This window comes from Ruegeria atlantica, from assembly GCF_013032455.1.
Classification (GTDB): domain Bacteria; phylum Pseudomonadota; class Alphaproteobacteria; order Rhodobacterales; family Rhodobacteraceae; genus Ruegeria; species Ruegeria atlantica_B.
In genome coordinates this window covers 115,343-173,013 of the sequence record NZ_WQCF01000006.1, presented here as the reverse complement: position 1 = coordinate 173,013, position 57,671 = coordinate 115,343, and the positions used below count along the sequence as shown (strand labels likewise).

The following is a 57,671-nucleotide window of genomic DNA, read 5'->3' as shown; positions in this document are numbered from 1 at the left end:
CTTCGGTCCTGCGTTCAACACGGGCTGGACGTACAGGAAAGTTGGTGACGACTTCGTTTTCTGAAATCGACTCGGAAACGGGATTAACCAATTTCAACGGTGTCGGTTCATCGTCCTGTACCACATTCCGTTTCGGACGAACGGGATAAGCGCGGGGGGTCTCTGACAGGCTCTTGTCAATCTGATAGCGTGCCAGCAACTCAGCTCGGTTGTCCATGATCTGTTCAGTGATCTCGAGGAAGCTGTCGACCATCTTGCCGCCACCACTGCGGCCCCAAAGTTCGGCATCGCCGCTTTTATCGCGCGCAGTGATTGCATCACGAGCCGAGAACAGGATCGAGCGGTTGAACAGATGGCCTGCCTCGCGATTAACCCGCCGCAGCACCTTTTGACGGTCTTTCAGACCCAACACGTCTGCGCGCGTAACCAAAAGCAGAGAGTTATGTTGCAGGCGTTCGGGCAATGACACCCAAGTTGCCCGCTCGGTTTCGCGCCAAGCCTGAGTGGCATGGGTGCACCACAGAACACCATTTGCGTGGCCGACCGCACGGCGCCAGACATCGCTGGAAATCTTCGGGTCGGAAATGCCGGGCGTGTCAATCAGGTCCACGGCTTCTAGAATATCGGATTCCAGGAAAATGCGAACGAACTGGGCATCGTTCACACCAACAGTATCCAATTGGTCAACCGTAATGTTTTCACGGTTGCCATCCGAGCGCTGAACATAGGCAGATTCCTTGCCCCAGCTGAACCAAACTGGCGGGAGCTGCGTTGCTGTCACCTGTGTCGGCAGCGCGTGTGAACGCAGCAAGAAGTTCATCAGCGTTGATTTTCCGGCACTGAATTCTCCCATCAGCGCAAAGATTGGTTTGCGCCGGGACCACTGCTCGATGCGGTTCCATGCCTTAGGAGAAACGAAGCGGGTTTGTGAATCTTTTGCCATATCGCTACTTATGCTGCCTCGTTACTTAGATCTTTCAGGATATCGCCCAAGATATCGTCGCGCGATTTTTTGGGCGTAGCGTCTGCTGTCAGAGCCGCGTGGTTCGGACCCTTTTCGGCTGAGGCCGAAATATTGAGCAGAGTCTCTTTTTGCTCGCGCAGAAAGTCGGACAAGCCTGCCCGGACATTCTCCAGAACCGCAGCAATCTGATTTTCCTCGATATCTTTGGTGATCGAGTTTGCCTCAGATGCGATTAGGCGAGTGTAGTCGGCGGCGTAAGCCTCGAACCCTTTGCGACGCTGCCACCAACGGCGCCACCACGTGCTTTGCAAGTCCAAAGCAATCGTGCGTCCGATACCAAGTGGAGGTGGAACGCGAGGGACGATCGGCGCCTCGATGCTGAACTCTCCAAGATGGTTGCCCAACAGTTTTTGATACAGAGCTTCAACGTCAGAAGCTGCCGTATTGTAAAGCGCACCGGCTTCTTTCCGCATCGATCGGGCAAAGCTGAAATAAGCCGCTTTTTGCAAGGTTCGCAAACCGGCCGGGGCATATTGCCAGGTGCCTTGCTCGCCATTCTTTTCCAGATGCGCGATCAGAGAATCCGTGGCCCGCTTGACGAAGTTGTCTTCGGCCGATTTCAACCGTTCCAACACTTTGTCACGCAAGGACGTGGTCAAGGCGGCGGCCTTTTTTTCATACTCTTCGGTTACTTTGGCGATGGCCTCCTCTGGGGACACGCCATCAAGATCGCGCACAACGCCCTGACCATCAGACAGCTTCTTTGCGACCGCTGTCGCGCGGATCTGGCTGGCGATGTTGCGCGCCCGATGACGCACGCGGTCCAGCAGGCGATTGCCTGCGCCTTCGGCAATTCGTTCGTTCATAGTCAACAGCAAATCAGGCAGGCCGGACAACGCCCAAATCTTGTCAAGTGAAGGTGCCTGATCGCCAAATCCGGCGGCCAGATAGAAGGTATTCAGAGCCTCACGAGAGTCCTCGTTCAGAATGTCGGGATTGCCGGTCAGAGCAGCCTCGGCCCAAAGCGCGCTGCCGAAAACAACGCTGGTGTTGGTATCGATATTGTTCTGTTTTAGCGTGTCTTGAATGCGATCGCGGATTTCCGGCACCTGGTTGACCGGGTCCGCCAATTCGTCAATCCGGTTCACGAACAGGATGATCTGCCGGTTTTCGAACTGCGCGATGATCCGCATCAGCGCCATATCCATCGTGGTCAGCGCCTGGCTTGCAGCCAAAACAACCACGCAGACCTCGGACCCGCGCAGGCTGCGCAGCGTGATCTGTTCGCGCACCATGAAAGTATCGTTCACGCCCGGCGTGTCGCAGAGTTTCAGCGAGATCGGGTACTGCGGAATGTCCATGAACAGTTCCGCCGATTTGGTGACATCAGCAAAGCGGCCGGTTTTAGGATTGATATCCGGGTCATCCTCATCGCCCAGGCATACATAACGCTGGATCAGCTCTTCGTCGAAATAGTCATACTGGTGGCTTTGCCCCAGGATCAGGTCGAAATGCTGGCCAAGACGAGACTCGGATTTCGCTTTCATCTCACCGATTTGGCGGCGGATATCTTCCATCTCGTCGTCGGCACCGGCACGATTGGCCAGTTCGCCCAGACGACCGCCGCCAACCATAAGGTTGTCCCATTCTTCTTGCTCGAAGAAAGTAAACTTGGCCTTCTTGTCGCCTTCGGTGCGCGTATTGATGTTCAGCGTCGTGACCACCGAGGTCCACGGGTTCACATCCGAAGGTAGCAGGGCAGGGCGCCCCGCCAGTATGTTCACGATCGAAGATTTGCCAGCCTTGACCTGCCCGACCAATGTTACACTGGCAGTGAAGTTTTCCATCCGGGTCTTCAATGTCGCCAGACGGGCCGAAGACCGTGCGTCGGCCACCTCTGTCAATTGGTCTATCTGTGTCGACAGCGAAGCCATGGCCGAAGTCATCGGCGTCAGCGCCTCGTTGCCTACGGACAGAAGATGGTCGTTACGCGCCATAGTTAGCCTCCGGTTCCGGTAGCGGCGATGTGATGTTGATCCTGACAGTCCGGGGTGCTGGTCAGGATATCGATGCGTGCGATCAGGTTCAGAGCATTGCCCAGGATTTCTGCCTCGGCACCCGGCGATATCTCATCGTAGGCCTGAGAGTCGGCCAGCACTTCGATCGAACTGAATTGTTCACTGTTCTCCAGCATGGCCAAGCGGCGACCGGTCGGGAAACCTTCGGATTTGGTCTTGGGCAGAGGCATGCGGGAATTGGCAAGAAGGTAATGACGCCCGGAATGGGTGCGCAACGAAACACCAAAACCTGTGTTAGGGTGATTTTGGTTCAGGCATTTCAATTCCCCAAGGAAACTTTCGCGTGCAAGACCAACGGCATCTTGCTCGGCAGCAGCGGCATTCATCGTATTGATCACGGCTAAGACCCTTGTGTTTGAGTTAAGCAAAAACTGGCACGTTACCCGCAGGCAAAAAGACTCAGTAACTCCTGGGCTTCATCAATTACTGGCAAGGCGGTGTTATTTTGACGCGAATAAGATTTTTTGGCGTTTGAAATGTGGCGCAAATAAGAAGCGCCCTGTCGAATGGTCTTAACTATCAGAAAACAAATAGTCTTCTACAGAATAGACGTATGAGCCGCTACGTCGGCCACCGGCTGATTAGCAGCAGTATGTTTATCAAATTTTTCGAATGGTGTTGTCTGAAAACAAAGCCAAACTACTGCGTCTGGGGATTGCGAAATGAACCTTGAAATCGAATTGGCATCAACCTGAGCGGTTTTTGTTGCGACATTCGCCTCCAATAAGATGGCGTCAGGCCGCGCACAAATTTTTTTAGAGGCACGCGAATTTCCCTCTCGCACTCCGCTACAGGCTTTGTTATTGACCACGGCATTCCGGCAAACAAGGCCGGTTCAGCGGGTGTGGCGAAATTGGTAGACGCACCAGATTTAGGTTCTGGCGCCGCAAGGCGTGGGGGTTCAAGTCCCTCCACCCGCACCAAACTAATACCTTGATTTTGAAGTATAATATACCTTTCTATCATTTTACCCCTCACTCTTTCACGCGCCGAAGGGTTGAAAAAAGGGTTTCGGTTTCTGCCACTGAAAAGTCTGGTAGAGCCTCTTCATATTCTCAGTGAAGTTTGATGAGATTCGCCTTCACCATCTTGTAGAACTTGTTTCCCCCGAGGGTCGCCCAACGTCAGCCCGTACTTATTCGCAAGGGGATAAATTGCCGTTTCTCACATCGAACGAGCCATATAGCACGTGCAAAGAAAAACCCCGCCAGGGCGGGGTTAATCCGTGAAGAAATTCCTCGGAGCCTAGTGCATGCAGCAGAAGGCACCGTGTTTTACATCCTTCATCATCATGTCGAAATCCTTACCGCGCATCTCAATCAGAGTTTTGTGGTCTCCTGCTTCGAACCAAATCCTGTCGAGCCCGGTGAGGCTGTTATCCACCACAGTCGGCAGATCATATGCGTCGCCCACAGGTGGTATCGCGCCAAGGGCGCAATCATCAAACAATTCACGCATTTCGGTTTCCGGGGCCAGCCCAAGGCGGCGGTCCATCATCGATTGTAGAGCGGAGAGGTCGACCTGATGATTGCTGGGTAGAACCGCAAGCAGCGGGCCTTCCTCCATGTGTATTACAACGGATTTTGCAAGGTGATCGCCGGGTACATGTGCCGCTTCTGCGCACTCGCTTGCTGTAGCGGCATATGGATGCGGAACAGTGTCAAAAGGAATCCCTTGGCTGTCCAGATGGTGCTTCAGACGAGATGCAATAGTCATCGTGCCCTCCATTTCACAGAAGGCGTCCCGGACGCGAAGCGTGTCACGGTGCGCACCCAGGGCGCAATTTGGTGTATGAGCCTATATTGTGCGCCCAATAATTGGATCGGGCAAGGGGGCAGGATTTGCAATGATATCTGTATGAAAGAAAAAGTGATTAGCGTTCCATGCGGGACACTCCCGAAGGATTCAATATGCTTTGGGTGTGGCAGCGATCCGGAATGGAATTCTTTACGGACGATTATCGCCAACATGCGCTTTAGGGGACCGCTTTCCGACTAGAATTCAGAACAGCCGTTGATCCACGGTTTACTCCGTTATAGCGTCCACTCATGTCAAAGTTCATGCATCTTGTCATCCTGGAGCGTCACAGCGCTCATCGCCGCAAGCGTTTCGCCGGATAGCGCCTCCATTTGTACGTTTCTTAGCGAATTGAAAATGGAGAAATCAGATGACAGAATTTACGGATATCCCCGTACTTGATCTTGCGCCGCTTGTTGATGGCCTTGACACATCCAACCTCGCTTTGGAATTCGCCAAAGCTTATGGTGAGACCGGCTTTGGATATGTTATCAACCACGGTGTCGACCCATTGTTGCGCGCCGCCGTGTTTGATGCCTCGAAAAAGTTTCACGCTTTGCCGGAACGTGACAAACAGAAGATTGCTTTAAACCAGCGCCACCGCGGCTATATTGCAATCAACACATCAACTGATGTGAACTCTGATTTGGCCGAGGTGACAAAGCCCAACCAATCTGCCTCTTTCATGATGATGCGCGAAGATGCCGAGGTGGACCCTGCGGTCTATCTATCCGGGCCAAACCAATGGCCGAACCTCGACGGGTTTCGGGAGGTGTGCGAGGCCTATTCACAGGCTATGACGGAACTCGGGCAAAAATTGATGGGCCTGGCATTGGATGCGATTGGCGCAACGGATCGCTCAATCCTCACTGCCTTCCAAACTCCTACGATCTGGTTGCGTCTTCTCCATTACCCGCCGCAATCACCGCAAGCGCCAGATGATTTGTTTGGATCGGCCCCTCATAAGGACTTTGGCTGTCTGACCTTATTGGCGCAGGACGACGCCGGAGGTTTGCAGGTCCAAACTCCGGCGGGTCATTGGGTGGACGCACCGCCAATGGAAGACGCATTTGTGGTTAATGTCGGGGACATGCTGCACCGGTTGTCCAATGGTAAGCTTCTATCAACTCCGCACCGTGTAATAAATGCGTCCGGACGAGAGCGGTTTTCTGTGCCGTTCTTCTTCGATCCGCATGTTTGGGCGAATATTGCCCCTCTACCTGGTACTGGTCCCGCGAAATTTGAGCCGATGAACTTCGGATCGTTTTTGAAGAGCGAACTTGAAGCAAGTTATGAAGCACATCAGGTGGATTAGAAGGTACCTATTAATTTTGTAGCCTTAGGCTCGAACCCTTTGACATTTGGTCACGAGATGTTTTCGCGCACGTCGTTTAAATCCGTTAGAAGCGGTGGAGCGATTAGACATCATTGCCGCGTTTCTGATGGGTTTACCTGCTGATCATCGCAAAGAGGAGTCCGTGATGACTGGCAGCCTTGGAAACCATCATCACGCTAGAAATCAAACCCGACCAGTCAAAAACTGCTCGGCATAACAAATCTGACTCGTGAAATTCGACCACCCAATTTAATTCAAATCTATAATGCATAATTTCATCTTGACATTTCAAAAAGGGAATCAAACAGCCCAGAAAGTCTTCACAAATGATCACGGAAAATTGAATTGATGATTTCCTGCTTTCGATCGAAAGCAAATATATAATTATTTGTTAATTTTCAATTATTTGAAGATGTGAACAAATCAGTTGCCTAGCGGTGCATCAATCTGAATATGATTCAGTTCAAATCGAGCTCAACTTTAAATGATCGGATCATCCGGTTGAATGGGAGGGGGCGAATACAGAATGCGGGGATTTAGACGCACCATCGCCTTTGAAGGCGGTCGAAAATCTCCGACCTATCGTGACTAATCAACCCAATTCGATTGCCGCGGCAATTCGGGCCAAAGTCGACGTGAAGCCGATGGAAGAAAAGACGATTAGCCATTTGTAATCGCCACCTGGATAAGGGTCACGAGAAAATAGAACGAACTGAATGCGCAAAAAAGGAACCGGCCTAAACAAAAATAAAAAAGGCTAAAAATAACCTACAACGGGGACCACTCACAAAATGACAACTGCCGACGCACTGCACGATATCGAAATCTCTGATGAGCTACTTCAGCACTTAGAGGATAACCCAGAGATTGATCTAGCCGCTGAGAGTATCGTCTCGTCATTTGTGGATGCGTTAGAGGCGGAAACGGCAATGTCGGCGAGCGATCTGCTGGGGCATGTTTTCGAAAAGCTGTCTGAGATTGAAGGCTTGGCAGAGTCATATGCATTCTACGATACGTTGATGCAAAATGCTGAATTCAGAGACCTGTTCGCTAACCTGCCTGATATCCAATCGGCCAACGGATTTACATCGGGATCAGTTACAGAAGGCGCAATTGATGATGCGCTTACGGCCACAGGTTTTCTGAGGCGTGGCACGTTCGACAGCCTGTGGCTGGCGGGCGCTTCTTATGACTATCATTTTAGAGGCATTGATGGCAAAACCGATCCGTTTGTCACCCCGATTAAGGTCAGCATCCACGGTCATGAAGTTAAGGTTCCTACTGGTGCAATAGCCGCGCATGCCTTTGGCGTAGCTGCAAGCGCAGTGTCATTGGGTTTCAGCAGCAAAGCGTTGCAGGAAGCCGTGGAGGCCGGGGACGATCTGGCCGTTGCCAACAGTTCGTTGAGCATCACTGGATCGGTGCTAACCGGTGTCCAACAAAGCGTGCGCTTGATATTGGGGACTGCATCGCTACTTACATCCGGCGCTACGAGTACTGCGCTTTCAGCGGCCAACAGCGCCGTAGGGGGTATCAGCCTTGCCGGAAAAGCTGCGGAGCTTGGGAGCAGTGGCGCTTCTGTCGTTGGTGGTGCATTTGCGGCGGCTGGCATTGCCATCAGCGTAGCCTCATTCGCGGTCTCCACTGCTCTGACGTTCAGGGAATATGACGATCTGGCACCGATTGATCAGGGCTTTGCAATTGCAAACACTATTGTCGACGGTGTTCAGCTTGTTCTTGGCGTCGTCGCGACAGTCGCTTTTGCCGTTGGTGGCCCGGTTGGTATTCTTGTCGGTTCAGTCTTGTCTGCGGTTAACCTACTCATTGATGCCAGTCAGGCTTTGGCGGAATGGATTGAGTCCTACATCCCCCGCGAGGTCCACGGAACCGATGGGGACGACGTGTTGTATGGGCGTGACGGGGTAGACATCATTTACGGATACGACGGAGATGACGTCATTTATGCCGGTGGCGGCAATGACGATATCTTCGCCGGAAATGGCGACGATCTGATTATTCCGGGAACCGGACGCGATGAAGTAAACGGTGACGGCGATACCGATACTGTGAATTATCTCATCGACGCAGAAACCGCCGATGGCGTGTCGCCTTCAGAACTGGTCGACAGAGCCATTGCACATGGAACAGGTGGACGTGGTCTTTACATCGATTTGCATAATGGCAAATCGTATGTCCGCGGGGGCGACACTCTAACAGGTCATGACTATAACCTGACAGTGTCTGTTGTATTCGAAGATACGATTGGCATCCTGTCTTCAACAACAAACTATTCGAAAGAAGCCTTTGGCGGCTTTGGCGTTGGTGTCAAGGATGAACTAAACAGCATCGAAAACGCGTTTGGGACCAACAAAGACGATGTCATTCGCGGTAGCCAAGGCGCCAACTATCTTGCTGGCGGAAGGGGCGACGATCACATTTACGGCTACGGTGGCGACGATGTCATTTCACCTGGGTATGGCTCGGATATGGTTTCGGGAGGAGAGGGATTTGATACTCTTAGCCTTCGAATTCATAGTAGCTTCGAAGAAATTGAATGGGGTTCGCATACCGTTTATCTGAATGGGGACGGTTCGGGTAGAGTTGAACGTTACATCGACAGTTCGACAACGGAAACAACAGTATTTTATGGCATCGAGCGCGTTTTCGGATCCAACGGCATTGACATAATCCACGGCAGCTCTGGCGATGATGAGATAAGTGGCAATGCGACCTTTAATGGAGGATCAGCTGGAGATCGTATTTATGGATACGCTGGGGACGATATTCTTGCAGGTAGCGGGGGCGCTCGTCTTTTCGGTGGCGAAGGCAGTGATACGGTCACATTCCAATGGCAAGTAGTAGATCCGATCACGGATAACCTTGGTTATTGGGTCAATCTCGATGAGGGAAGATCGTTTCAAATGTTCTGGCGCGATGGTCTCGAAGCTCAAGGCCCGAATGCCAACTCATATTATGATTCCATCGAGAATGTGATCGGGTCAAACTATGACGATCTGATTTGGGGCGATAAAGAAGATAATTTCCTGAATGGCGCAGATGGAAACGACGACATCTTTGGTGGCGAAGGCCGCGATTTTCTTGTCGGCGGCAAGGGATACAATAAGCTAGACGGCGGTGCTGGTGTGGATGCTGTCGGGTACAGCACCCTTACGGATGCCTATGGCGTGAATATCCGCCTGGATGCAGGATTTGCTTTTGAGCGGATCGCGCATGAGAATACTGGTGCGACCACCCAAAAAATACAGGTGAATTCCAACGGTTTGGCCCTTTCTGCAGGCGACGTGCTTACACTGACGATCGCGGGTTATTCTGTGTCGTACACTGTTGACGCTTACAACGCAGCCAGCCACCGTTGGCCGGGACAATTGCTCCAAAAGCTCAAAGACGCATCGGTTCTTGGTAATCTGTTTGATGTGACTGATCCAACAGGGTCAAACTGGAACAATTTCATCACTGCGAATTACGCGTTCGAAAATGTCGAGGTGTCCCTGTCTGTCAATGGCGTCGATATGAGCGGCACGCATGTCACTCAGGTCGACAGCTCTGACGGCATCGGTGCCGTGGACGAACTGACCGGGATCGAAAATGCATTTGGCAGCCACGGTACAGACAATATCTATGGGACCGATGAAGGTAACGTCCTCGTTGGTTTGGATGGCGCCGACGTAATCTATGGCAATGCCGGTGACGATGTTCTGTCCGGCGGCGCCGGGACAGATGATTTGTATGGTGGCGACGGCACTGACACTGTCGCCTACAACATAGGCGATACGCGTAACACCGGTTTCGAGATCGATCTTCAGGAGAACCAAACCTACAATATCAGTGTTGGTCACACCCGGTTAAGCGTTGAGGACAACATCTACGATTTCGAAAATGCGACAGGTGGGTCTTTTAACGATCTGATCAAAGGTGACGATAACGCAAACATTCTGGCCGGGGCTGGGGCTCATGATACGATCTATGGCCGTGGTGGCGATGATATTCTGATTGGCGGTGAAGGCAGCGATGTCTTGGATGGGGGCGATGGGACGGATATCGCCTCGTATTCCGATGTAATGGATGTTGGCATTGTCGCCAATTTGGCGGATGGGGTTGTTGTCGAGAGACTACAAGGCATCGAAGACTCCTTCAGTCGCGTCCAGATTAGTTCGAACGGATTGACGCTCGATGCAGGTGACAGGCTGACCTTCACATTCGCGGGTCGTTCGGTATCGATTACAGTAGACGAATATAGCGGGGAAAACTGGCGGTGGCCTGGGCTTTTGGTCGAAGCGGTAGCAGCCGACCCGGTGCTTGGCGCATTGTTCACCACTACACCAAACACTGGTTCAAGCTGGAACAATTATATCACGGCAAAGTATCCAATCCTGGGACATTCATTCGGAGGTGTGGAGCTTAGACCGACCTTGAAATTGAGGGATGGCGATACCTATTCGACCTACACTTTAAACTCAAATCTGGACTGGATCTACAGCCATACAGTCGAGGGACAGAACGACGTTCTGACGTCGATTGAAGGATTGATTGCTACCGAACAGAACGATGTGATTTTCGGCTCAACCGGCGACGATTTGCTGGTAGGCGGAGGCGGTGACGACATTATCCACGGCAACGGAGGCAATGACGCTTTGTCGGGTGGCGCGGGTAATGACTGGATCTATCTTGCGGCAAGCGGTGACTCAATTGTAACCTTTAATGCGAGAGCTGGTGAGCAGGACGAACTGTACCTGAGCGGCAATGACACGCCCGACATTATCATTGAAGAAACGGGCAGCCTGTCGTCTTATTCGGTGGAGACATACCTTAGTTCGGGTTTAACCGACGCAACGTGGATATATGCGAACAGGCACGACGCTGATCCAGATAATAATTACGCAGCGGTCATCGATTACGCTAATCCGACCAGCGATGGCATCCTCCTGCAGGACATTGTCTATCGGGCCACGGGCACCAGCGGCGACGACACGCTGACAAATAGTGGTTTTGGGTCTGTCATCATCAATGCTGAAGGCGGGAATGATACGATTGAGGGAACCGCAGGCGAAGATCGACTGGATGGCGGTTCCGGTAATGACCAACTTACCGGGCTAGGCGGGAATGACTTCCTTAATGGCGGCGAAGGCGACGATACGCTTTCCGGTGGGATTGGCGACGACACTCTTATCGGCGGACTTGGCGTTGACACGCTGGATGGTGGGGAAGGCACTGACACCGTAGATTACGGTCTGGACATCCAAGAACTGAGCGAACTTTCCGGCCTTGGGTTTGAGGTCAACTTGAGCACCGGCAGGGCTGGGCGTCGTACCCACGCAGACGGATTGGAAGATACGCTGATCAGTATCGAAAATGTCTATGGCACAGAGGGCGCGGATCTCATCACTGGTGATGACAAAGACAATGTGCTCGACGGACGCGGTGGTGATGATACGATCGAAAGCAAGGGTGGGCGCACCATAATTGTCGATGGCGAAGGAAGCGACACCGTAACGGGCTTTGGGACCGGTGATGACTCCTATATCTTTACGGCCAATGCGGGGGACGCCGATACACTGAACAATCATGGAGGTTCAGCCTCCATTACTATTCGCGCGGAGCTGTCGGAGTATTCACATTATGAATACAGCTTCACTGAAAATCAGGCTGGGCGCTATACCCTGACTTTGCCACAAAATTACAGCCTCGAGATCAACACTACCGGCGCGTTCAGTGCTTCGGACTTGTCGTTTGAAATTACGGGTAACGATCAAAATAACTACATCGCCAATGTTTTTGGCGAAAGTGTAATCTTGGGCCTTGATGGAGAAGATACATTAGTCGGAGGAGACGACGTCGACAAACTCTTTGGCGGCAACGGAGCGGACCGTCTATATGGCAATAATGGCAATGACATTCTGGTTGGCGAAGCAGGTGCAGATGAACTGCATGGCGGCGACGGAGACGATGTATTCTCTGGCGGCGACGGGCAAGACCAGATTTATGGCGGTCGAGGGTATGATTACATCGATTATACCTTGGATGAAGCGGATGCACAGGAGGGTATCCGTGTCGATGTGACACTCAATGGTGAAATCCACCGCTGGAATGAAGGATGGAACGGTAATGGTTGGGGGTATTGGGAGCTTGAGGATACCTTCAGTGACATTGAAGGTGTAATTGGCACATCCGACGATGATACGTACTCGACCGTTTTTCACGATGGAGCGCGCGCTGTTTCGTTCAATGGAGGTTTCGGAACTGATACCTTGGACATCGGCACAGTGGATGGAAATACAGCCTATGTTTCTGTCAACCTAGCCGGTGGAGCAGCCGCTGCAATCGACCAGGATGGCGTAACTCATGGCCTGACTGTCCTGCATAGCATTGAAAACGTTGTGGGATCGCAAAAAGCCGAATTTGTTTCCGACACCCTCGCCGACAACTACTACCGAGGAAATGGTGGCGACGATATATTCTATCTCATTGGAGGCGCCGACACTGTGAGCGGCGGCGAGGACAACGACACAGTCTCGTTTGCCAACCTTCAGCATAGTGTGACCGTTTCCTTGTGGGATGGGGGATTGTTTATAGGAGGTTCGTACTCCTACGCGGAGAATAGCGGTAGTGTTACAAACGGAACCCTGTACAGTGTTGAGTACGTGATCGGGTCGATATTCGACGACACTATCAGCGATAGTCTCTACAACAATACAATAAATGGTGGTCAGGGGAACGATCACATTACCTTAACCTCAGAGAGCTCTGTGCACATTCCTGATGACGTGGATAAAATTGTCTTCAATGACAATTTTGGAAACGATGTCATCACTGGGTTCAAGGATGGTACGGATCAACTTGTGTTCGACCTGAGCGACACGACCAACCCAACGATTACATCTTCGCAGTCCGGGGCAGATACGCTCATCATTGTTGGCACGGAAGGTACGATCCTGCTCAAGGATTTCCAGGCGGATGACTTTGATAGCTCTGACTACTCGTTTGTAGCGTGAGTGAGGGCGGTCATGCTCTATCAAACGGCAAGGTACAGTGAAGCTTTTTGCTCAGTTGTAGCTTGCCGCGTGAATGACAAATGGGGCGCGAAAGGTCGACAACGCTGCTGTCTCGTCTGTGATCATCGATAAATTTGGGGAAACTAAACAGTGAATGCTACTATAACCTCACCACAGGAAGCACGGCGCGAAGTTCAGAGCGCCCGCAACGCCGGACTGTGGTATCTTCTGGCAGCGTTCCTGTTCAGTATCTTCGTAAATCTACTGATGCTGACCGGCCCGCTTTTCATGCTTCAGGTTTATGATCGGGTTTTAGCCTCCCGATCTGAAGAGACCCTGGCCGCGCTCTTTCTGTTGGTGGCGCTTCTCTATTCTCTGATGGCCTTTCTCGATTATGCCCGCGGACGGATCGTGGCGCGATTTGGGGCGCGGTTCCAATTGCGTTTGGACGAACGGGTCTATGACGCCATCATGCGACAGGCGATCCTGCCGCAAGCGCGCTCTGCACCTGCAACAGCTTCACGGGACATGGATGCGATTCAAACGCTTTGCGCCTCGCCGGTTTTGTTGGCGTTGATGGATGTTCCGTGGACGCCACTCTTTATCGCGGCCATCTTTATCCTGCACCCGATGCTGGGGTGGTTGGCTGTAGCTGGCGGTGGCACGTTGATTGTCTTGGCGCTGCTGAACCAGTTCCTCACACATCGCAAAGTGCTAAATGCCCAAATTGCCTCATCGCAGGCACATGGGTTTTCAGAACAAACCAGGCGAGAGGCTGAAGTGGTACGCTCGCAAGGTATGCACGCGGATACTTCAAAGCGATGGATGAAAATGCGGATGGATGCATTGAAACAGACCATCGCAGCCAGTGACTGGACGGGGAGCTTTACCGCCATTACAAAAGCCCTTCGGCTTTTTTTGCAATCCGCAATGTTGGCGGTTGGGGCCTATTACGTGCTGCACGGTGAGTTAACTGCCGGGGCCATGATTGCGGGGTCCATTCTCTTGGGTCGCGCCTTGGCGCCGATCGAGCAATCCATCGGGCAGTGGCCTATGATACAGCGGGCGCGCCACAGCTGGAAATCCCTGAGCCAGTTTCTGGATGCAATGCCACCGGAAAAAGATCGGATCGCGCTGCCGAAACCCAATTCCCGCCTCTCTGTGCAGGCTATTTCGGTTGCCCCCCCAGGAACCCGCGCAGCTTTTTTGCGTAATGTCAGTTTTGATTTGGAGCCTGGCGAGGCCATCGGCGTGATCGGCAAAAGCGGATCGGGCAAGACGTCGCTTGCAAAGGCGCTGCTGGGTTTATGGCAACCATTGGCTGGCGAAGTACGCCTGGGCGGAGCCGCATTGGCGCAATATGATCCCATCGCATTGGGCAAACACATTGGATACCTGCCACAGCAAGTATCGCTGTTTACCGGGACTGTGGCCGAGAATATCTCGCGCATGACGTTGCGGCCAGATCCGGAATCCGTGATTGAAGCGGCCAAGAAAGCCAACGCCCATGAGATGATCCTGGATATGCCGGACGGGTACGACACAGTGCTTGACGGCAATGACGGCCAACTCTCGGGTGGTCAGAAACAACGTATCGGCCTGGCGCGTGCTCTTTACGGCGACCCGGTTGTTCTGGTTCTCGACGAACCGAATTCAGCACTTGATAATGACGGGACAGAAGCACTCAATACAGCCGTGCGTGACTTCAAAGCACAGGGTAAATCGGTTCTCATTATGACGCATCGACCTATGGCCCTATCGGAATGCGACCGACTGCTCGTTTTGGAACGTGGTTTGGTCGCAAAATTTGGAAGCCGAGAAGAAGTGCTGACAAGTATGGTCCAAAATGCACAGGCGATCCAACGTAGCTTCGGGCAGGCGAGTTGATCCATGACAGAAACGAAAGAAACAACACCTGATCTAGCCAAATCCTGGAAGATGCATTTGCCGTTCCTGATTGGATTTCTTTCTCTGGTGGTCTTGATTGGCGGCGTCGGGTACTGGAGCGTGCAAACCAAAATGGCCGGGGCGGTGGTTTCTTCCGGTGTGGTTGAAGTGCAATCCCATCGTCAGGTTGTGCAGCATCCCGATGGCGGCGTGGTAGGCGACATTCTGGTGCGCGATGGAGATGTTGTTAACGCCGGCGAATTGCTGTTGCGCCTCGATGGTACTTTTCTGACGTCGGAGCTTACTGTTGTTGAACGCCAACTGCACGAGCTTTGGGCCGGAAAAGCGCGGTTGGAAGCAGAGCGAGACGGGCTAGATGAGTTCGTAGTGTCAGACAAGCTCGCGGCATTGGCCTCTGAGAATGAAGATGTTCAGGACGTACTGCAGAGCCAAAAACGGCTGTTTCTCACGCGTATTCTGGGAACCATTCGAGAGACAACGCAGCTGCGCGAGCGTATTGAACAGATCAAAAACCAGATTGCAGGCACCGAAGCACAGCTTGTGGCGCTGAACCGCCAACTTTCTCTCATTGCCCGCGAACTGGAAGATATGGAACACCTTTTGGAACAGGGTTTGACACCCGTCAGCCGTGTCCTGGCCCTGCAGCGAGAAGAAGCAAATTTACAAGGTCAGATTGGACGGCTGAATTCCGAGATCGCGCGCTTGAAAGGTCAAATTGCCACGATCGAGATCGAAATCCTCCGCCTTCGAACAAGTCGCCAGGAAGAGGCAATGACAACACTGCGGGAATTAGGGGTCCGCGAGATTGAGCTGGTGGAGCGCCGTTTGGTGTTGTTGGAACGACTGTCAAGGCTCGACATTCGTGCTCCTGTGACAGGAACGGTCTATGGTAGTATGGTCTTCGCTGTAAATGCAGTGATGCAGCCGGCAGAGCCGATGATGTATGTCGTGCCGCAGGGTAGGCCACTGGTCGTTTCCGCAAAAGTAGACTCCATTCACATTGATCAACTTTACACTGGCCAACCCGCTACTTTGCGTTTTTCCGCCTTTAATGACCGCCAGACGCCCGAGATTGAAGGTAAGGTTGTGACGGTCTCAGCGGATGTTTTTGTCGATGAAGTAACGGGTCAGAATTATTACCGCGCCGAGATCATTCCCACTGAAGGACAGATTGAAAGGCTAGGAAGTCGGACGCTGCTGCCTGGCATGCCAGTTGAGGCGATGATCAAAACCGACGAGCGCACACCGCTATCTTACATCGCCAAACCGCTCACCGACTATTTCACCCGGGCGTTTAGGGGTTGAGCAGCCGACGGCGTAAGGTTTTGTCATGGTGTTGACGCCAAATCCGGCAGGCATGACGGTCCGGTTTGACCAGTCACGTTGCGAGCCATGAAGGATTTGAGATAATATGGATTATGTTAATTAGATTGGGGTATCACACCAAAGAAATCGCGATAAAGCTGTTTGTAACCGCGTAGTGTCCAGAAACCGGATTGCGGCAGGTCTGCACGCACTTGCTGGAGATGACTACATTCTCAAATCCTGGATTAATCGCGATACTGTGCCATCCGCGTGTGACCCTCTGGAACCTTCAGCCGAGTGGCACTGAGCACCCCTTGACCTTGGACTGGCACAATCCGGCTGAGAGATGGCGAAAAGATGGACGGCGAAGCTTTCGAAGTCGACCTTGCAGACCTATTTGGACGCTCGAAAAACTATTTGATGCCGGAAGCTTTGTCTGGGAATCCCGGCGATACTTTCCCAGGATGGTGCTAGGCCTCCGTATTGGCCGGATGCACGGCTTGGGTCTTCTTATCCGAGTGTGGCATTGAAAACCGGCGAAAATTCCGTTGCCTTTCCCGACTCACCCGCAGCCAATTGGCGAGTTGTGGCGGTTGACCGAATGGATGTGATCCATCATCCTACGTTGTAATAGTCTGGACCGGCGCAATTATTTTCACGTTACGGTCAAATATTTTAACAAGGCCCGCTAAATGCCCGACGGATCGCAAAAGCAATATATGCTGGACACGCATCGGTTGCGCGATCCAGAGCAAACACTTGAGATCGTGAAACCGTTTTTGAAGGACATAGGGATCACCCGGATTGCGAACTTGACTGGGCTGGACCGGGTCGGGTTGCCGACAGTAATGGTTGCGCGACCAAACTCACGGTCGGTTGCGGTGTCTCTGGGCAAAGGTCTTTCATTGCGTGCCGCCGAAGCATCCGGTGTGATGGAGGCGATTGAGTCCTGGCACGCTGAGAGGATTCAGCTTCCCCAGCGCCTTGCCAGATATGCCGATCTTTCACTGGAAACGAATGTTGTGGATGTCGCCGGATTGCCGCGTGTAAGCGGCGGGCGCTTTGATCCCCACGCGAACATTCTTTGGGTTTTGGGGCAGGATGTAGGTGCAGATGTTCCGTGTTGGGTGCCGCTTGAGATGGTTGACACAGACTATACGGCAGCCCCGGTCGGAGGTCAGAAGGCCTTTCCCCGATCAACCAACGGATTGGCTTCGGGAAACAGCGTGGCCGAGGCCAGCTGTCACGCGATCTGCGAACTGATTGAACGGGACGCGACGGCGTTGTGGTTTCAAAATACAGCACCTCCGCGACTGAATGTGGATAGCGTTGATGATCCACGTTGTCGTCAGGCCATAGAGATGATTACAGCGGCCGGGTTAGAGATTGGACTGTGGAATACAACCTCGGATATCGAGATTGCGAGTTTTCGCTGCGTTATCTGCGAAGGAGGTGGGCAACCGGGCCATATCGGTATTGGTGATGGCTGCCATCCGGACCGCGCGATTGCTTTGCTCAGGGCGCTGACCGAGGCCGCACAAACGCGGCTGACTTATATTTCCGGTGCGCGGGATGATCTGGACCCGGAAGAATTCACAGATCAGGCAAAATTCGAACGCGACCGCTATGCGCGCGGTTTGATTGAAGGTGCTGATGCAAGTCAATGCTTCGCCACCTGCCCATCCCATGTGACAGGGTCTTTCGAAGAAGATCTGGAGCTACTTTTGCAGCGGCTTGCTAGTGTGGGAATCTCGCAGGTGGTTATGTTGGATTTGTCACGCCCGGAATTCGACATCGCGGTGGTTCGCGCGGTTATCCCTGGGCTTGAGGCACCTCATGATGATCCTGACTATGTCCCCGGCCCTCGGGCACTTCGCATTTCAGAGGGTCTGACATGACGGCCGTAGTTTTTGTAGGCCCGACGCTTTCACCCGAGGCGGTGTCAGACTGTCTGGATGCTGAAATTCTCCCCCCTGTCCGGCAGGGCGACGTATACCGAGTTGCGCGCGATAAGCCGGATGCGATCGGCATCATTGACGGGTTTTTCGAGGGTGTTCCGGCGGTCTGGCACAAGGAAATCCTGTGGGCGATTGAACAGGGAATTCCAGTCTTTGGCAGCGCCAGCATGGGGGCATTGCGCGCCGCCGAACTGGCCGATTTCGGAATGATCGGCGTTGGTGGTATATTTGAAGACTTCCTCAGCGGCGTATTGCAGGATGATGATGAGGTCGCGGTTCTGCACAGTCCAGCCGAACTGGCGTTTCGGCCATTAAGTGAACCGATGGTGTCAATCCGTGCGACAGTATCAAAAGCTCAGAACGACAAGATCTTACCGCCAGATTCCGCTGCTGAGATATTGCGCTATGCAAAGGCGTTGCACTACCGCCAACGTGCTTGGCCAGACATCCTTGGAGCGTTAGCCGCATTGCCCGGAATGACCGCGTTCACGGAATGGCTGCCAACAGGTCGCATCGACGCCAAGGCCCGGGACGCGTGCGCCATGCTTGAGCGTATCTCCGATTATTTGGCCGATGGTACCCTGCCCGCTCTGGAACCTGCCCGAACTGAACGCACCCTGATGTGGAAGGCCCTGCGATCACGGGTGGATGCGAGTCCACAAGTTTTCGACAGCGCCGTATTGGACGAACTGCGCCTGGACCCCAAACTCTTTACGCGCTTACGGGATCGCGCAGCCTTGGCCCTGCTGTCTTACGAGGACGCGACCCGTCAGGACCTGAACCCCGAGCGTTCCGAATTGGTCAGGCAAATGGACGATCACAGGGCCAGTGCGGGGTTGTCCCGCCGGTCTGATCTGATGCAGTGGATCGAGGCCAATGATCTGAACGCTGAAAGCTACGAAGCAATGCTGGCCGATGGCGCGCGGATTGACGCGGCTGTCACTTCGCGCCCGGGCCGATTGGATGCGCATTTGCTGTCCGAATTGCGCCGGTTGGATCAGTATACAGAATTGCGTGATCGGGCCGTCGACAAAGCCCGGTGCTCCATCCCTACAGGTGCGGTTGGGATAGATCGTCTGCGTGTGCTGATTTGGTATTTTGAATCTCGTCTTGACCAAGAGGTGCCAGATGATCTTGACTCTTATGCACAGTCGCTTGGTCTGGCCGGGCGTGATGCATTTTATGAAATGATTGAAGCTGAATATTTGTATTGCCATTTTGGCACCGATGCGGGGGCCGCCGAATAGAAGAAAGGCCGCTGGATTTGTCCGGGCACGACACGGGAGGACGTTAAGTGAACTACCCCGAACAGATCGAAGAGGAAGAGCCCGGGACGCGGTTTCTGCTTTTCCCACAATCTCCATTTCTGGAGCCGAATGCCGAACTGGAACTGGTCGAGGTTTCGGCACCACAAGGCAGCATCGGTCCGGGGCCGTCAGGGCCGCGCATGTACACCGTCAACCCGGTGGGGAAAACAACTCCATATGGTGCGATCGTACCAGGTCCGAATGGGCCGGGCATGTATCTGCCGCCGTGGGATGGATACATCCAGCCACCCGCCATGCCCGATGAATTTGGCAACTTCATCCATATCGACCCGTCCGATCCCGCCTTTGAGGCCGCCCATTTGTTCGGGTCGGCCCATTTCACCATGGATGTGTGGCAGGGGTATTTCGATCGTCCGATCCCGTGGCATTTCGGCCGAGATTTCGAACGGCTGGAACTGTCACTGTTACCCAGTCTAGATAACGCTCACATTGGCTGGGGTTTTTTGGAAACCGGCGGAACCCACGAGCACGGGGATGAATACCGCCCCTATAGCCTGAATTTCGATGTGGTCGCGCATGAGATCGGCCACGCTATCATATACAGCGTGATCGGGTTGCCCTCGGATGGGGACGCCGGGGGTGAATATTATGGGTTTCACGAATCCGCAGCTGATTTGGTCGCCCTGTTGGCTTCACTGCACTTTGGGTCTGTCATAGACAAACTGCTCGAGAACACGCGGGGAAACCTCTATACGTTCAACCGCCTCAGCCGATTTGCCGAACTGTCGAACAACGCGCAGATCCGAATGGCAGCAAACGACCGGTCGCTTTCGGAATTTGCCGCCGGATGGTCAAGCGAACACGCGTTATCGGAACCCCTGACCGGAGCGATGTTCGATATTTTTGTCGATATCTATCACGAGCGCCTTTTGGTCCACGACCTGATCTCGCCCGAAGACGAAGACTTGTCGGACAAATTGGAGGGCTCACCGAATTACAGCGAGGTGATGCAGGGCATTTTCGACAAGCGCTATGCCGAAAACCCCGAAGGGTTCCGCATCGCTCTGCTTGAGGCGCGCGACTATCTGGGCACCTACCTGGCGGACACCTGGGAGCGGCTGGATGCGGATTTGCTTAGTTATTTCGGGGTGGAAAAGGCTTTGCTGGCGGTTGATCAGGAAATTACTGGCGGCGCATTCCGCCGCATTATCGAGGGCAATTTCAGAATGCGCGATATCGGCCTGATAACTGCGGGGCCTCGCCTGCCCGATCCGGAAGAAGACAGCCACTCGAACTCGGTTCGTACGCAGGTGCCGGATTGACACTAAAATCCTTTATTTTGAAGCAGTTTTATGGCATGCAAGGTGGGGGTGATTATTGGAATTCATTTACCCGGAATTTTTTGATCGGGTTTGTTTTAAGGGGGAGATTAGGGTCCTGACTCTGTCGATCCCGTAGCTGGGAGAAAACGATATGTCTGAGTCCTTGCTCAGTTTTTCCGAAGTGCTGTTATATGGGCGTGAGGTCAAAGACCTTCAAATCAAACAAATTAAAGTGCGATTGGCGGACGAGATTGGTGAGGCAGACAGCCTGCCGTCCGGCATTACCCGTATTGATGGGGTCAAACTGCGTGATGGCGACCGGGTTCTGATACAGAAAGGTGACACGGACAACATTGTATCCGGTATCTATAAGGCCGAGAAACAGGCCGATGACACCTTCAATCTAGTCGATAGAAAGACGGTCGATTACGAGGCCAGTGTATATGTAAAACGCGGCCGGGAATTTAAGCGTACATTCTGGGTCCAAAAGCAAGACTCGACGACTAACCAGTTGTTTGTGGAAAAGCGTCAAAGAGGCAAAGGCGCAAACAATTTCATCGGTGATCAATTTGGCGGCGATGCCCGCCTGGCCCGTATTTACGGCTTTGCCTATGAAGGTACGTATTATGAGCTGCCTGAGCCGACGGTGTTCTTGGTACATGGCGAAGGCGAAAAAGCAGCGGCTCCAAGCGGCAATGGTGGTGCTGACGCTCGTTCGCCTCTGGACCCCTCGGTAAGCGGCGTTGCGGCGGCTGATTATCAGGTTTCTGCCGATGTGATGGTTTGGAATTATGATAAGGCTGATTTCACCATTCGCATGGATGTAATGACCGGTCAGTTCGAACAGGTTCTGTTGGATATCTATTTCGGCTACGACAGTCCGGCAATCAGCGGTGCCCGCGTGAGCGGTGCCCGTGTTAGTGGCGCTCGCGTGAGCGGTGCCCGTGTGAGTGGCGCGCGCGTGAGCGGTGCCCGCGTGAGTGGCGCGCGAGCGCGAGGTTCGGAAGACTGACGCGCGGAAGCGTCATAAAGCATCAATCGGGATACCTTCGCGAAAGGCCCTTGCTATGCAGGGCCTTTCATCATTCAAAACCCAGCCTTTTTAAGGCCCTCAACAAAATGTTGCGTGTCGTCTTCCAGCTTATCCGGCTGCACGGTTCCCCAACGAGCCAATGAGAAATTCGGGTGCGCGGCGCGATGTTTATCCGCGATCTGACGAGCAAGATCGGTTTGGCCAAGCTGCGCATAGCTGGCCGCCAACAGGCGTTGCCCTTCGGTGGGATTGTTCATCTTGTTGACGGCGTCAATGGCGTCTTGATAGCGCCTGAGGTTGTAATACGCCCCACCAAGATGCCACAGATATTGGTCCGGGAAGTATGGATTTAACCGCATCGCCTGTTGGATATGAGTGATTGCCGTTTCATTATCACCACAATGCGCCAGCGCGTCAGCAAAATCCGAATGCATATCCGCGTCATTTGGGTTCAGGGCCAATGCGCGCTGATAGGATTGCAGAGCGGCGTCATGTTCCTTGCGATACAGATGCACATAACCCAATTCGCCAAAACCACGTGCATCCGTTGGGTCCAGTTCGATTGATCGTTGCGCAAAGGTCAGGGCTTGGTCAAGCGCGCCTGCAGTATCGTCTACCCAAGAGTATCGCCAGTCGATGTTCAGCGTCCGGGACAGGGCGGCCGCAGCACGCGCATATCCTTCGTCTCGATCAAGTGCCGATTGGTAGAACCTTTGCGCTTTCCTGTTGTCGTTCCGGGTGTATTTGAAGATATGATATTGGCCCTGAAGAACCGACCCATATGCCTCGAGATCAGACGGAACTGCCTGAATCATCCGCTGCTTTTCGTGTGACTCGATCATAACCGCGGTGGCGGCAACGATGCATTCTGTCACTTCGTCCAGGATATCAAAAATATCGTCGATCTTGCGGTCGAACCTTTCACCCCAGATGGTGCGCTCGGTGGTGGCATCAATCAATTCCGCCGTTATCCGGATGCGGCTGGCAGACCGTCGCACACTACCCCTTGCAACGTAGCGAACGTTCAGCTTTTGCGCGGCCTCCTTCGGTGGCATCGACTGAGTTTTGAAAAAGAAGGATGAGTTTCGCGCAATGACAAACAAATTGCGAAACTTGGACAGGTTCATAATGATGTCGTCGGTCAGCCCTTCGGCGATCCAACTGTCTGATTCATCTCCGCCCTGACTGCTAAAAGGTAGGACTGCGACCGAAGGTGAGTCAGGGCGTTCCAAAACATCCCCGAAAATCTCGGGCCGCATTGTGCCGGCCATCGTTGCGCCCGCGACTTCGCTACGGACGCAATAGGTTGAGACAGGCGAAAGGATATTCTTTAGGTGTTTGGGGCCGAGAAATTCATACCCATAACGCAATCGGTTGCAGACCTGATCATAAACTGCAGAGCTCACGTAAACCCTTTCGGGTTCAGCAATTTCCTGAAGCCGGGCTGCTATGTTGACGTTGTCACCATGAATGCCGCGATCATCGATGAGAATCTCGCCCAGATGAACGCCAGCGCGGAATTTGATTCGCTGGTCATCAGCGCGCTCCTGATTGTGTTGACTGGCGATACGGTGCAACTCCACCCCGAACTCCACCGCGCTTGTCGCGGTTTCAAACAGGGCCAAGATGCCATCACCGCGCACTTCGACCACCCGCCCTTGAAAGCGTGCACAGGTTTCCTCAAGTTGATAAAGCAGTGATTTCAGTGCGTTATACGTGTCCATCTCATTCTCGCTCATCAAGCGGGAATACCCGACCACGTCGGCAAACAGGACTGCACCCAGTTTTTGCGTAATGGAAGGGTTTGGACTCGTGGTATTCACATTCATTACTCGCCTCAGGGCCCGGATTGGAACCCAATGGTCACTTTATATCAAAAAGTACATTTTCAGTCTGAGAGCAAATAAACACCCCGTTAGCCACCCTTATCAAGCTGAGGCGGCCATGACCAGTTCGTGGAACCCTCTGATCCGAAAGATACAATCGTTTCGGGGCAGAGTTCTTTTGCCAAGACCGCGCGTCTTTCCATCCAGTCCTTTTGAAGAAGACCAACCACGATCATGTCGTGAAACTTCCCGTCAGCAAACCAGGCTTGCCGCATGGTTCCTTCGACCTGGCACCCCAATCTGGCCACAAGGTCACGACTGATATGGTTATCATTCCGATAGTATGAGGTCACCCGGTTCACGCCCAGTTGACGAAACGCAAAATCGACAACCAGAGCAACAGCACGGATCGCAATGCCAAGCCGCCTGGCAGACTTGTCAACAAACATAGCGACAACTGCGTCCCGGTTAATCGGCGAGATGGCGTCGAGGCCAATCAATCCCAAAATCTTTCCCTTGTCGGATTCGACGACAAACCAGCACTTTCCATTACCGCTTGAAGTGTTGAAGGCATCGCTCCACACTTCTTCAGTTTGCGAAAGATTCCAGGGCGTGCGCGACGTGCGATCAAACCGGGCGAGATCTTCGATGTCCTGAAACCAAGGCGTAATTACCTCTAAATCGGCCTTTTCCAGTGGACGCAGCTTAAATACGCTGTTGGGTTTTTCTGGCAATGGATCAACTACCTTTAAAGAATGTGACAAATGCATTGCTTGAAGCCTAACACATATATGCGAAACTTATGAAATGAGAAAATGCGTTCTTGACCCGGCATAAGACAACCGTGTGAAACGGCGCCCAATCTGGTTTTGTAATCCACACCAATAAGCCGAGTTTTTGAAGCAAGGATTGGCTATATTTTCCGCTGAGACCTGTTCACCCCGACCCAGCATGGTGATATTCGTGACTGGATCTTTGATGCCCTTCACCTGATGCGAAACATCGCCAAACGCGGCCTGAAAATAAGAAAGATTTTAACATGTTGACTGGAAAGCACCTTATTGCCGGAGAATGGATTGGAACGGAGGTGACGTTCCCCTCGGACCCAGCACATGGGCCCAGTCACGACTTTTCAGTCGGTACGCCTGCTCACGTTGATCGTGCCGTTCACGCCGCTGAAGAGGCCTTTGCAACATTTGGCTGGTCCACCCGTTCTGAACGCGCGGCTTTGCTGCGCAAGATTGCGGATGAGATTGATGCCCGTGGCGATGCGATAACGGAAATCGGCTGTCAGGAAACCGGTTTGCCCGAAGCGCGTCTGCAGGGGGAACGCGGTCGTACCGTAGGTCAACTGCGCCTGTTCGCGGATCATATCGAGGCTGGAGATTACCTGGACCTGCGACACGATCCTGCACTGCCGGAACGGGCGCCTCTGCCGCGCTCAGATTTGCGGATGATCCAACGTCCCTTGGGGCCGGTCGCAGTGTTCGGAGCGTCCAACTTCCCGCTGGCGTTCTCGGTTGCGGGTGGGGACACGGCCGCGGCTTTGGCGGCGGGCTGCCCCGTGGTTGTCAAAGGCCACCCCGCCCATCCCGGCACAGGTGAGATTGTTGCACAGGCCATAGACGCCGCGATCAAAGCAACTGACAGTCCGGCAGGTACGTTTTCCTTGATTCAAAGCGACGGAATAGATGTTGGAACCGCCCTTGCCCAACACCCATTGATCCGTGCTGTGGGCTTTACTGGATCGTTGCGCGCCGGTCGGGCGCTGTTCGATCTGTGCGCTCAGCGCCCGGACCCCATTCCATTCTTTGGAGAACTGGGCTCGGTCAATCCGATGTTTGTCTTGCCAGAAGCTGCAGCCGTCCGAGGCGCGGAGATCGGAAGCGGTTGGGCGGGCTCTTTGACCATGGGTGCCGGTCAGTTCTGCACTAACCCTGGCATCGCAATTGTGGTGGACGGTGAAAACGCCGATGCGCTGCAGGCGGCAACGCAGGCCGCTTTGGCTGCAACTCCCGCGCAAACAATGCTGACATGCGGCATCTCGGACGCATATCGTGACGGGGTTGCACAATTTGCTGCTGGAACAGGAGTTCAGCAAGTCGTGCAGAACGAAAGTGCGCCACGCCACGCGGCCCCAAACCTGTTTGTTGTCTCAGGTGATGATTGGTTAAGTGACGGCAGCCTGCATCATGAGGTATTCGGTCCTACGGGGATCCTCGTGCGTGCACGCGACACCAATCAGATGATCGACATTGCCCGTACAATCGAAGGGCAACTGACATGCACATTGCATATGGACGCAGGCGACGCTGAAATCGCGCGCAAACTGGTGCCTGTTTTGGAACGCAAGGCTGGTCGGCTGTTGGCCAACGGCTTCCCGACCGGAGTTGAGGTCTGTGACAGCATGGTCCATGGCGGCCCCTACCCGGCTTCAACCAACTTCGGTGCAACGTCGGTAGGGACCCTATCGATCCGACGGTTCTTGCGCCCGGTCTGCTACCAAGACCTGCCCGCTTATCTGCTGCCGGAACAAATGTAAGAAACAAAGGGGTTCGTCCCTTGCGCTGACTGGTTGACAAGATTGAATTGATCCAATCGGTGCCATCCGAGTTGCAAAGGAACAGGACATGAAGCTGTTGCGATATGGACCGGTCGGTGCGGAAAAGCCCGGTGTATTGGATGATGATGGCAACATCCGCGATCTATCGGGAGTCGTCGACGATATCTCGGGCGCAGTACTCAGCGACGAAGGGTTGGAAAAGTTGCGCGGCCTCGACCTTTCCTCGCTGCCGGTTGTCCAAGGTGAACCGCGCCTTGGGGCATGTGTCGGCCATGTTGGAAAGTTCGTTTGCATCGGCTTGAACTACGCTGATCATGCTGCCGAAAGTGGGTTGGAGCTACCTGCTGAACCCATCGTCTTTTTCAAAGCGACCTCGGCCATCATGGGGCCGAATGACACCGTTGAAATTCCGCGTGGCTCGGTCAAGACCGATTGGGAGGTCGAACTGGGCGTCGTCATTGGCAAGCAAACCAAATACGTGACCGAGGCCGAGGCTTTGAACCATGTGGCTGGTTACTGCGTAGTCAATGATCTGTCAGAACGAGATTTTCAAATGCACCGGTCGGGCCAGTGGGTCAAAGGCAAATCTGCCGACACGTTCGGCCCGATTGGCCCTTGGCTGGTAACGCGGGATGAGGTTCCCGATCCACAGAAGCTGTCGATGTACCTAGAAGTGAACGGCCACCGCTATCAGGACGGGTCGACCGAAACGATGCATTTTGGTGTGGCGACCGTGATCTCTCATCTGTCCCAGTTTATGTCGCTTCAACCGGGTGATGTAATTGCGACCGGAACGCCGCCGGGTGTGGGTATGGGACAGAAACCGCAAACCTATTTGAAAACCGGGGACAAGATTGAGCTGGGCATCGCGGGGTTGGGCGTGCAACGACAGGAAGTTGTGCAAGGGTAAAGCCCAAATATTAAAATGAAAAACCCTGATCGATTTCGTCCGGGGTAGTCGCGCCGCTATCCCGGCCAGGGCAATGAATATGTTTTGACATTGGTGAAGAATTTCATCGCTTCAATGACGCCTTCCTTAACGCCATTTCCGCTGTTTTTGATGCCACCGAAAGGCGACATCTCAATCCGAAAGCCGGGTTGTTCCCAGATGTTGCAAGTTCCTACATTCAGACCGTTTATATAGGCAATCGCGCGGTTCAGATCATTGGTACACACGCCCGAGGACAATCCGAACTCGGTACTGTTCGAAATTTCCATGACCATGGCGTCGTCATCGGGTACGCGTACGATGGGTACGATGGGGCCAAAAGTTTCCTCCATCACCAACTCACTGTCATACGGTACTTTGTCGACCACAACCGGCGGTAGCAGAGCGCCCTGACGACCGGGGTGATAGAGGATTTCCGCGCCCTCTTCCTCAGCCAAGAATACTCGTTTTTCGAATAGCGCTGCCGCTTCAGCATTGATCACACAGCCCAGTTGCGTCTCGGGGTCCTGTGGATCGCCGAATTTGATCGCCTTGGCTTTCTCTAACACAAAGGGCACAAACTTGTCGGCCACACTGTCCTGCACCAAAATGCGTTTGATTGCGGTACAGCGCTGACCAGAGTTACCAGTGGCCCCAGCTACGGCAATCGCCGCTGCTTTCTCCAAATCGGCATCGCTCAAGTCGTTAAGAACAATCAGGGGATCGTTGCCACCCAGTTCCAATGCCTGACGTTTATAACCCGCTTTTGCGGCGATCATCTTACCGACCGGCACGCCGCCGGTGAACGTGATTATGTCAATGTTTTCATTGGTGATCATCTCATCCCCAATGTCCTGTGGCCAGCCAGTGACAACCTGGAACATCTCGGGAGGTAGACCCGCTTCATAGAGAATATCGGCCAAACTCAGAGCCGTCAGTGGGGTCAGTTCGGTTGGTTTGCAGACCATACAGTTGTTGGTTGCAATCGACGGAGCGACCTTGTGGCTGACCATGTTTAGCGGATGATTAAAAGGGGTGATCGCACTAATCGCTTTGACTGGCTCGCGTTTGGTGAAAATCTTTCGCTCTTTGCCGTTAGGCGTCAGATCGCACGAGAAAATCTCTCCGTCATCTTTCAGCGCCTCGGCGGCGGCGAACTGAAAGACATCCTGCGCGCGCTTTGTCTCGTATATCGAATGCTGGTGGCAGATGCCGAGTTCCAGCGTCAGCCACTTCGCTAGGTATTCCCGCTTTTGACCAATTAGTTCACCAGCGCGTCGCAGGATCTGGCTGCGTTCGTATCGTGTCAGTTTGGCACTGTAGTTAGCGGCGACGTCAAAAGCTTTTCGCACGTGTTCGGCGGTGCCTGCAGGGACGGTTCCAATAACCTCGTTGGTAAAAGCATAGCGCACAGGGATCGTGGCCTCGGTAAAAACAACCTTCCCCCCTATTCGCATGCCTTCAATGCGGGTGTTGGATGTGTTCATGATATCGCCCATTCTACTAAGCCAATGCTATGATGACGGAGATAAACGCGTCAGGGTCCCATAGATCAGGTGCATTGCCCCGACACTCATCCATTCGGTTCCGAACGTAAATCAAATTGGATGTAACATCGATGCTGTGACCGGGTTCAAATATGTCCGCATGGCGTGCCTTGTAGACCAAGAAGAAGTGTCGGCAATGTGCTGTAAATTCAAACTTCGATCCATTGTATAGTTCGGTTCCGAGTCGAGTTCCCAAATTTTTAGGCTCTTTTCTTCGACCTGCACAAAAAATCCGTTACGCTGACCGACACGTAACCGTTATCGGTTGGCTAAGGGCTTGGAAATTTCCCTATCATTTTGTATTTTGGATACAAGTTTTCAGTGCCCGAGACGATCCTGATGCCCAGAACCCGCGCGATCCCCCGACAAAGCCTGCCAGAAGTCATTACCAATGATCTGCGCGAGCGGATTCTGAGTGGTGAAATGGTCGAGGGAGAAACAATTCGGCAAGAAGCTCTGGCCGAGGATTATGATGTCTCTCGTATGCCGATCCGTGAGGCATTGAAACGATTAGATGCCGAGGGCTTGGTGCAGCTGACCAACAACCGGGGTGCTTCGGTCACCTCGCACTCTCTATCAGAGATCGGTGAAATCTTTGACCTGCGCATCCTGCTGGAAGTGGATCTGTTCCAACGCGCCATCCCACAGATGACAGACGCAGATTTCTTTGAATGTGACCGGTTGCTGGACGAGATGGAAAAGTCCTATGAGGCCTATAACGTGGGCCGCTGGGGTAGTCTGAACAACGCCTACCACATGGCTCTTTATGCTGCGGCCGGGCGCGGATTGAGCAATGAAATCCTGCAACGCGTCAATGTTCAATCCGACCGATATGTCCGCATGCACCTGAGTGTCATGGAGCAACGCGAACCCGCGAAGAAAGATCATCGTGAGTTATTGTCCCTGGCCCGCGCCGGTCGAGTTGAGGACGCGTGTGCCCTGTTGACCCGTCACATCCGTCGCACGAAAGAACAACTGCTCGAGATGATCATCGCGACGCGCAAAGAAAAATAGCCACTTAATCTAGTGGATGCAGGCACGCGACCTTGTGTGTAGTTCCGCTCAGATCGGGCGGCGCGGCGCGGCATTCCTCGGTCGCCAGCCAGCATCGCTGCGCAAAAGCGCAGCCTTTGGGGATGTTCATCGGAGACGGCAACTCGCCTTCCAGCTTGATCCGTTCCTTGCGTGCTTCGGGATCAGCGCGCGGCGTGGTTGAAAGCAGCGCCTTGGAATAGGGATGGCGGGGGGCGGCAAAAAGCTGTTCCTTGGGAGCTTTTTCAACAGCCCGACCCAAGTACATGACGATCACATCATCGGCGAAATGTTTCACCACTGACAGATCGTGCGAAATGAACAGATAGGCCAGGTTCAGACGTTCCTGCAGCTCGACCAGCAGATTCAGGATTTGCGATTGGATCGAAACGTCCAATGCTGAGACCGGCTCGTCCAAAACCAGAACCTTCGGACTTAGCATAAGCGCGCGGGCAATAGCGATGCGCTGGCGCTGTCCGCCCGAGAACATATGCGGATAGCGGTCGTAATGTTCGGGACGCAGGCCCACTAGGTCGATCATTTCCCGTGCCCGAGCCTCACGATCTGCAGCGGACATATCCGGGCGATTGATGATCAGCGGTTCCTGCAGAATCTGCCCGATCCGCTGGCGCGGATTGAGCGAGCCGTAAGGATCCTGAAACACGATCTGCACCGTCTCGCGCATCTGTGCCCATTTTGACGGGGTGATCTCGACTCCGTCGATGGTCAGGCTACCGGAGGTCGGCTCCTCGATCATCGTCACAACCCGCGCCAGCGTTGACTTTCCGCAGCCAGATTCACCAACAATGGCCAGCGTCTTGCCGGGTCGCAGGTCAAAATCCACGCCGGAAAGAGCCTTGACCGTGGCCGGTTTCGACAACAAGCCACCTTTAACGGTGTAGAACCTGGCCAATGCGTTGGCCTGAACGATAGGGGCGGTCATGCCAGTTCTCCGGCGGTTATTCTTTCAACATGGTGGCAGCGGGCTTTGCCGAATTCGGCACTGTGCGGGGTCGGAGGCAGGGACCGACAAATATCGTCCGCATACTTGCATCTAGGGCTGAACAGGCAGCCTTTGGGTCGGTCAAACTGACCGGGCACCACCCCCGGAATTGTCGGCAACAGTTTCGAGGTTGCCCGCTCCGGCAATGCGCTCAGCAATGCAGATGTATAGGGATGGCGCGGCGTGCGAAACAGATCTTTGACAGGCTGTTCCTCGACTTTTTGACCAGCATATTGCACCTGCACACGCTCAGCCGTTTCGGCGACGACACCCATGTCATGGGTGATAAGCACAAGACCCATTCCCTGTTCATCACGCAGCCGCATCAGCAGGTCCAGAATTTGCGCCTGAATGGTGACGTCCAGTGCCGTTGTAGGCTCGTCCGCAATCAACAGCTTGGGATTACAGGCAATGGCCATGGCGATCATCACCCGCTGGTTCATCCCGCCCGACATCTGGTGCGGGAATGTGTTCAGGCGGCTTTCCGGTGCCGGGATGCCGACTTGGTCAAACAGCTCAATCGCGCGCTGGTGGCGATCTTTGCGGTTCAGCCCAAGGTGGATGCGCAGGGCTTCTTTGATCTGAAAACCAACCGTGAAACATGGGTTCAGCGAGGACATCGGCTCCTGAAAGATCATGGCGATGTCCTTGCCAATGATCTTGCGCCGGTCGCGGGCCGAGATTTTGGTGAGGTCGATGCCCTCGAATTTCATCTCATCGGCGGTGATCGTGGCGGTCCAGGGCAGCAGACCCATCAGCGCCAGCATCGAAACGGATTTACCCGAGCCGCTTTCGCCGACGATGGCCATCAACTCGCCTTTGTCGACCGATAGGTCGACACCATCCACGGCGCGGAACTTGCCCGAAGCGGTGGCGAATTCGACAGTGAGGTTTCGGATATCCAACAGGCTCATGTCGTCAGCTCCGCTTCAGTTTCGGGTCCAGCGCATCGCGTAGACCGTCGCCCATAAGGTTGATGGCGAGCACCGTGATCAGGATGGCGAGGCCAGGGAAAGTCACCACCCACCAAGCACGCAGGATGAACTCGCGTGCTTCTGCCAGCATGGTGCCCCATTCCGGTGTGGGCGGTTGCGCGCCCATGCCCAGAAAACCAAGGGCTGCGGCGTCCAGAATGGCGGTCGAGAACGACAGCGCCGCCTGCACGATGATTGGCGCAAGACAATTGGGCAGTACCGTTTTGAACATCAGGCGTGCTTTACCCGCACCCGCCACGCGCGCGGATGTAACGTAATCTTTTTGCCGTTCCGACAACACCGAGGCACGGGTCAGCCGCACGTAATGCGGCTGGAACACGATGGCGATGGCGATCATCGCGTTGGTCAGTGACGGGCCAAGGATTGCCACCAGAACCAGCGCCAGCAACAATGATGGGAATGACAGGATGATATCCATCACCCGCATGATCAGCGTGTCGACCCATTTGGGTGCGAAGCCGGACAGCAGGCCAATGACTACCCCGCCCGTCACGGCCACGCAGACCACAACGATGCCAACGAAAAAGGAATATCGTGATCCCATGATCAACCGTGACAGCATATCCCTACCCAGCGGGTCGGTGCCCAGCGGGAATGCCCAGCTACCGCCCTCTTGCCACGCCGGAGGTTGCAGAATGTGATCCCGGAACTGCTCGGTCGGATCGTAAGGGGCCAGTAGAGGCGCAAATGCTGCGCAGATGACAAAGGCCGTGAAGACCCACAGGCCCATCACGGCACCGCGGTTTTCGCTGAAGTAATACCAGAACTCGCGCAATGCGCTGGGGCGGTCCTCGGTCTTGGGAGTGTTAGCAGACAGTTCAGCCATCACCGCCTCCGGATTTTGGGGTTGATGATGCCATAAAGGACATCGACCAGTAGGTTTACCAGCATCACGATCACTGCGATCATCAGCAGGCCGCCCTGCACCACTGGGTAATCGCGGCGGAAAATGCTGTCGACCATCCACTTGCCGATGCCGGGCCAGCTAAAGATCGTCTCGGTGAGGATTGCGCCTGCCAGCAGAGTACCGACCGACAAGCCGATCACCGTAATAACCGGGATCAAAGCATTACGCAGCGCGTGCAAACCGTTGATCCGCGCGGGCGCAAGACCCTTGGCGCGGGCGGTGCGGATATAGTCTTCACCCAGTACCTCAAGCATCGCCGAACGTGTCTGGCGCGCGATCACTGCCAGCGGGATGGTGCCCAGAACGATAGTCGGCAGGATAAGGTGCCGTACGGCCGATCCGAAGGCCCCTTCCTGCCCCGACAACAAGCTGTCAATCAGCATGAAACCAGTGACGCTGGGAAAGTAATACAGCAAGTCGATCCGGCCCGAGACTGGCGTCCAGCCCAGATTTCCGGAAAACACGATGATCAGCAGCAATGCCCACCAGAAGATCGGCATCGAGTAACCTACCAGTGCCGATGACATCAGCGCGCGGTCGAAAAATTTGCCCCGGTTCACCGCTGCAATTACGCCCGCAGGAAGCCCCAGCGCCACAGCAAAGATCATCGCGCAGATAGACAGTTCCAGTGTGGCTGGAAACAGGGAAAAGAACTCGTCCCAGACCGGCTTTTTGGTGACAAAGCTTTCGCCCAGATCACCTTGCAGAACGCCGGTTAGGTAGTCCCAATACTGCTGCAGGACCGGCTTGTCGAAGCCCAGTTTTTCAACCATTTCCTGATAGCGTTCCTCGGTCATGCCGCGTTCACCAGCCATGACGATGATGGGATCGCCCGGCAGAACCCGGATGAACATGAAGGAAATCAGCGTCACACCCAGAAAGGTCGGGATGAACATGCCGAGGCGTGTGAGTAAGTAGCCAAACATCAGCGACCTATGATTGTGAGATCTTTGGGAAAGCGTGTCAGAGACCGGCAGCCATCCTGGGTTACAAGCACATCATCTTCGATGCGCACACCGAAATTGTCCAGATCATAAAGGCCCGGCTCATTGGTCCACACCATGCCCGGTAGGATTTTCTGGTCATTTCCACGCATGATATACGGCGCTTCGTGAACGTCGCGGCCCAAACCGTGTCCGGTCTTGGTCCGGATACGGTCGGCATAGGGCGAGGCTTCGAGCACGCTGATCACCGCATCGTCGATATCGTGTGCGGTGACTCCGGCGCGGCAGGCCTCGAACCCGGCGAGATTGGCGCGTAGAACGGTGTCGTAGACCGCCCTACCCTCATTCGAGACCTCTTCGATAAAGAAGGTGCGGGTGATATCGGCGACAAACCCATGTTTGCGGGCACCAAAGTCGAACAGCAGCGCATCGCCCGGTTTGAGCTGGTAATCCGCCCTTGCCTTGCCATGCGGTTGGGCCGAGTTATCCCCTGCCGCTACAATAGGAGTAAACGCCAGCGATTCCGCGCCTTCGGCGAAAAGCGCCTGGATCAAAGATTGCTCAATTTGCTTTTCGGTCTGGCCGACATGCACATCTTCGATGACGCGCGTCAACGCACGTTCCGAGACATCTATCGCCGCCTGCAATGCCGCAATGTCTTCGTCAGTCTTGATGATGCGCAAGCCGGAAATCTCACGCTCACCGTCCACGATGCGCAGGCCCGGCATCGCGCGGGTCAGAGCTTTGGAGACAAAGACCCGCATCACCTGCCCTTCCACAGCCAGTGACGAAAGGGGCATATGCGCGGCCAGCGCCGCAAAGGCATCATCATAACCTGTCTGATCGCGCCAATCGAAAACAGCGCCTTTAAATCCAACCAGCGCCCAAGAACCCAGCTCCAGATTTGGCACAATCGCCGCCGGAGCGCCTTCGGCCGGGATCACGACCACAAAGGGCCGCTCATGGCTCATGAAGGGTTTTCCCAAAGCGCGGGTGAAATTCGGACCGGGCACCAGCGCCACGGCATCTACTGACATGTCCTTTGCCAGCTGACGGTACTCGGATAAATCCGGCATTCAGGCCGACCTCCCAAAAGGAAAACCGGAGCCGCCTGTTGGCAGCTCCGGTACGTGAGTGGTGGTTTATTCGACGCTCACACCATAGAAGATGTGGCCGCCCAGCGGGTGCACTTTATAGCCTTGCACCTTGTTGCTCATCGGCATGTAAACAACCGAATGCGCGATTGTGGCCCATGGTGCCTGCTCTTTGAAGACGACCTGAGCCTCTTCATACAGCTTGGTCCGTTCGGCCTGATCTGTGCTCTGCTTGGCTTTCAGGATCAGATCTTCGAACGGCTGGTGGCACCATTGTGCACGGTTCGAGGCTTCACGACCGTCACAGCCAAGCAGTACGGCCAGGAAGTTGTCTGGGTCGCCGTTGTCACCGGTCCAGCCCAGCAGAACGGCACCATCGCGGTTCAATTCTTTCGAGCGAGACAGGTATTCGCCCCATTCGTAGGACACGATTTCAACGCCCACACCGACCTTGGCAAAATCCTCTTGGATCAGTTCAGCCATACGCCGTGCGTTCGGGTTGTAAGGGCGCTGCACCGGCATTGCCCAGATCTTCATCGACAGATCCGACACACCTTCGGCTTCAAGCATCGCCTTGGCTGCTTCGGGGTCATATGCATCATCGGTGATGGCGTCGTTATAACCCCACATGGTCGGCGGGATCGGGTTCTTGGCAACTTGGCCGGAGCCTTGGAAAACCACGTCGATGATCGCATTCTTGTCGATGGCCATGTTCAGTGCCTTACGGACATTCGGGTTGTCGAATGGTGCCATGGTGGTGTTGTAGGCCAGATATCCCACGTTCAGGCCTTCCTGCTCCATCATGTTGATGTCTGCGTCATCTTTCATCGCCTGAATGTCGGCGGGGTTCGGATAGGGCATGATGTGGCATTCACCAGCCTTCAGTTTTTGGTAGCGAACCGAGGCATCCGGAGTGATTGCAAAGATCAGGTTTTCAACTGCTGCCGGGTCTTTCCAGTAGTCGGCATTCTGCGCATAGCGGATCACTGCGTCTTTCTGATAGGCCACGAACGAGAACGGGCCGGTGCCGATCGGTGCGGTGTTCAGCTTTTCAGGTGTACCCGCTGCCATCATCGCATCCGCGTATTCGGCGGACAGGATCGAGGCGAAGTCCATCGCCATGTTGGCGACAAAAGGAGCCTCAGGCTTGGACAGAGTAAACTTCACAGTATAGTCGTCGATTTTCTCGATGGACTCGACCAGATCCGGCATGCCCATACCCTGGAAGTATTCCCATGTACCGCCTGATACCTGGTTGTAGGGGTGGCCTTCATCCTTCTGACGCATGAACGAGAAGATCACGTCATCAGCATTAAAGTCACGGGTCGGTGTGAATTCGTCGTTGGAATGAAACTTGACGCCCTGACGCAGCTTGAAAGTGTATTCCAGACCATCATCGCTGGCCTCGACGCTTTCAGCCAGACCAGGAATGACATTGGTCGTGCCGGTTTCAAACTCGAGCAGGCGGTTATAGATCGGGTGCGAGGACGCATCAAAGGTGGTCCCGGCAGTAAACAGGGCCGGATCGAACCCTTCCGGTGATCCTTCCGAACAATAAACCAGTGTATTTGCCTGTGCTGCGGCAGCCGACAAGGCAATCGCAGCAGTTGCGGCCATTAATTTCAGTTTCATGTGGGTCTCCCAGAAATGATTTTAGTAGACATTCGCGTTGCTCTTTTTGGCCAGAGCTTTTTGACGACTCGTGTCATAGCGATATCTCTGCCCAATGTATCCAAAATACAAAATCCATTGTCAACTGGCTTGAAAGGCTGCCGCAGATAATTGGCAGGTGGAGCGGATACACTATCAGTGTTCTGCACTTTGGGCCGTTCTGGCAAGGACAGAATGACGACACCTGACACCATTGGTTCAAAGCGTTTGGGTCTTTGCGTGCAATAGTCGCAAAGAAAATGACCCATCCAAAAAGTATGGGTTAACCCGGCAGATGGCTATTAGTTGAGAAAGAGACTGATACTATTCTGAGGGCCTGTCTTGGACCGTCGATATGGTCAGGTCCCGTAGCGGGCCATGAACATGTCCACCGCCTGGATAGCGATCGCATCAATTTCTGATTGGCTGAATCGGTTCTGGATGCCCAGAGCTGCCTTGGACCAGATGCGCACTTTGCACAGCTCCGAGAATTGTTCAGCCGCAATCTGAATATCCTCAATGGCCAGTTCACCCTTTTTTACGGCCTTTTCCAGGTATTCTGCCATGTGGCGTTGTCCGTTTTTCGGACCAGCCTCATAAAACGCCATTCCCAGTTCAGGGAACCGGTCGCGCTCGGCCACGCATATGCGAAACACCTGTTGCGCGAAATCAGACACAAGAAACGCGGTCAGCTGTGTCGCCGCAATCGTTAATACTTCGCGCGCCGGTTTTGAGTCGTCGATCATCGATATGACGTTTTCGGCCAACCGCTTGCATTCGGTCTGAGCAACCTCCATGAACAACAGCCGCTTGTCCGGGAAGTAACTGTACAGCGTTGCCTTGGACACACCCGCCGCGCGCGCAATGTCGTCGACGCTTGCGCCTTCGAACCCGTCTGCCATGAATACTTCTCGGGCGCCCCGCAAAACTTGATCGAATTTACGGCCGGTGCGAAGGATGGCTGCTGTCTGGGTCATAGGCTCTCTTTGGATTGCTAATCCTACCAAACTATAAACCGATCAGTTCAGATACAACGATTTTCGTGCCTATCTTCCCTCCTCAGCAATGAACTTCGGTCATTTTCACGTCAGGCCTTGATCTATGCTGATGATTTGCCCTGCTGCCAAACAGTGCTAACACACTGACCATGGTCGAGATCTTTCTGCGTACCCTCCCGTTCTTTGTGATCATCGGCCTGGGATACTGGGCCGGGCGCAGCCGCTTTTTTACCGAAGAGGCGACGGCCTACCTGACAAAATTCGTCTTCTATTTCGCGCTGTCGGCAATGTTATTCCGCTTTGCCGCCACACTGCCCTTTGCCGAGATTTTCAATGCGCGGCTGGTCGCTGGCTATCTGCTGGGCACGATGGCCGTTTACCTGCTGGCAACACTGGTGGCGTGGTTGCGCGGCCTCGATGTTCCTACTGCGGCAGTCGAGGCCCAATGCGCCGCCATCGGAAATGTCGGCTTTCTGGGCCTGCCAATGTTGGCCCTGTTGCTGACCGAAGCTGCCATTGGGCCTGTCATGTTGGTACTGGCCGTCGATCTGGTGGTTTTTTCTTCGCTGATCGTGATCCTGATACACGCTGGGCACGACGGGCGATTGACCCTATCCACGTTTCGCCTGATTGGAAGGGGCTTGGTGAAAAACCCGATGATCGTGTCGATATCTGCGGGGCTGTTGTGGTCGACTTTGCAGATACCTGTCCCTGCCCCGCTGAACGATTTTCTGACCATTCTTGGTGGCGCCGCAACTCCAGGCGCATTGTTCGCAATCGGAGCCTCGCTGGCCTCAAAATCGGCCGAACGCGTTCAGGTCGCCGCTTGGCTGAGCTTTTGCAAGCTGGTCATTCATCCCGCATGTGTAGCCATAGTTCTACTATGGCTGATCCCAATTGAAAGCTTTCCCGCGACAGTTGCGATTGCTGCCGCTGCGCTTCCAGTGGCTGGGAATGCCTATATGCTTGCAGCTCATTACGGTGTAGCTCCGCACCGGGCCTCGGCAGCAATCCTGCTATCGACGGTAGCCAGCATTCTGACTTTTCCGATTGTTATCGCCTGGCTTTCGGCACTCTGAATATCCTTAGTCAAAAAATGTGTGCTCTCAATGCGCCTGGCCTTTACGCCGCGCCCTTGGGTCGTTAGCCATATCTCGACCCAATTGAAGGACTTTGCCAGATGGAAACCCTCTCGGAAAACGCCTGTTTCGGTGGCGTGCAGGGCGTGTATAGCCATGCCTCCTCGGCCTGCCAGTGCGACATGACCTTTGGCCTGTTTTTGCCTGCCGAGGCGAAGGACGGCCCGGTTCCGGTGCTGTGGTACTTGTCGGGCCTGACCTGCACCCACGAAAACGCCATGACCAAGGCAGGTGCACAAGCTTGGGCGGCGGAACAGGGCATAGCGGTCGTGTTCCCCGACACTTCGCCCCGTGGCGAAGGCGTAGCCGATCATGAAGATTATGATCTGGGTCAGGGTGCCGGGTTCTTTGTAAATGCCACGCAAACGCCTTGGGCGCCGCATTTCAACATGTGGGATTATGTGGCAGAGGAACTGCCTGCCCTACTGGCGGAAAACTTCGCCATCGACATGGAGCGTCAGGCGATCACTGGCCATTCGATGGGCGGCCACGGTGCGCTGACATTGGCGATGAACCTGCCGGGGCGGTTTCGCTCGGTTTCGGCCTTTGCGCCAATTTCGAACCCGACCGGCGCGGATTGGGGCCGCAAACAGCTAAGCGCCTATCTGGGTGACGATGAGGCAGCTTGGTCAAAACACGATGCCTCTGTTTTGATGAAAGACGTTGGCTTTGACGGCCCGATCCTGATTGACACCGGCGCCAGCGACCAATTCATCGACCTGCTGCGCCCTGAAACGCTGGCGCAGGCCATTGCAGAGCGCCGCCAGCAAGCAACCTATCGCCTGCAGCCGGGGTATGATCATTCGTATTTCTTTGTATCGACCTTCATGGAAGATCACATTTCCTTCCACGCCGAAGCTTTGTACGGAGATTAAGGGATGGGCACATACGACTATGATCTGATCATCATCGGGTCAGGACCATCCGGACGCGCAGCAGCGATACAGGCGGGCAAACTCAAGAGGCGCGTTCTGGTGATCGACCGCAAGGATCGGTTTGGAGGTGTCTCGGTGCACACCGGCACTATCCCGTCGAAGACCCTGCGGGAAACGGTGCTGAATCTGTCCGGCTGGCGCGAGCGCAGTTTTTATGGCCGGTCCTACCGGGTCAAGGATCAGATCCGCGCCGAGGATCTCAAGGCCCGTCTGCATATGACACTCGACCACGAGGTCGATGTACTGGAACACCAATTCAACCGTAACCACGTGGAAACATTGAACGGTCTGGCCAAATTCGTTGGGCCGCATGAGGTCGAGGTCGCTACCGATGCCGGAGAAACCACGCGCCTGACCGCGGCCAAATTCCTGATTGCCACCGGAACCAAGACCTATCGACCCGACTATGTGCCCTTTAATGGCAAGACTGTGGTCGACGGTGACGATTTCCTAGAAATGGCAGAGATTCCGCGTTCGTTGGTGGTGATTGGTGCCGGGGTGATTGGCGTTGAATATGCCACCATGTTCTCTGCTCTGGATGTGCGCGTAACCCTGATCGAACCACGCGAGACCTTTCTTGATTTCATCGACAAGCGTCTGATCCATGATTTCACCCATCAGATTCGCGAGAACGGCGTTGATTTGCGGTTGGGATCGGCGGTCGAAAAGATCGAAGATGCCGGCGAACACGTCGAAATAACCCTTGATAATGGCCGCCATGTGCGGGCCGAGATGCTGCTGTTCGCAGCTGGTCGAATGGGCGCAACTTCAGCGCTGAACCTGGACGCTGTTGGTCTTGAGACCGACCATCGGAACCGGATCAAGGTGGATCGCAAAACCTATCAGACAGCCGTGCCGCATATCTATGCGACCGGCGACGTGATCGGACATCCCTCGTTGGCATCGACCTCGCTGCAACAGGGCCGCGTGGCGGCCTGCCATGCGCTGGAAACCCCCACCCTGCCCGAAAGCCCATGGTATCCCTATGGTATCTATTCGGTGCCTGAAATCTCGACCTGCGGCATGTCCGAGGAAGAATTACAGGAGCGCGGTATCCCATATGAGGTTGGCGTAGCCCGGTTCCGCGAAACCTCACGCGGGCACATCATGGGGTTGGAACATGGCATGTTGAAGATGCTGTTCTCGCTAAAGACCCGCCGGGTGCTGGGCGTGCAGATCGTTGGTGAAGGCGCGACGGAACTGATCCATATCGCGCAGGCGGTTCTGAATCTAAAAGGTACAGTGGACTATTTCGTGCAGAATACGTTCAATTATCCAACGTTGGCCGAGGCCTACAAGATCGCCGGTCTGGACGCATTCAATCGGATGCCGATCCCAAAGGAGTTCAAGGTTAATAAAAAGCCTGCTGAGCCCGCCAAGCGAGAGGCCCAAAAAACGTGACAACGCTGTATGTCGATGGCGATGCCTGCCCTGTGAAGGCTGAGGCCGAGCGAGTTGCCACACGGCACAAAGTGCCGATGGCGCTGGTCTCGAATGGCGGGCTGCGGCCATCGGCGAACCCGCTGGTGCAGGTTGTCATTGTGGCCGAGGGCGCGGATGAGGCAGATAAGTGGATCGCCGAACGCTGTGGTCCCGGCGATGTGGTTGTGACATCGGACATCCCACTGGCGGCCAAATGCGTTGAGGCAGGAGCACGGGTATTGCGCCCAAACGGAGAAGTGTTCACCGCCGCCAATATCGGGCAACAACTGGCGATGCGCGACCTGATGGCTGATCTACGCGCAGCCAATCCTTTAGGAGCTGGTGGTGGTGGCAAACCCTTTGGCAAAGCGGACAGGTCACGATTTCTGGATGTGTTGGAACGCGAGGTGCGGGTTGCTCTACGAGGGTAAGGCTCGCGCACGACAAAAGCGCATCACAGATGCGCCTTCTCCGGTTGGGCCAAGCGGCGTTTCGCGCTGCGGTTCCTCCTTGTAAATCACGGGCTGGGTTGGTTCAGTCAGCCCAAGCTGATTTTGATATGATAGAGGCCCCCATGCCGATCAAAGCCGTTATTTTCGACATTGGAAACGTTCTGATCGAATGGCAGCCAGAGCGCTATTACGACAAGGTCATCGGTGAAGACCGGCGTCGCGCCATGTTCGCCCAGGTCGACCTGCACGGAATGAACGATCTGGTCGATCAGGGTCATCACTTTACCGACACGATCTATGACTGGGCCGAAAAATACCCTGAATGGCGCGACGAAATTCGTATGTGGCATGACAAGTGGATCGAATTGGCCACGCCGGAAATTCCGCATTCCGTTCGGTTGCAGCGCGCTTTGCGAGCAAAGAAAGTTCCGGTTTTTGCGCTGACTAATTTTGGTGTGCAAAATTTCGATTATGCCACCACGATTTATCCGTTTCTAAATGAATTTGACCGGCAATATGTCTCGGGCCGGATGAAAACGGTAAAGCCGCACGCCCCGATTTATGAGATGGTTGAGGCCGATTGTGGCCTGCCGCCCAGCAGTTTGCTGTTTGCCGATGACCGGATCGATAACATTGAAACGGCGCGCGCGCGCGGCTGGCAGACGCATCACTTTACTGAGCCTCAGGGGTGGGCGGACCGGTTGGTAGCCGAAGGTTTGCTGACCCCGGAAGAGGCCAATTAGATCAGGCTGGAACCGGCGTCGCGCTGCGGTTTTCGCGGATCGGCAGGTGGACAACGGCGCTAAAGGCGCCAACGGCCACGCCAATCCACCAGACCATCGTATAGTCGCCATAAACGTCGTACATGCGCCCGCCCAGCCAAACGCCCAGGAAACCGCCAATCTGATGGCTGAGGAAAATAATACCGTACAGAGTGCCCATGTAGCGTAGGCCGTACAGATGCGCGACCAGTCCTGAGGTCAGCGGCACTGTGGCCAGCCAAAGCGAACCCATGACGATCGAAAATACGATGACTGACATTGGTGTTATGGGCATGAGGATAAAGATTGCTGCCGCCAAGGTGCGGCCGGTATAGATTACTGCCAGCAGGTATTTCTTGGGGAAGTGATTGCCTGCCCAGCCGGCCAGCAACGTGCCGCAGATGTTGGCCAGCCCCACCAATGAGATTGCCACGGCACCCAAGGCCGAGGTGGTCGTGATGCCCAACGAATGCAGGACGCCGCCGGGTTGGATCGGACCACACATTTCCGTCACGAAGGCGGGGAAATGGGCGGTGATGAAAGCCAATTGGTAGCCGCAGCTGAAGAACCCCAGAAAGATCATCGCATAAGAGGGATCGCGGAAAGCGCGGCCTAGAATCTCACCCATGCTTTCTTCCAGCTCGGTTTTGGATACCGGTTGTGGCGCGCGCATGAAGGGCAGCGTCAGCACAGGCCAAGGATCGCAACGGCGAAGACAAGGAAAACCTGTTGCCATGGCAGAAAGCTCAGCAACCATTCTGCCGTTGGCGCCCCGATAACCTGACCAAAGCTGCCTGCGGCCGTAACGATGGCCAGAGACATCGAGCGGTTTTTGTCGGAAGACGCGCGTCCAACCACGGCCAGTACGACGCCAAAGCCGGTGCCCGCGATGCCAAACCCCACCAGCCACGCATACATCTGATGACCAAACGGCGTGATCGACCAAGCCGACAGCACCATACCGGCAGCATAGGTCAGCGCGCCCAGAATGATTGCTTTCCTGTCGCCAATCTTTTCGGCCATTGCGGCAAAGATCGGCTGCCCGATCCCCCAAGCCAGATTCTGGATTGCAATTGCCAGCGAGAAATCGGTCCGCAGCCAGCCAAATTCGCTCGCAATGGGAATCTGGAAGACCCCGAACGAGGCGCGCACGGCAAAGCTGACCGTTATGATGACGCATCCTACGATCAAGATTGGGTTTAGCAGGCGAACAGAGTGCGGCATGGGAACCTCGGGGGTGTTGGTTCGATGGACGTTAGCGAAATTGAACAATCGGTCAAATCAGCAGATTTGCGGTCACGGATAAGGAAATTTGATGTGTCTTGGGAAATGGTTGCTTTTCAAGGCGCAACACGGACGCTATGGCTCGGGTCCATGACGGATTTAATTTCGATTTATGACGCCCGCATTGCCGAGGGCACCTTGACCCGGGATGATGCGCAGGAGGCAGTTTTACCGCATTTCGAGCGTATCCGCGCAGCGCTGGCTACTCCGGTCAAACGCGGGCTTTTTCGAAAAGCCCCCCCTCCGCCCAAAGGGCTATATCTGTGGGGCGGTGTCGGGCGTGGCAAATCCATGCTGATGGATATGTTCGTGGATGCGCTTGAGGGCATTCCCGCGCGACGCGTACATTTCCACGCTTTCATGCAGGAAATCCACGCGGGTATGCATAAGGCGCGTCAGGATGGTGTCGAGGATGCCTTGGCCCCAGTGGCGCAAGGCGTTGTGAACTCGGTTAAGCTACTCGCCTTTGATGAGATGCAGATCACCGATATCACGGATGCTATGATCGTCGGCCGGCTGTTCGACCTGCTCTACGAAGGTGGTGTGGTGGTTGTGACAACATCAAACCGGCACCCGGATGATTTGTATAAGGACGGGCTGAACCGTCAGTTATTCCTACCTTTCATCGCCCATATCAAAGAACAGCTGCAAATCTGGGAGCTGGTTTCACCAACCGACTATCGACAAAATCGGTTGGAGGGCGCACCTGTATATTTCACGCCTATCGGGCCAGAGGCGCGGAACAGTATTCGCAGTGTCTGGCATGATCTGTCAGGGGGCGCTGCAGAGCCTCTGATATTGCAGGTCAAGGGCCGTTCAGTGGAATTACCGGCCTTTCGGAACGGCGTTGCGCGGGCTTCGTTTTACGATCTGTGCGGGCGTATGTTGGGGCCCGCGGATTATCTGGCAATTGCCGAGGAACTGAAGGTCCTTGTGCTGGAGGATATCCCCCGCCTGTCCCGAAACAACTTCAACGAGGCTAAGCGCTTTGTGACTCTGATTGACGCTTTGTACGAGGCAAAGGTGCGGCTAATCTGTTCGGCTGCGGCGGAGCCTGAGATGCTGTATGTCGAGGGCGAAGGGACGTTTGAATTTGAACGCACCGCCTCGCGCTTGCGTGAGATGCAGGATCAGAGCTGGGGGGAATAAGGGGCTCTGCCCCCGCCGCCATCGGCGGCTCCCCCGGGATATTTTAGGCCAGATGAAGCCTTATAGGCGGATGGGTTAACCGTTTTCTCGAAGGATGTTGCCCGCAAGGTAAAGCGAGCCGCAGATCAGGATGCGGGCCTGTGGGTTTTGAGCAACGATTGCAACCAAAGCGTCGGCCACACTTTCAGCTGTTGTGGCTGGCAGATCAACTTTCGCAGCTGCGGCGGCGGTGTCATCGGCACTGAGCGTGGCGGCCTCATCCGGGATTGAAACCGCGGTCAGGCTGTGGGCCTGTGCGGCTAGCGGGGCCAGATAGCCTGTGACATCTTTGGTGTTGAGCATGCCACAAATCATATGGGTTGGGCGTTGCGGTAGTTTGGCGAGGACATCGGCCAATGCGGCACCGGCAGCTGCGTTGTGGCCGCCGTCGAGCCACAATTCAGCTTGCGGGGCGGCCTCAACCAGCGGCCCGGTTTTCAGGCGTTGCATGCGGGCGGGCCATTCGGCTTTGGTCACAGCAGCCTCATAGGCGTTATCGCCCAGATTTAAGTGCCGCAGAACGGCCAATGCGGCCCCCGCGTTCAATATCTGATGCGCCCCCAGCAGATTTGGCATCGGCAGATCACGCAGGCCGGTTTCGTCCTGATAAACCAGACGTCCGTTTTCCTCATGCACGTGCCAGTGCTGACCGTGGATTAGCAACGGAGCCCCAAGCCGTGCGGCAGTATATTCGATGACCTCCAACGCTTCATTCTGTTGCGGACCAACGATGCAAGGGACGCCCGGCTTGATGATGCCCGCCTTTTCAGCGGCAATCTTTCCCAGCGTGTTGCCAAGGAATTGCTCATGGTCAATGGAAACCGGGGTGATCACCGTTACCGAAGGTTCATGAATGACATTGGTGGCGTCCAGGCGGCCTCCAAGCCCAACCTCAAGCAATGTGAAATTTGCCTGTGTGCGCGCGAAAGCCAGCAGAGCAGCGCAGGTGGTGATCTCGAAATAGGTAATGTTCTCACCACTGTTGGCGGCATAACATTCGTCAAGAACAGCCGTCAGCGCAGGTTCCGAGATCAACTCACCAGCCAGCCGGATGCGTTCGTGGAACCGCGCAAGATGCGGCGAGGTATAGGCATGGGCAGACAGCCCGGCCCCTTCCAGCCCAGCTCGGATCATCGCCTGAGTCGAACCCTTGCCATTAGTTCCCGCGATGTGGATCACCGGTGGCAGGTTATTTTGCGGGTTGTCGAGAGCTTCGAGCAATCGCCACACGCGATCCAAGGTCAAGTCAATGATCTTGGGATGCAGTGCCATCATCCGATCAAGGATGAGGTCGGATGACTGGCCGGTCATTTCTCGCCCGCGTCCTCGGGTGCTTCTTCGGCCACGGTCTCTTCCGGTTTCGGTGCCGGCAGATCACCTTTGACCGCCGGAGGCTGATTCATGAGCATGCGCGTGATCGTGATCAGTTCGTCGCGCATTTCTGTACGCCTGGTCACGCGGTCAAGCATGCCGTGGTCCAGCAGATATTCGGCACGTTGGAAACCCTCGGGCAATTTTTCACGAATGGTCTGTTCGATCACCCGAGGCCCTGCAAAGCAGATCAACGCGTTGGGTTCGGAAATATGCACGTCACCCAGCATCGCGTATGACGCCGTCACGCCACCGGTCGTTGGGTGGGTCAGCACGACGATATAGGGCAGATTTGCCTCTTTGAGCATTTCGACGGCCACGGTGGTGCGCGGCATCTGCATCAAGCTCAGGATACCTTCTTGCATCCGCGCGCCGCCAGCAGCCGAGAACAGAATAAGCGGGCGTTTGAGTTTGACCGCTTCTTGCGCGGCAGCGATGATGGCGTTGCCCACATACATGCCCATAGAGCCACCCATGAAAGAGAAGTCTTGAGCGGCGGCCACTATCGGAGTGCGCCCAATCTCGCCCGTAGCGACCAGCATCGCCTCTTTCTCCCCAGTCTTTTTCTGGGCTGCTTTCATTCGGTCCGGGTATTTCTTTTGATCCCGAAAATGCAAAGGGTCGGCAGTTGGGGCGGGAACGTCGACCTCGGCGAATATGCCACCGTCAAACAGATGCGAGAAACGTTCACGTGGAGTGATCGCCATATGATGATCACATTGTGTACAGACGTTTTGATTTTCTGCCAGTTCTCGGTGAAACAGCATCGTGCCGCATTCATCGCACTTGTGCCATAGGTTTTCCGGCACTTCCCGGCGAGAGAAGATCGAGTTGATCCGGGGGCGGACATAGTTTGTGATCCAGTTCATGGCGGAACCTTGTTATGCGGCGTTGATGTCAAATAAGACGCAACGGAAGGAAATGCAATCAGCGCCTGAGCGCAAGACGCGCAGTTAGCCAGCTGACGATCATCGCGGCAAAATCCACAAACAGCCATTGCCGCAGCAGACCACTCTCGGACATGCCGAAAGGTAGCAGGTACAGTGCAAGGCCGCTTAGGGTTTCGGGTAGTGAGATAAACAGCAAAGCTATGGTATTGTTCATGAAATGCATAGCGATAGCTGGCCCCAGCGTACCCGCCCGTGCGGTCAGATCGGCAGCCAATAGGCCAAAGACACATGACCAGACAGCTACCAGCAATGCGTTTTCACCCGTGATGCCCGGCGCATAATGCCCCGCGGCGAACAGAACGGAAGGCAACCCTATCCAGATTACCGGAGACCGGAATCTGGCGGCCAATGACTGCTGGATATACCCGCGAAACAACACCTCTTCGGCGCTGGTCTGAATCAGCACTGCAATCGCGGACAGTGGGAACAGCAACAGCCACGTAGACAGGGCAAGGTTTTGGGTCAGAGGCTCACCCATGCCGTAAGGTGGAAGAACCATCATCACCAGCCCCAATATCACAAGGGCTCGGAACACCTGCCAGAATTGACGCAGGAATAGGCTAAACGGGCCAAGTATCGAGGCTAGAGAACGATGCTGCAATTGCCTGGCGGCAACGGCAACACCCAAGGTCAGAAACCCGAAACTAATCAGCAATACCAATGTGGTAAACGCGGAAGTAGCCTGCAACAGACCCTGATCCCGATGCGACGCAAGCAACCTGCCCACAACGGCAAAAAGCACGGAGTTTAGCGCAATATAGAGCGTGAGAATGATGACCAACCCAAGAACAAGCCGCCACAATTCTGGGCGGGCGCGGGCTTCGCGCAACAACCGCTCATGGGCGGAATAGGCGGCTGGATCACGCATTATCAGTGATTTTACCTTCGATTGATTGAGGAGCGTCCGTGAAGACGTCAGAAGGATTTTGTGCCGTGTTGAGCCTGTTGGACAAAGTTGTCAGATACCCGGCGACGGTTTGAAGCAATTGAACGGCCACCGAGGCATCGCTTTCGATCACTGCACGCAATTCTTCTGCGCCAATACGCAAGAAAGTGCAGTCTGTTATCGCAGTGAGATCCAGTTGGCGAAGCTCTCCGGTAATAATTGACAGATCACCGATCAGGCGGCCAGGCTCGATGATCGAAATCGTGCGTTTGCCACCCTCTTCGGCAGGCCAATCCAGCTTTGCCTGACCTTTGATACACAGATAGGCGGCATCAGGTGCCTGACCTTGAGAAAAGATCATTTGGCCTTCGGCCACTTCATACCATTGTGCAGAGAACGCCAGCAGACGCTGGTTTCGTGCATCGATGCCCGAGAACAGTTCAGTCGAAGAAATAATTTCCAGCTTTGTGCTCAGATCATCCGAAGCCGCGCCTTCCTGACGAGCTTGTGTCCGCGAGACGCCGTCGATACGGCCATCCTTGATTTCGATGAACAAATCATACGCCTCGGGATGGGCAAAATGATCTTCCATAAAGATCATGATCGAGTTGGGCAGCAGCTCACGCAGGCGCAGTCGAGTACGCAGGCGGCTTTCGGAATCGTGGCTTGCAAGGGCTTTGTCCAGAATGAGAATGTCAGGTCGTTTAATCCCCGCACGGGAAAACGACGCGCGCTCTTGAAACACCGTCGGCAGGTTGTTCCCGCCCAGCCCGGTCGGCAGATCGAACAAGGTGGATGCTGCTCGTCGCCGCAACCCGGCCTCGTTCATGGCCTGAGCAACCACGTCCTCAATTTCTTCGGCATGCGCGCCGGCCGTCACAGAAATCCGACCATACAGCGCGTTTTCCATCACGGTCAGCCGGGGTATGTAGCTGTCCGGGGACAACGGGACAAACATGCCCTCTAGCGCCTCACGTAGACGTTCAGCCTGATCTTTACGGATGGACAGGATCTTATCCTTATATTCCTCGGGAAAATCCGGGCCAATCTGTTCCGCAGTCAGCAGAAAAGGAAGTGTCAACAACAAGAACCGCTCCGAGTCGTCGATACCGCTCTCACCTTTGGATTTTCGGCGGTCTTTGATGTCGAGCAGTTTGTGGTACATCTCCTTCGACATTCCCAGGCGCAGGAACAGCGGGTGATCAGCCCCGTCGCGACCAAAAGCTTGATCCAACGTCTCGAGCACGGTGCTGGCCATCGACATGGCGTCATTGGCCAGATCATGCATTCCAAACAGTTTTTTGAAGCGCGCATCACTGGCCAGAGATTCCGGCGTTATGTCCCGCGAGGGAGTGGCAAAAAGCAGGTTGCCCCCAAGCGGGACGGTCGGGTTAAAACGCTCGGGGTCGAAACGGTGGACATGCCGATCAAGGCCCTTTTCTTTTAACTTTTCGGCAACAACATCACGCAGTTTGACAACATCTTCCGCCAGTGAGGGATGAATGTTTGGGTCAAACCGCGTGCGTAAATTGCGCCGCAACATGAACTCGTCAATGCCCATCGCCTCAACCAGTTGAAACCACCAGGCTCGAATATCATCAATATCGTCCAGCCCCGCCAGCTCGGGGTCGATCCACTCGTCATCCAGGGAATCCGTCGGATTGCCCGATCGCTCTGCCTCGATCTGCCAGCGGCTTGGCGCGGTTTCGGTCTCTGCTGAGCGTTGAGGGTGCGGTCTCAACGGCATTAAAAGGTTGTCACCCAGCGTTCCGTTGAAAAGGTAGGGCCGCGAATAGGCATAACCGATCCGAGCGGCGATCACCGATTGATGCAGGTCTTTCAGATTTTGCCCTGCCATGATCACATCTCCTTGCACCGGCAGCACTTCACGGGTCAGAACCTGCGCTAAAGCATTGCGTTCCGATGCATGGTTGGATTGGATCGCAACCCGTGCGCCTTTAGGGATGGTCAGATCGATGTCTTCCAGAATGGTCTTGCCGTCATCATCGCGTACGGTCACGTTTCGGAGTTCAATTGCGCCGTTCAAACGCGGGATCACTTCGGGCTCGCCCATGAACAGTTCTTCGGGGATCATGTTGGAAGGCGCAAACCGTTCGGTCACAACTTCCCACCGCAGGGACATATCCTGCACCTGGTTGTAATAGGTCAGCAGGTCCTTCCACGGGCCACTCAGGTCCTTATAGGCCCCAAGGGCAGCGACCAGCGCACCCACGGTCACCTCACCCTTGATCGCCAAGTAGCCGCCGACCGAATAGAACAGGAACGGCGTCATCTGCGTGATCAGGTTGTTTAGGAACTTCATGAAGAATTTCTTGTTGTAGATCTTAAACCTGATCTCAAACAAGAGCCCCAACCGATGGCTGAATTGCGCCAGCCGATAGCGCCATCCACCATTCGTGCGCAGGTCGCTGATACCCGCCGCACTTTCCCCGATTTCGGAACTCAGGTTCCGAACCTCCTGGATACGTTCCTTGTTCAGTAGGTTGATCTGACGCTGCAGCTTCGGGATCAACCACGCCTGCAAAGGGATCAACGCGATGCTGGCCAGGCCGAACCAGACGCTCTGCATGAACAGGAAAGTGACGATAGTCATCATCTGGCCGAACTGGAACACGGGCTGGGCAATGGCGTCTCCCATTAACCCTCCCATCGGTTCGGCTTCGGAGGTGATCATCGATACCAGCTCACCCTGGCTGGTGGTGGCAAAGTAGGACTTTGGAAACCGCATTGTGCGGTTGATAAGGGTGAACCGCAGTCGACGCAGCATACGTTCGGCTAGAACACCCTTCATCGTATTAATCCGCATCTTCATCAGCCCGCTGGCAATCACGGTGGCCAGAAAGGCAAAGCAGAGAATCATCAAGTACTGAACCTGCGTCACGGTGAAACCCAAAACCGCCACCGTGCTACTTGGTGCCCCAATGGCGCCGTTGATGATCTGTTTTGGCAGTTCAAGCGAAGCATAGAGGAACGGAAATGACAGAACCGTCAGGAACAACAGCACAAGCTGTTGTTTTTTTGAGTGTTTCCAGATGAATGCGAATAGAGTAGGTTCCATACCCCGGTTTTGCCTCAAAACGTTTGGTAGTTTTTGGGTGGTTCCCTGCAGTCAGATGTCAGACGGTACGCACTGACCCGGATGATTGCAAGAATGGCCAGACCTAACAGTTTAGGATTGCTAAGCCCATACTCTGCCGCCATCACGAATTTGAGAGTTTTGATCTCACAATTTGGTAATACGCCTTTAACCTCGATCTTGTCTTTGACTAAAAGGGGCGCACTTTTGAACGATAGGGCCATGGGCAAACTGCTGGATCGCTATAATCACCGACGGGTCGTAGATCGCTGGCGCAAGGCTCTGCGTAAAGCAGACGCAACTCCAGAACAGCAGTTGCGTCTGCAACGTGACGATGCGCGCAAACTTCGCACCCTTCTGGATATGTTGATCCAAGAAGCTGACAATCGCCTGACCCACCCGCGAACCGGGTCGACGCAAATTCCCAAACCTCTGGGCACCGATTGGATCTGGCGCCCAGATTTGTGGCGCATGCCGCTGTCACGCCCCGGTGTGGCCTCTGCCCCGCGCAAAGCCCAGATGGACCGACAGGTAACGCTGTTCCATGATTGCGCTCTGGCTGAAATCGGGATTCGACAAACCCGAAACACACGCGACACAGACCTGGCCCCTTATGGCCTGCAAGTCGAGGTTTTCGGCTTTTCCGGCTCTTTTCTATCGTTGTCCGTGGAGTTGCCGCCAGAGGCTTCGCAGGGCTTTACCAGACAGCACCTAGTGCGTGTGGATACTCTCATTGAGTCTGAGCTGCCTCTTGAGGTCTTTGCTCGCCTAAACATTCAAAACGGGCCGAACACCGAGCAAGTTCTGCGGAAGCTGGACCTTTCAAGCCAATCCTGCTCGATAGATTTCGATCTGGCGCATTTGCCTTTGAATGAGGCTCGTCTTGAAAAGATCTGGCTGGACCTGATCTTTGAAAACCCAAGAATGAACCGCGTCAAGATGCGCGATCTGACCTTCTGCCGCCACCACCGCGCTGATTTGTGAGAGTTCTGGCCATGACGCAACCGACATTGACACCCATCCGCTTTGAAAACGGCCTTTGGCAGGGGCATTTGCAAGCGGAATCTGAACCGGCTGTCAAAGTGCAATATTTGGGGGCAGCGCTGAAAGATGTGCGCGTGGCACCTGCGGAGGACGGATGGTTAATCAGCGTCTCTGTTCCGGTTGCAGCCTTATCCGACGGTGTGCATTCCTTTGTGATCGTTGACGCGGCTTCGGCGGATAAGCTTGGTGATTTTACCATTATCGCGGGTACGCCTGCGACAGATGATATGCGGGCCGAGGTCGGGCTATTACGTGCCGAGCTCGACATGCTAAAACGAGCGTTCCGTCGGTCACAGAACGAAAGTAGGTGACCCCGCTGGCGGCTCAAACTCCCCAATAGCGAACACTAGAGCATCCTTCGGTGGCTTGCGAAGCTATTCCCCCAAAGAAAAAGGGCCGCCCTTTTTGGCGGCCCCTTCTTTGTTACTGTGATGGCCCGTTCGGGTTGAAGGCCGACAAACCTTTGAGGATGTCGATGGCGTAGGCCAGCTGATAGTCCTCTTCCCGCAATTCAGCAGTGGCTTCAGCCCTTGCGCGGTCCTCCTCGATCTGACGAATCTCATCTTCACTGAGGCTGTCATTGTTCAAACTGCCGCGCAGGTCTGCCTCGGACCGGGTTGGGCGGTTCGTGTCTTCCTCTTCCGCGTCCGGCGTTACACGCGGTTGTTCGACAATGATGTCTGGGCTGACGCCAAGCGCTTGGATCGAACGGCCCGACGGCGTGTAATAACGCGAAGTGGTCAGGCGCATCGCGCCGTCGCCACGCAGCGGCATGACCGTCTGCACTGAACCTTTGCCAAAGCTCTTGGTGCCAACCACGATTGCACGGCGGTGATCCTGAAGCGCACCTGCTACAATCTCAGACGCCGAAGCAGAACCGCCGTTGATCAGAACAACAATTGGCTTGCCCTCTGCCAGATCGCCTGGGGTTGCGTTGAAACGTTCACCTTCACTTGGATCGCGCCCACGGGTCGATACGATTTCGCCTTCGTTCAGGAATGCGTCGGATACTTTGATCGCCTGCGTCAGCAAGCCGCCTGGGTTGTTGCGCAGGTCCAGAACAAAACCGTTGACCTTGTCGATGCCGCCAACCTCTTCGATCTGCTCGTTCAAACCTTCCTGAAGGTTGGGGAATGTCTGATCGTTGAAGGTAGTCACGCGCAGAACCACACTGGTGCCTTCGGTGCGAGCGCGCACGGCGGTCAGTTTGATCGTGTCGCGGATGATGGTCACATCAAAAGGTTCCTGCTCGCCCTCGCGCACGACGGTGATAACGATCTCGGACCCGACAGGGCCACGCATCAGATCGACCGCTTTGTCCAACGTCAGACCAAGAATGCTCTCTCCATCGACATGGGTGATGAAATCTCCGGCTTCGATCCCCGCCTCATCGGCTGGGGTTCCATCAATCGGTGAAACAACTTTCACAAAGCCTTCTTCCTGCGTGACTTCGATGCCAAGGCCGCCAAATTCTCCGCGTGTCTGGACACGCATCTGTTCGGCATCATCGGGCGACAGATAGCTGGAATGCGGGTCCAGTGAAGTCAGCATACCATCAATCGCCGCCTCGATCAGTTCTTCCGGCTCTACCTCTTCTACGTATTGCGCGCGAATGCGTTCAAAAATATCCCCGAACAGGTCCAGCTGCTGATAGACATCCGCCTTCCTCTCGGCCTCTTGCGCCAGCAACGGGCCAGCGATCTGAGTGGTTGCAATTATACCTGCCACGGTTCCGGCCAGACCGGCCATCACAAATTTCTTCATACGGTTTTATCCATCCTTGCTGATCCGAAACCACGATTCCGGGTCCACGGGGCTGTTATCCTGTCTTACCTCTATATAGAGCGTTTCTGACCGGTCAGTTCCAGTGCCATCACTGCTTGTTGACAAAATAGCGCCGATTCCGGGCGTTTCACCGGGCATCAAACCCACTGGAGTACCCTTTGGGATGACTTGACCGGGTTTGCCGTAGACCTCTTGCAGGCCCGAAAATACGAATAAAAGACCGGGTTGAGGCTCAAGGATTACCAGATTCCCCAAATCCAAAAGTGGTCCACTGTACCGGATTGTCGCTGCGGTAGGGGATTTCACAATCGAGCGGGGTTGCGTGGCCAGAACCACTCCGGGGCGCTTTACTCCGGCGGCGTCGGTCTCACCGGCACGGTGTAACATGACGCCCTGCACAGGTAATGGGATTTGCCCTTGCAGGTCTGAAATATCAGCATTGGTCGCGACAATCTCGCCTTCCGAAATTTCAGACAGTCCGCTGGCAAAACCCTCTAGCGTCTCGGTTGAAGAGATCAGAATCGCCGTTCGGATCGGATCTTCGACAAAACGCTGCGGTAAGTCTGTACGGTCGGCGATGGCCGTGCTTAGCTCGGTGCGGGCGGTTTGAACGCCGGTCAAGCCCTCGGTCAGTGTGTCCGCCGCGCTTTGCTGCAATTGCCGGAGGGTTTGCACCTCCTGCAGATCACGGGCCAAAGCCAGTGCGCGGGCATTCAGGCTTGGCGTGACTTCGGAAAGCATCATACCCGCGCGCGCTGAACCCAGCGGACCGGATGGATGCAGCATCAGAACGGGCGGAGAGGTGGTTTCTATGGTCTGTAATACGCCCAGTATTTGCGCAATCTCTTTCTCACGCGTGTGTAGTTCTGCGGTCAGTTGCGCTTCACGCGTGGCGGCGCGGCGCAACCCGTCGCGCATAGCTGTCAAGCCAGCCTCATAAGCCTGTATCGTTTCGGTCAACGCACGCACACGGTCGCGAGCGCTGTCGGCCTCGGCCAGTGCGATAGACGCCTGTTCTAGCATTTGCGCTGCATTCAACGCTGCGGTTGACGGATCGGTCTGGGCGTGGACCGGTGTCGTAGTCAGCAGTGCCAAAAAAAGCGCACGAAGGGTCATGACAACAAGCTCTGGCCAGTCATTTCCGGTGGTTGCTCCAGACCCATAAGTTGCAAGAGCGTCGGCGCCAAGTCGGACAGGCGTCCGTCGCGCAATTTGGCACCCTCTGGGCCGCCCACCAGTGCTACGGGCACTGGGTTCAGTGTGTGTGCGGTATGCGGGCCCCCGGTTTCGGGATCGACCATCATCTCACAGTTGCCGTGGTCGGCGGTGACGATCATCGCGCCACCGGCCTTTTCGAGCGCAGCAACCACCTGTTCCAACCCCTGATCCACGGCTTCGCACGCCTTGATTGCTGCTTTCAAATCGCCTGAATGGCCAACCATATCCGGATTGGCATAGTTGGTGACGATCAGGTCAAAGCCTGCCTCAATCGCCTCGACGAACTTGGCGGTTACTTCGGCCGAGGACATCTCTGGCTGCAGGTCATAAGTCGCCACTTTTGGGGATTTCGGCATATAGCGGTCTTCTCCGTCTTCCGGCGTTTCTTTGCCGCCGTTCAGAAAGAACGTAACATGCGGGTACTTCTCGGTTTCGGCCAGACGAAACTGACGCATCCCCTGTTTGGCCACCCATTCGCCCAGCGTATTGACGATTTCGCGCTTTGGATAAACGGTGGTCATATAGGCATTGTGGGCGTCCGAGTATTCAACCATACCCAGCAGAGCGGCCAATTGCGGGCGCAGGCCAGTGTCAAAATCAGCAAAATCTGGTTCGCCAATCGCTCGCAGGATCTCTCGCGCGCGATCGGCACGGAAGTTGAGGCAGAAAAACCCGTCACCATCCTTGACGCCGTCAAAGCCATCTAGAACTGTCGGTACGATGAATTCATCGGTTTCAGATTGGTTGTAGGCGTGGTCAACTGCGCCATGAGCTGATGCCGAGGTTCGACCCTGTCCGTTGATCATTGCCTCATAGGCTTCGCTGACGCGCTCCCAGCGATTGTCACGGTCCATCGCGAAATAGCGCCCGCTGACGGTGACAATGCGCGCGCCTTCGGGCAGGCGGTCTTCCAATTCGGCGATATAGGTAAAGGCGGATTTCGGAGCCACGTCGCGGCCATCGGTGATTGCGTGCAGTGCGACAGGCACTCCCGCGTCGGTGATCGCCTTGGCGGCGGCGGCGATATGGTTCAGGTGCCCATGCACACCACCATCCGACACTAGTCCCATCAGATGCGCGGTGCCGCCCGCATCTTTCACCTTGGTAATGAAGTCCTGCAAAGCTTTGTTGTCAAAGAATGAGCCATCCTCAATCGCCAGATCAATCTGACCTAAATCCATGGCCACAACCCGGCCCGCGCCGATATTGGTGTGGCCAACCTCGGAATTGCCCATCTGACCGGTGGGCAAGCCCACATCCGGGCCATGGGTAATCAGCGTGGCGTGTGGGCCATTGGCCATGATCGCATCGAAGGTTGGCGTATTGGCCAGATAGGGTGCGTTGGCTTCGGTGGCCTCGGACAGGCCCCAACCATCGAGAATGCACAAGACAACGGGTTTGGGGGCGGTCATTTGAAGCTCTCCGGATTTCTGCTCTTGGCCCGTCTTTTATCGTCTGACCATCGGCGGGTGAACCGTCTTTTGGGTTAGGCCGCTCAGAATTAATGGTGAGGCGACTTATCCTTGCCGACAAATTCAGCAAATGGCCGTGCTTTGCGCCCCCTGTATTTGACTGTCAGGTTCAGCGGCGCGTCGTTTTCATCATAAACCCCAACAACAACCCCCCTGCCCCGGCTTTTGGTCCGCATCTCGATCAGTTGCTGTTCCGACCGAGTCGTGCGTTGTGAGGGGCGTCGGGTCCAGGCAAACAGGTGATCATACATTTTGGCGATGACATCTTTGTGGGCGTCGCTGCCGCCCAAATCGTTCAGTTCGCTCGGATCGTTTTCCAGATCAAACAGAATGGGCCGATGACCGCCCTCGCAATGGATCAGTTTCCATTTTTTGTTCGCGACCATGAACATCACCGCATCCCGAACCGAGGCTTTCAGAGCATCCGCAATCGGCGACGCGGAATAGTCATATTCGCAGATTACCACGTCGCGTGGCATCTCCTCTTGCTGCCCATGCAATATCGGCAACAGCGAGCACCCTTCAAGAATATGCGAGGCCACCTCACCTCCTGCCACCTCTACGAAGGTCGGGGCGAGATCAATGGATTCGACCAGTGCATCGCTCACTGTGCCGCGCGTTGAGTTGGCCTCGGGCGACGGGTCATAAATGATAAGCGGAATCTTGGTCGAAGCATCGTGGAAGAAAGTCTTCTCTCCCATCCAGTGATCGCCCAGAAAATCGCCGTGGTCCGAAGTTATCACGATCATCGTGTCCTCCATCCGGCCGGTTTTTTCCATCCAGCCGAACAGGCGACCCATCTGGTCATCGGCCTGTTTGATCAGGCCCATATAGGCGGGGATCACCGCCTCGCGCACATCCCGACGCGAGAATGTCTGACCGATTTTAGTGTTCATGAAGGCGCGCAGAACCGGGTGGGCGTTCTCCCGTTCGGCCTCGGACCGGACCACTGGCAGCACGTGCTCGGGGCCATATAACGAGGCATAGGGTTCCGGCACGATATAAGGCCAGTGCGGTTTGATGAAACTCAGGTGACAGCACCACGGTCCATCATGCGACTCCATGAACTCAATACCCCGCTTTGTCAGATATGGGGTCTCACTGTCTTTTTCTGCAATATTTGCCGCCTCAGAAGAATTCTTCAGGAACCAACCAGATAGTACATTGCCATCTGCATCTAACCCGGAATTGGCAAAGTCGT

General features: G+C 54.8%; 41 protein-coding genes, 1 tRNA gene and 1 pseudogene (2 of these 43 running past the window's edge). 20 read left to right on the top strand and 23 right to left on the bottom strand.

Annotation, left to right across the window (positions count from 1 at the left end; all coding sequences use genetic code 11):
- The 3 genes in view from GOW93_RS12405 to GOW93_RS12395 are tightly spaced (at most 8 nt apart) and all read right to left on the bottom strand, a layout consistent with a single transcriptional unit that may run on beyond the window.
- A protein-coding gene (locus GOW93_RS12405) for a dynamin family protein (protein WP_170384539.1) crosses the window boundary here: on the bottom strand, nucleotides 1-943 show its 5' portion. The gene continues 782 nt to the left of window position 1, outside the view; 943 of the gene's 1,725 nt are visible here — the first part of the coding sequence; it begins with the start codon at nucleotides 941-943; the stop codon falls past the left edge of the window.
- Nucleotides 944-951: 8 nt separating this feature from the next.
- The gene (locus tag GOW93_RS12400; protein ID WP_170384537.1) at nucleotides 952-2,961 is read right to left on the bottom strand and encodes a dynamin family protein; all 2,010 of its coding nucleotides are present in this window, start codon (nucleotides 2,959-2,961) and stop codon (nucleotides 952-954) included.
- Nucleotides 2,962-2,963: 2 nt separating this feature from the next.
- The gene (locus GOW93_RS12395) at nucleotides 2,964-3,380 is read right to left on the bottom strand and encodes a hypothetical protein (protein ID WP_368039667.1); all 417 of its coding nucleotides are present in this window, start codon (nucleotides 3,378-3,380) and stop codon (nucleotides 2,964-2,966) included.
- 500 nt (nucleotides 3,381-3,880) lie between these two features.
- Here GOW93_RS12395 and GOW93_RS12390 point away from each other — a divergent pair.
- A tRNA-Leu gene (locus tag GOW93_RS12390) sits at nucleotides 3,881-3,965 on the top strand.
- A gap of 322 nt (nucleotides 3,966-4,287) precedes the next feature.
- On the opposite strand, the gene GOW93_RS12385 is transcribed toward GOW93_RS12390, so the two are convergent.
- Entirely contained in the window at nucleotides 4,288-4,758 is a 471-nt protein-coding gene (locus GOW93_RS12385; protein WP_170384535.1) for an aminoacyl-tRNA deacylase, read from the bottom strand.
- 451 nt (nucleotides 4,759-5,209) lie between these two features.
- On the opposite strand from GOW93_RS12385, the gene GOW93_RS12380 reads away from it, so the two are divergent.
- From GOW93_RS12380 to GOW93_RS12345, 8 genes are all read left to right on the top strand, one after another.
- Nucleotides 5,210-6,154: an isopenicillin N synthase family dioxygenase gene (locus tag GOW93_RS12380; RefSeq protein WP_170384533.1), complete on the top strand. Its 945-nt coding sequence runs from the start codon at nucleotides 5,210-5,212 to the stop codon at nucleotides 6,152-6,154.
- Nucleotides 6,155-6,966: 812 nt separating this feature from the next.
- On the top strand, nucleotides 6,967-13,185 hold the full coding sequence (locus tag GOW93_RS12375; RefSeq protein WP_170384531.1) for a hypothetical protein: 6,219 nt from the start codon (nucleotides 6,967-6,969) through the stop codon (nucleotides 13,183-13,185).
- A 150-nt stretch (nucleotides 13,186-13,335) separates the two neighbouring features.
- Nucleotides 13,336-15,072 carry a type I secretion system permease/ATPase gene (locus GOW93_RS12370; protein ID WP_170384530.1) on the top strand — a complete coding sequence of 579 codons (1,737 nt, stop codon included), beginning with the start codon at nucleotides 13,336-13,338 and terminating at the stop codon, nucleotides 15,070-15,072.
- Nucleotides 15,073-15,123: 51 nt separating this feature from the next.
- On the top strand, nucleotides 15,124-16,398 hold the full coding sequence (locus GOW93_RS12365) for an HlyD family type I secretion periplasmic adaptor subunit (RefSeq protein ID WP_254443543.1): 1,275 nt from the start codon (nucleotides 15,124-15,126) through the stop codon (nucleotides 16,396-16,398).
- A 692-nt stretch (nucleotides 16,399-17,090) separates the two neighbouring features.
- Nucleotides 17,091-18,296, top strand: a complete 1,206-nt coding sequence (locus GOW93_RS12360) for a YcaO-like family protein (RefSeq protein WP_170384526.1) — start codon at nucleotides 17,091-17,093, stop codon at nucleotides 18,294-18,296.
- Nucleotides 18,293-19,603 (top strand): TfuA-like protein, encoded by a 1,311-nt coding sequence (locus GOW93_RS12355; RefSeq protein ID WP_170384524.1) that lies wholly within the window; start codon nucleotides 18,293-18,295, stop codon nucleotides 19,601-19,603. The genes GOW93_RS12360 and GOW93_RS12355 overlap by 4 nt, the downstream gene beginning before the upstream one ends.
- Nucleotides 19,604-19,650: 47 nt before the next feature.
- Nucleotides 19,651-20,946, top strand: coding sequence for a hypothetical protein (locus GOW93_RS12350; RefSeq protein WP_170384523.1), 1,296 nt, complete (start codon nucleotides 19,651-19,653; stop codon nucleotides 20,944-20,946).
- 151 nt (nucleotides 20,947-21,097) lie between these two features.
- On the top strand, nucleotides 21,098-21,958 hold the full coding sequence (locus GOW93_RS12345; protein WP_170384521.1) for a hypothetical protein: 861 nt from the start codon (nucleotides 21,098-21,100) through the stop codon (nucleotides 21,956-21,958).
- A gap of 74 nt (nucleotides 21,959-22,032) precedes the next feature.
- On the opposite strand, the gene GOW93_RS12340 is transcribed toward GOW93_RS12345, so the two are convergent.
- Both GOW93_RS12340 and GOW93_RS12335 read right to left on the bottom strand, forming a co-directional pair.
- Nucleotides 22,033-23,808 carry an adenylate/guanylate cyclase domain-containing protein gene (locus tag GOW93_RS12340; RefSeq protein ID WP_170384519.1) on the bottom strand — a complete coding sequence of 592 codons (1,776 nt, stop codon included), beginning with the start codon at nucleotides 23,806-23,808 and terminating at the stop codon, nucleotides 22,033-22,035.
- 86 nt (nucleotides 23,809-23,894) lie between these two features.
- Nucleotides 23,895-24,575: a GNAT family N-acetyltransferase gene (locus GOW93_RS12335; RefSeq protein ID WP_170384517.1), complete on the bottom strand. Its 681-nt coding sequence runs from the start codon at nucleotides 24,573-24,575 to the stop codon at nucleotides 23,895-23,897.
- Nucleotides 24,576-24,844: 269 nt separating this feature from the next.
- Between GOW93_RS12335 and GOW93_RS12330 the strand changes: the two genes are divergently transcribed.
- On the top strand, nucleotides 24,845-26,347 hold the full coding sequence (locus GOW93_RS12330) for an aldehyde dehydrogenase (NADP(+)) (protein ID WP_170384515.1): 1,503 nt from the start codon (nucleotides 24,845-24,847) through the stop codon (nucleotides 26,345-26,347).
- Between the two features lie 88 nt (nucleotides 26,348-26,435).
- Nucleotides 26,436-27,278, top strand: coding sequence for a fumarylacetoacetate hydrolase family protein (locus GOW93_RS12325; protein WP_170384513.1), 843 nt, complete (start codon nucleotides 26,436-26,438; stop codon nucleotides 27,276-27,278).
- 56 nt (nucleotides 27,279-27,334) lie between these two features.
- On the opposite strand, the gene phnY is transcribed toward GOW93_RS12325, so the two are convergent.
- Nucleotides 27,335-28,783 carry a phosphonoacetaldehyde dehydrogenase gene (phnY, locus tag GOW93_RS12320; RefSeq protein ID WP_170384511.1) on the bottom strand — a complete coding sequence of 483 codons (1,449 nt, stop codon included), beginning with the start codon at nucleotides 28,781-28,783 and terminating at the stop codon, nucleotides 27,335-27,337.
- 399 nt (nucleotides 28,784-29,182) lie between these two features.
- Between phnY and GOW93_RS12315 the strand changes: the two genes are divergently transcribed.
- A complete protein-coding gene (locus GOW93_RS12315) occupies nucleotides 29,183-29,857 on the top strand; it encodes a GntR family transcriptional regulator (protein ID WP_170384509.1) in 675 nt (224 codons plus the stop codon).
- Between the two features lie 4 nt (nucleotides 29,858-29,861).
- On the opposite strand, the gene GOW93_RS12310 is transcribed toward GOW93_RS12315, so the two are convergent.
- From GOW93_RS12310 to GOW93_RS12280, 7 genes are all read right to left on the bottom strand, one after another.
- Nucleotides 29,862-30,818: an ABC transporter ATP-binding protein gene (locus tag GOW93_RS12310; protein WP_170384507.1), complete on the bottom strand. Its 957-nt coding sequence runs from the start codon at nucleotides 30,816-30,818 to the stop codon at nucleotides 29,862-29,864.
- Nucleotides 30,815-31,792, bottom strand: a complete 978-nt coding sequence (locus GOW93_RS12305; protein ID WP_170384505.1) for an ABC transporter ATP-binding protein — start codon at nucleotides 31,790-31,792, stop codon at nucleotides 30,815-30,817. Before GOW93_RS12305 ends, GOW93_RS12310 begins: the two co-directional genes overlap by 4 nt.
- A 4-nt stretch (nucleotides 31,793-31,796) precedes the next feature.
- Nucleotides 31,797-32,699 (bottom strand): ABC transporter permease subunit, encoded by a 903-nt coding sequence (locus GOW93_RS12300; RefSeq protein WP_170384503.1) that lies wholly within the window; start codon nucleotides 32,697-32,699, stop codon nucleotides 31,797-31,799.
- The gene (locus GOW93_RS12295; protein ID WP_170384501.1) at nucleotides 32,699-33,706 is read right to left on the bottom strand and encodes an ABC transporter permease subunit; all 1,008 of its coding nucleotides are present in this window, start codon (nucleotides 33,704-33,706) and stop codon (nucleotides 32,699-32,701) included. The genes GOW93_RS12300 and GOW93_RS12295 overlap by 1 nt, the downstream gene beginning before the upstream one ends.
- Entirely contained in the window at nucleotides 33,706-34,800 is a 1,095-nt protein-coding gene (locus GOW93_RS12290; RefSeq protein WP_170384499.1) for a M24 family metallopeptidase, read from the bottom strand. Before GOW93_RS12290 ends, GOW93_RS12295 begins: the two co-directional genes overlap by 1 nt.
- A gap of 66 nt (nucleotides 34,801-34,866) precedes the next feature.
- Nucleotides 34,867-36,450 (bottom strand): ABC transporter substrate-binding protein, encoded by a 1,584-nt coding sequence (locus tag GOW93_RS12285; RefSeq protein WP_170384497.1) that lies wholly within the window; start codon nucleotides 36,448-36,450, stop codon nucleotides 34,867-34,869.
- Between the two features lie 377 nt (nucleotides 36,451-36,827).
- The gene (locus tag GOW93_RS12280) at nucleotides 36,828-37,445 is read right to left on the bottom strand and encodes a TetR/AcrR family transcriptional regulator (protein ID WP_170384496.1); all 618 of its coding nucleotides are present in this window, start codon (nucleotides 37,443-37,445) and stop codon (nucleotides 36,828-36,830) included.
- Nucleotides 37,446-37,615: 170 nt separating this feature from the next.
- Here GOW93_RS12280 and GOW93_RS12275 point away from each other — a divergent pair, with 170 nt between their 5' ends.
- The 5 genes from GOW93_RS12275 to GOW93_RS12255 all read left to right on the top strand — a co-directional run bounded on the left by GOW93_RS12275 (nucleotide 37,616) and on the right by GOW93_RS12255 (nucleotide 42,157).
- Entirely contained in the window at nucleotides 37,616-38,545 is a 930-nt protein-coding gene (locus tag GOW93_RS12275; protein WP_170384494.1) for an AEC family transporter, read from the top strand.
- A 101-nt stretch (nucleotides 38,546-38,646) separates the two neighbouring features.
- Nucleotides 38,647-39,480: an S-formylglutathione hydrolase gene (gene fghA / locus GOW93_RS12270; RefSeq protein WP_170384492.1), complete on the top strand. Its 834-nt coding sequence runs from the start codon at nucleotides 38,647-38,649 to the stop codon at nucleotides 39,478-39,480.
- A gap of 3 nt (nucleotides 39,481-39,483) precedes the next feature.
- Complete coding sequence (sthA, locus tag GOW93_RS12265) at nucleotides 39,484-40,941, top strand: Si-specific NAD(P)(+) transhydrogenase (RefSeq protein WP_170384490.1); 1,458 nt, start codon at nucleotides 39,484-39,486, stop codon at nucleotides 40,939-40,941.
- The gene (locus GOW93_RS12260; RefSeq protein WP_170384488.1) at nucleotides 40,938-41,393 is read left to right on the top strand and encodes a YaiI/YqxD family protein; all 456 of its coding nucleotides are present in this window, start codon (nucleotides 40,938-40,940) and stop codon (nucleotides 41,391-41,393) included. Before sthA ends, GOW93_RS12260 begins: the two co-directional genes overlap by 4 nt.
- Before the next feature lie 143 nt (nucleotides 41,394-41,536).
- On the top strand, nucleotides 41,537-42,157 hold the full coding sequence (locus GOW93_RS12255) for an HAD family hydrolase (protein WP_170384486.1): 621 nt from the start codon (nucleotides 41,537-41,539) through the stop codon (nucleotides 42,155-42,157).
- 1 nt (nucleotide 42,158) lies between these two features.
- On the opposite strand, the pseudogene GOW93_RS12250 reads toward GOW93_RS12255, so the two are convergent.
- A pseudogene (locus GOW93_RS12250) lies at nucleotides 42,159-43,399 on the bottom strand (MFS transporter).
- Between the two features lie 150 nt (nucleotides 43,400-43,549).
- On the opposite strand from GOW93_RS12250, the gene zapE reads away from it, so the two are divergent.
- Nucleotides 43,550-44,608 carry a cell division protein ZapE gene (gene zapE / locus GOW93_RS12245; RefSeq protein WP_170384485.1) on the top strand — a complete coding sequence of 353 codons (1,059 nt, stop codon included), beginning with the start codon at nucleotides 43,550-43,552 and terminating at the stop codon, nucleotides 44,606-44,608.
- 75 nt (nucleotides 44,609-44,683) lie between these two features.
- On the opposite strand, the gene GOW93_RS12240 is transcribed toward zapE, so the two are convergent.
- The 4 genes from GOW93_RS12240 to GOW93_RS12225 are packed head-to-tail and all read right to left on the bottom strand — an operon-like array spanning nucleotide 44,684 to nucleotide 50,933.
- A complete protein-coding gene (locus tag GOW93_RS12240) occupies nucleotides 44,684-45,958 on the bottom strand; it encodes a bifunctional folylpolyglutamate synthase/dihydrofolate synthase (protein ID WP_170384483.1) in 1,275 nt (424 codons plus the stop codon).
- Entirely contained in the window at nucleotides 45,955-46,887 is a 933-nt protein-coding gene (accD, locus tag GOW93_RS12235; protein ID WP_170384481.1) for an acetyl-CoA carboxylase, carboxyltransferase subunit beta, read from the bottom strand. Before accD ends, GOW93_RS12240 begins: the two co-directional genes overlap by 4 nt.
- Nucleotides 46,888-46,945: 58 nt before the next feature.
- Nucleotides 46,946-47,836, bottom strand: a complete 891-nt coding sequence (locus GOW93_RS12230; protein ID WP_170384479.1) for a CPBP family intramembrane glutamic endopeptidase — start codon at nucleotides 47,834-47,836, stop codon at nucleotides 46,946-46,948.
- On the bottom strand, nucleotides 47,829-50,933 hold the full coding sequence (locus GOW93_RS12225) for an ABC transporter transmembrane domain-containing protein (RefSeq protein ID WP_170384477.1): 3,105 nt from the start codon (nucleotides 50,931-50,933) through the stop codon (nucleotides 47,829-47,831). The genes GOW93_RS12230 and GOW93_RS12225 overlap by 8 nt, the downstream gene beginning before the upstream one ends.
- 240 nt (nucleotides 50,934-51,173) lie before the next feature.
- On the opposite strand from GOW93_RS12225, the gene GOW93_RS12220 reads away from it, so the two are divergent.
- Together GOW93_RS12220 and GOW93_RS12215 are read left to right on the top strand one after the other, a co-directional pair.
- Nucleotides 51,174-51,935 (top strand): DUF6478 family protein, encoded by a 762-nt coding sequence (locus GOW93_RS12220; RefSeq protein ID WP_170384475.1) that lies wholly within the window; start codon nucleotides 51,174-51,176, stop codon nucleotides 51,933-51,935.
- A gap of 11 nt (nucleotides 51,936-51,946) precedes the next feature.
- Nucleotides 51,947-52,306 carry a hypothetical protein gene (locus GOW93_RS12215; RefSeq protein WP_170384473.1) on the top strand — a complete coding sequence of 120 codons (360 nt, stop codon included), beginning with the start codon at nucleotides 51,947-51,949 and terminating at the stop codon, nucleotides 52,304-52,306.
- A gap of 112 nt (nucleotides 52,307-52,418) precedes the next feature.
- On the opposite strand, the gene GOW93_RS12210 is transcribed toward GOW93_RS12215, so the two are convergent.
- The 4 genes from GOW93_RS12210 to GOW93_RS12195 form a co-directional block, all read right to left on the bottom strand.
- The gene (locus GOW93_RS12210; protein ID WP_170384471.1) at nucleotides 52,419-53,759 is read right to left on the bottom strand and encodes a S41 family peptidase; all 1,341 of its coding nucleotides are present in this window, start codon (nucleotides 53,757-53,759) and stop codon (nucleotides 52,419-52,421) included.
- A gap of 6 nt (nucleotides 53,760-53,765) precedes the next feature.
- Nucleotides 53,766-54,896 (bottom strand): murein hydrolase activator EnvC family protein, encoded by a 1,131-nt coding sequence (locus GOW93_RS12205; protein ID WP_170384469.1) that lies wholly within the window; start codon nucleotides 54,894-54,896, stop codon nucleotides 53,766-53,768.
- The gene (gene gpmI, locus GOW93_RS12200; protein ID WP_170384467.1) at nucleotides 54,893-56,410 is read right to left on the bottom strand and encodes a 2,3-bisphosphoglycerate-independent phosphoglycerate mutase; all 1,518 of its coding nucleotides are present in this window, start codon (nucleotides 56,408-56,410) and stop codon (nucleotides 54,893-54,895) included. The genes GOW93_RS12205 and gpmI overlap by 4 nt, the downstream gene beginning before the upstream one ends.
- Nucleotides 56,411-56,499: 89 nt before the next feature.
- Nucleotides 56,500-57,671, bottom strand: the 3' portion of a protein-coding gene (locus GOW93_RS12195; protein WP_170384465.1) for a sulfatase-like hydrolase/transferase. Its footprint extends 517 nt past the window's final position; only the last 1,172 of its 1,689 coding nucleotides appear in the window; the start codon falls outside the window, past its right edge; the stop codon is at nucleotides 56,500-56,502.

Bases quoted from the DNA above. Each gene is read 5' to 3' on its own strand.
- GOW93_RS12400 (WP_170384537.1), bottom strand. From the start codon at position 2,961: ATGGCGCGTAACGACCATCTTCTGTCCGTAGGCAACGAGGCGCTGACG.
- GOW93_RS12385 (WP_170384535.1), bottom strand. From the start codon at position 4,758: ATGACTATTGCATCTCGTCTGAAGCACCATCTGGACAGCCAAGGGATT.
- GOW93_RS12380 (WP_170384533.1), top strand. From the start codon at position 5,210: ATGACAGAATTTACGGATATCCCCGTACTTGATCTTGCGCCGCTTGTT.
- GOW93_RS12375 (WP_170384531.1), top strand. From the start codon at position 6,967: ATGACAACTGCCGACGCACTGCACGATATCGAAATCTCTGATGAGCTA.
- GOW93_RS12365 (WP_254443543.1), top strand. From the start codon at position 15,124: ATGCATTTGCCGTTCCTGATTGGATTTCTTTCTCTGGTGGTCTTGATT.
- GOW93_RS12360 (WP_170384526.1), top strand. From the start codon at position 17,091: ATGCCCGACGGATCGCAAAAGCAATATATGCTGGACACGCATCGGTTG.
- GOW93_RS12355 (WP_170384524.1), top strand. From the start codon at position 18,293: ATGACGGCCGTAGTTTTTGTAGGCCCGACGCTTTCACCCGAGGCGGTG.
- GOW93_RS12345 (WP_170384521.1), top strand. From the start codon at position 21,098: ATGTCTGAGTCCTTGCTCAGTTTTTCCGAAGTGCTGTTATATGGGCGT.
- GOW93_RS12340 (WP_170384519.1), bottom strand. From the start codon at position 23,808: ATGAATGTGAATACCACGAGTCCAAACCCTTCCATTACGCAAAAACTG.
- GOW93_RS12335 (WP_170384517.1), bottom strand. From the start codon at position 24,575: ATGCATTTGTCACATTCTTTAAAGGTAGTTGATCCATTGCCAGAAAAA.
- GOW93_RS12330 (WP_170384515.1), top strand. From the start codon at position 24,845: ATGTTGACTGGAAAGCACCTTATTGCCGGAGAATGGATTGGAACGGAG.
- GOW93_RS12325 (WP_170384513.1), top strand. From the start codon at position 26,436: ATGAAGCTGTTGCGATATGGACCGGTCGGTGCGGAAAAGCCCGGTGTA.
- phnY (WP_170384511.1), bottom strand. From the start codon at position 28,783: ATGAACACATCCAACACCCGCATTGAAGGCATGCGAATAGGGGGGAAG.
- GOW93_RS12315 (WP_170384509.1), top strand. From the start codon at position 29,183: ATGCCCAGAACCCGCGCGATCCCCCGACAAAGCCTGCCAGAAGTCATT.
- GOW93_RS12310 (WP_170384507.1), bottom strand. From the start codon at position 30,818: ATGACCGCCCCTATCGTTCAGGCCAACGCATTGGCCAGGTTCTACACC.
- GOW93_RS12305 (WP_170384505.1), bottom strand. From the start codon at position 31,792: ATGAGCCTGTTGGATATCCGAAACCTCACTGTCGAATTCGCCACCGCT.
- GOW93_RS12300 (WP_170384503.1), bottom strand. From the start codon at position 32,699: ATGGCTGAACTGTCTGCTAACACTCCCAAGACCGAGGACCGCCCCAGC.
- GOW93_RS12295 (WP_170384501.1), bottom strand. From the start codon at position 33,706: ATGTTTGGCTACTTACTCACACGCCTCGGCATGTTCATCCCGACCTTT.
- GOW93_RS12290 (WP_170384499.1), bottom strand. From the start codon at position 34,800: ATGCCGGATTTATCCGAGTACCGTCAGCTGGCAAAGGACATGTCAGTA.
- GOW93_RS12285 (WP_170384497.1), bottom strand. From the start codon at position 36,450: ATGAAACTGAAATTAATGGCCGCAACTGCTGCGATTGCCTTGTCGGCT.
- GOW93_RS12280 (WP_170384496.1), bottom strand. From the start codon at position 37,445: ATGACCCAGACAGCAGCCATCCTTCGCACCGGCCGTAAATTCGATCAA.
- GOW93_RS12275 (WP_170384494.1), top strand. From the start codon at position 37,616: ATGGTCGAGATCTTTCTGCGTACCCTCCCGTTCTTTGTGATCATCGGC.
- fghA (WP_170384492.1), top strand. From the start codon at position 38,647: ATGGAAACCCTCTCGGAAAACGCCTGTTTCGGTGGCGTGCAGGGCGTG.
- sthA (WP_170384490.1), top strand. From the start codon at position 39,484: ATGGGCACATACGACTATGATCTGATCATCATCGGGTCAGGACCATCC.
- GOW93_RS12255 (WP_170384486.1), top strand. From the start codon at position 41,537: ATGCCGATCAAAGCCGTTATTTTCGACATTGGAAACGTTCTGATCGAA.
- zapE (WP_170384485.1), top strand. From the start codon at position 43,550: ATGACGGATTTAATTTCGATTTATGACGCCCGCATTGCCGAGGGCACC.
- GOW93_RS12240 (WP_170384483.1), bottom strand. From the start codon at position 45,958: ATGACCGGCCAGTCATCCGACCTCATCCTTGATCGGATGATGGCACTG.
- accD (WP_170384481.1), bottom strand. From the start codon at position 46,887: ATGAACTGGATCACAAACTATGTCCGCCCCCGGATCAACTCGATCTTC.
- GOW93_RS12230 (WP_170384479.1), bottom strand. From the start codon at position 47,836: ATGCGTGATCCAGCCGCCTATTCCGCCCATGAGCGGTTGTTGCGCGAA.
- GOW93_RS12225 (WP_170384477.1), bottom strand. From the start codon at position 50,933: ATGGAACCTACTCTATTCGCATTCATCTGGAAACACTCAAAAAAACAA.
- GOW93_RS12220 (WP_170384475.1), top strand. From the start codon at position 51,174: ATGGGCAAACTGCTGGATCGCTATAATCACCGACGGGTCGTAGATCGC.
- GOW93_RS12215 (WP_170384473.1), top strand. From the start codon at position 51,947: ATGACGCAACCGACATTGACACCCATCCGCTTTGAAAACGGCCTTTGG.
- GOW93_RS12210 (WP_170384471.1), bottom strand. From the start codon at position 53,759: ATGAAGAAATTTGTGATGGCCGGTCTGGCCGGAACCGTGGCAGGTATA.
- GOW93_RS12205 (WP_170384469.1), bottom strand. From the start codon at position 54,896: ATGACCCTTCGTGCGCTTTTTTTGGCACTGCTGACTACGACACCGGTC.
- gpmI (WP_170384467.1), bottom strand. From the start codon at position 56,410: ATGACCGCCCCCAAACCCGTTGTCTTGTGCATTCTCGATGGTTGGGGC.